The sequence below is a fragment of the Klebsiella sp. HMSC16A12 genome, assembly GCF_001808265.1.
Lineage (GTDB): Bacteria > Pseudomonadota > Gammaproteobacteria > Enterobacterales > Enterobacteriaceae > Klebsiella > Klebsiella pneumoniae.
Genome location: NZ_KV792544.1, coordinates 1 through 53,814, shown reverse-complemented (window position 1 = coordinate 53,814; position 53,814 = coordinate 1). Strand labels below are relative to the sequence as shown.

60 protein-coding genes and 3 pseudogenes (1 of these 63 only partly in view) are annotated in these 53,814 nt (G+C 58.3%); 32 read left to right on the top strand and 31 right to left on the bottom strand.

Translation table 11 applies throughout. From position 1 onward, the window contains the following. Positions 1-572: the 3' portion of an L-lactate dehydrogenase gene (locus HMPREF3140_RS04315; protein ID WP_002904491.1), read on the top strand. The gene continues 373 nt to the left of window position 1, outside the view; the window shows 572 of its 945 coding nt (coding positions 374-945); the start codon falls outside the window, past its left edge; its stop codon occupies positions 570-572. Positions 573-586: 14 nt separating this feature from the next. Here HMPREF3140_RS04315 and HMPREF3140_RS28130 read toward each other — a convergent pair. Beyond that, positions 587-700: pseudogene (locus HMPREF3140_RS28130) on the bottom strand (DeoR/GlpR transcriptional regulator); the annotation flags it as partial. Here HMPREF3140_RS28130 and HMPREF3140_RS04310 point away from each other — a divergent pair. Further along, a pseudogene (locus tag HMPREF3140_RS04310) lies at positions 669-875 on the top strand (SDR family oxidoreductase); the annotation flags it as partial. The pseudogenes HMPREF3140_RS28130 and HMPREF3140_RS04310 overlap by 32 nt on opposite strands. A 63-nt stretch (positions 876-938) precedes the next feature. Here HMPREF3140_RS04310 and HMPREF3140_RS04305 read toward each other — a convergent pair. After that, complete coding sequence (locus HMPREF3140_RS04305; RefSeq protein WP_032411453.1) at positions 939-1,730, bottom strand: PhzF family phenazine biosynthesis protein; 792 nt, start codon at positions 1,728-1,730, stop codon at positions 939-941. Between the two features lie 201 nt (positions 1,731-1,931). Here HMPREF3140_RS04305 and HMPREF3140_RS04300 point away from each other — a divergent pair, with 201 nt between their 5' ends. Further along, positions 1,932-3,131 carry a sugar transporter gene (locus tag HMPREF3140_RS04300; RefSeq protein WP_002904407.1) on the top strand — a complete coding sequence of 400 codons (1,200 nt, stop codon included), beginning with the start codon at positions 1,932-1,934 and terminating at the stop codon, positions 3,129-3,131. Positions 3,132-3,199: 68 nt separating this feature from the next. Here the strand turns inward: HMPREF3140_RS04300 and HMPREF3140_RS04295 are convergent, their stop codons facing one another. After that, positions 3,200-3,868, bottom strand: a complete 669-nt coding sequence (locus HMPREF3140_RS04295) for a MarC family NAAT transporter (protein WP_002904403.1) — start codon at positions 3,866-3,868, stop codon at positions 3,200-3,202. A gap of 43 nt (positions 3,869-3,911) precedes the next feature. Beyond that, positions 3,912-4,040: a hypothetical protein gene (locus tag HMPREF3140_RS28605; RefSeq protein ID WP_075551531.1), complete on the bottom strand. Its 129-nt coding sequence runs from the start codon at positions 4,038-4,040 to the stop codon at positions 3,912-3,914. Positions 4,041-4,129: 89 nt separating this feature from the next. Between HMPREF3140_RS28605 and marR the strand changes: the two genes are divergently transcribed. Genes marR through marB form a run of 3 tightly spaced genes read left to right on the top strand, consistent with a single transcriptional unit; the run spans position 4,130 to position 5,218 of the window. After that, positions 4,130-4,564, top strand: coding sequence for a multiple antibiotic resistance transcriptional regulator MarR (gene marR / locus HMPREF3140_RS04285; RefSeq protein ID WP_004143563.1), 435 nt, complete (start codon positions 4,130-4,132; stop codon positions 4,562-4,564). 20 nt (positions 4,565-4,584) lie between these two features. Continuing rightward, the gene (marA, locus tag HMPREF3140_RS04280; protein ID WP_002904397.1) at positions 4,585-4,959 is read left to right on the top strand and encodes an MDR efflux pump AcrAB transcriptional activator MarA; all 375 of its coding nucleotides are present in this window, start codon (positions 4,585-4,587) and stop codon (positions 4,957-4,959) included. 40 nt (positions 4,960-4,999) lie between these two features. Further along, complete coding sequence (gene marB / locus HMPREF3140_RS04275) at positions 5,000-5,218, top strand: multiple antibiotic resistance protein MarB (RefSeq protein WP_002904394.1); 219 nt, start codon at positions 5,000-5,002, stop codon at positions 5,216-5,218. A gap of 49 nt (positions 5,219-5,267) precedes the next feature. On the opposite strand, the gene eamA is transcribed toward marB, so the two are convergent. Next, positions 5,268-6,167 carry an O-acetylserine/cysteine exporter gene (gene eamA, locus HMPREF3140_RS04270; protein ID WP_004143566.1) on the bottom strand — a complete coding sequence of 300 codons (900 nt, stop codon included), beginning with the start codon at positions 6,165-6,167 and terminating at the stop codon, positions 5,268-5,270. 195 nt (positions 6,168-6,362) lie between these two features. Between eamA and ydeE the strand changes: the two genes are divergently transcribed. Next, entirely contained in the window at positions 6,363-7,559 is a 1,197-nt protein-coding gene (gene ydeE, locus HMPREF3140_RS04265; protein WP_002904391.1) for an efflux MFS transporter YdeE, read from the top strand. A 129-nt stretch (positions 7,560-7,688) separates the two neighbouring features. Next, the gene (locus tag HMPREF3140_RS04260) at positions 7,689-8,171 is read left to right on the top strand and encodes a helix-turn-helix domain-containing protein (RefSeq protein ID WP_002904389.1); all 483 of its coding nucleotides are present in this window, start codon (positions 7,689-7,691) and stop codon (positions 8,169-8,171) included. A gap of 35 nt (positions 8,172-8,206) precedes the next feature. Here HMPREF3140_RS04260 and urtE read toward each other — a convergent pair whose 3' ends face one another. From urtE to HMPREF3140_RS04225, 7 genes are all read right to left on the bottom strand, one after another. Beyond that, positions 8,207-8,905 (bottom strand): urea ABC transporter ATP-binding subunit UrtE, encoded by a 699-nt coding sequence (urtE, locus tag HMPREF3140_RS04255; protein WP_004176246.1) that lies wholly within the window; start codon positions 8,903-8,905, stop codon positions 8,207-8,209. A 9-nt stretch (positions 8,906-8,914) separates the two neighbouring features. Then, entirely contained in the window at positions 8,915-9,712 is a 798-nt protein-coding gene (gene urtD / locus HMPREF3140_RS04250; protein ID WP_004190223.1) for an urea ABC transporter ATP-binding protein UrtD, read from the bottom strand. After that, positions 9,712-10,785, bottom strand: coding sequence for an urea ABC transporter permease subunit UrtC (urtC, locus tag HMPREF3140_RS04245; RefSeq protein WP_004148341.1), 1,074 nt, complete (start codon positions 10,783-10,785; stop codon positions 9,712-9,714). The genes urtD and urtC overlap by 1 nt, the downstream gene beginning before the upstream one ends. Beyond that, complete coding sequence (urtB, locus tag HMPREF3140_RS04240; RefSeq protein WP_021313931.1) at positions 10,785-12,359, bottom strand: urea ABC transporter permease subunit UrtB; 1,575 nt, start codon at positions 12,357-12,359, stop codon at positions 10,785-10,787. Before urtB ends, urtC begins: the two co-directional genes overlap by 1 nt. Positions 12,360-12,420: 61 nt before the next feature. Then, on the bottom strand, positions 12,421-13,692 hold the full coding sequence (urtA, locus tag HMPREF3140_RS04235) for an urea ABC transporter substrate-binding protein (protein ID WP_004224704.1): 1,272 nt from the start codon (positions 13,690-13,692) through the stop codon (positions 12,421-12,423). A gap of 171 nt (positions 13,693-13,863) precedes the next feature. Then, positions 13,864-14,967: a cobalamin-independent methionine synthase II family protein gene (locus HMPREF3140_RS04230; RefSeq protein ID WP_004148338.1), complete on the bottom strand. Its 1,104-nt coding sequence runs from the start codon at positions 14,965-14,967 to the stop codon at positions 13,864-13,866. A 148-nt stretch (positions 14,968-15,115) separates the two neighbouring features. Continuing rightward, the gene (locus HMPREF3140_RS04225; protein WP_021313932.1) at positions 15,116-15,514 is read right to left on the bottom strand and encodes a rhodanese-like domain-containing protein; all 399 of its coding nucleotides are present in this window, start codon (positions 15,512-15,514) and stop codon (positions 15,116-15,118) included. 67 nt (positions 15,515-15,581) lie between these two features. On the opposite strand from HMPREF3140_RS04225, the gene ftrA reads away from it, so the two are divergent. Beyond that, positions 15,582-16,679, top strand: coding sequence for a transcriptional regulator FtrA (ftrA, locus tag HMPREF3140_RS04220; RefSeq protein ID WP_004176251.1), 1,098 nt, complete (start codon positions 15,582-15,584; stop codon positions 16,677-16,679). After that, complete coding sequence (locus tag HMPREF3140_RS04215; RefSeq protein ID WP_004205985.1) at positions 16,648-16,863, top strand: DUF4177 domain-containing protein; 216 nt, start codon at positions 16,648-16,650, stop codon at positions 16,861-16,863. Before ftrA ends, HMPREF3140_RS04215 begins: the two co-directional genes overlap by 32 nt. A 52-nt stretch (positions 16,864-16,915) precedes the next feature. Here the strand turns inward: HMPREF3140_RS04215 and HMPREF3140_RS04210 are convergent, their stop codons facing one another. Together HMPREF3140_RS04210 and HMPREF3140_RS04205 are read right to left on the bottom strand one after the other, a co-directional pair. Then, the gene (locus HMPREF3140_RS04210) at positions 16,916-17,356 is read right to left on the bottom strand and encodes a GNAT family N-acetyltransferase (RefSeq protein WP_002904139.1); all 441 of its coding nucleotides are present in this window, start codon (positions 17,354-17,356) and stop codon (positions 16,916-16,918) included. 254 nt (positions 17,357-17,610) lie between these two features. Continuing rightward, positions 17,611-18,675 carry a LacI family DNA-binding transcriptional regulator gene (locus HMPREF3140_RS04205; RefSeq protein ID WP_032411450.1) on the bottom strand — a complete coding sequence of 355 codons (1,065 nt, stop codon included), beginning with the start codon at positions 18,673-18,675 and terminating at the stop codon, positions 17,611-17,613. A gap of 196 nt (positions 18,676-18,871) precedes the next feature. Here HMPREF3140_RS04205 and HMPREF3140_RS04200 point away from each other — a divergent pair, with 196 nt between their 5' ends. Together HMPREF3140_RS04200 and HMPREF3140_RS04195 are read left to right on the top strand one after the other, a co-directional pair. Beyond that, on the top strand, positions 18,872-21,979 hold the full coding sequence (locus HMPREF3140_RS04200; protein ID WP_021313933.1) for a beta-galactosidase: 3,108 nt from the start codon (positions 18,872-18,874) through the stop codon (positions 21,977-21,979). Between the two features lie 54 nt (positions 21,980-22,033). After that, the gene (locus HMPREF3140_RS04195; protein ID WP_004176258.1) at positions 22,034-23,299 is read left to right on the top strand and encodes an MFS transporter; all 1,266 of its coding nucleotides are present in this window, start codon (positions 22,034-22,036) and stop codon (positions 23,297-23,299) included. A 30-nt stretch (positions 23,300-23,329) separates the two neighbouring features. Here the strand turns inward: HMPREF3140_RS04195 and HMPREF3140_RS04190 are convergent, their stop codons facing one another. Together HMPREF3140_RS04190 and HMPREF3140_RS04185 are read right to left on the bottom strand one after the other, a co-directional pair. After that, complete coding sequence (locus HMPREF3140_RS04190) at positions 23,330-24,418, bottom strand: AAA family ATPase (RefSeq protein ID WP_001620097.1); 1,089 nt, start codon at positions 24,416-24,418, stop codon at positions 23,330-23,332. Positions 24,419-24,504: 86 nt separating this feature from the next. After that, positions 24,505-24,765 carry a hypothetical protein gene (locus HMPREF3140_RS04185; RefSeq protein ID WP_004176262.1) on the bottom strand — a complete coding sequence of 87 codons (261 nt, stop codon included), beginning with the start codon at positions 24,763-24,765 and terminating at the stop codon, positions 24,505-24,507. A gap of 297 nt (positions 24,766-25,062) precedes the next feature. Between HMPREF3140_RS04185 and blaSHV the strand changes: the two genes are divergently transcribed. Beyond that, positions 25,063-25,923: an SHV family class A beta-lactamase gene (gene blaSHV / locus HMPREF3140_RS04180; RefSeq protein WP_070552857.1), complete on the top strand. Its 861-nt coding sequence runs from the start codon at positions 25,063-25,065 to the stop codon at positions 25,921-25,923. A 20-nt stretch (positions 25,924-25,943) separates the two neighbouring features. Here blaSHV and HMPREF3140_RS04175 read toward each other — a convergent pair whose 3' ends face one another. Beyond that, complete coding sequence (locus tag HMPREF3140_RS04175) at positions 25,944-26,705, bottom strand: DeoR/GlpR family DNA-binding transcription regulator (protein ID WP_002210513.1); 762 nt, start codon at positions 26,703-26,705, stop codon at positions 25,944-25,946. 261 nt (positions 26,706-26,966) lie between these two features. Between HMPREF3140_RS04175 and ltnD the strand changes: the two genes are divergently transcribed. The 5 genes from ltnD to HMPREF3140_RS04150 are packed head-to-tail and all read left to right on the top strand — an operon-like array spanning position 26,967 to position 31,968. After that, entirely contained in the window at positions 26,967-27,869 is a 903-nt protein-coding gene (gene ltnD, locus HMPREF3140_RS04170; RefSeq protein WP_070552856.1) for an L-threonate dehydrogenase, read from the top strand. Between the two features lie 11 nt (positions 27,870-27,880). Then, positions 27,881-29,146, top strand: a complete 1,266-nt coding sequence (gene otnK, locus HMPREF3140_RS04165) for a 3-oxo-tetronate kinase (protein WP_009485280.1) — start codon at positions 27,881-27,883, stop codon at positions 29,144-29,146. Then, positions 29,139-29,759 carry a 3-oxo-tetronate 4-phosphate decarboxylase gene (locus tag HMPREF3140_RS04160; RefSeq protein WP_002210516.1) on the top strand — a complete coding sequence of 207 codons (621 nt, stop codon included), beginning with the start codon at positions 29,139-29,141 and terminating at the stop codon, positions 29,757-29,759. The genes otnK and HMPREF3140_RS04160 overlap by 8 nt, the downstream gene beginning before the upstream one ends. Before the next feature lie 4 nt (positions 29,760-29,763). Then, entirely contained in the window at positions 29,764-30,546 is a 783-nt protein-coding gene (locus HMPREF3140_RS04155; protein WP_004176276.1) for an HPr family phosphocarrier protein, read from the top strand. 57 nt (positions 30,547-30,603) lie between these two features. Continuing rightward, complete coding sequence (locus tag HMPREF3140_RS04150) at positions 30,604-31,968, top strand: GntP family transporter (RefSeq protein ID WP_002903916.1); 1,365 nt, start codon at positions 30,604-30,606, stop codon at positions 31,966-31,968. 26 nt (positions 31,969-31,994) lie between these two features. Here the strand turns inward: HMPREF3140_RS04150 and HMPREF3140_RS04145 are convergent, their stop codons facing one another. Then, the gene (locus HMPREF3140_RS04145; RefSeq protein ID WP_021314206.1) at positions 31,995-32,921 is read right to left on the bottom strand and encodes a helix-turn-helix domain-containing protein; all 927 of its coding nucleotides are present in this window, start codon (positions 32,919-32,921) and stop codon (positions 31,995-31,997) included. Between the two features lie 310 nt (positions 32,922-33,231). Between HMPREF3140_RS04145 and kbvR the strand changes: the two genes are divergently transcribed. After that, a complete protein-coding gene (kbvR, locus tag HMPREF3140_RS04140) occupies positions 33,232-33,843 on the top strand; it encodes a LuxR family transcriptional regulator KbvR (RefSeq protein ID WP_021314207.1) in 612 nt (203 codons plus the stop codon). A 30-nt stretch (positions 33,844-33,873) separates the two neighbouring features. On the opposite strand, the gene HMPREF3140_RS28125 is transcribed toward kbvR, so the two are convergent. Beyond that, positions 33,874-33,993: a small membrane protein gene (locus HMPREF3140_RS28125; protein ID WP_139104297.1), complete on the bottom strand. Its 120-nt coding sequence runs from the start codon at positions 33,991-33,993 to the stop codon at positions 33,874-33,876. 400 nt (positions 33,994-34,393) lie between these two features. On the opposite strand from HMPREF3140_RS28125, the gene HMPREF3140_RS04135 reads away from it, so the two are divergent. Next, positions 34,394-35,611, top strand: coding sequence for a diguanylate phosphodiesterase (locus HMPREF3140_RS04135; RefSeq protein WP_021314208.1), 1,218 nt, complete (start codon positions 34,394-34,396; stop codon positions 35,609-35,611). A gap of 20 nt (positions 35,612-35,631) precedes the next feature. Here the strand turns inward: HMPREF3140_RS04135 and HMPREF3140_RS04130 are convergent, their stop codons facing one another. The 3 genes from HMPREF3140_RS04130 to HMPREF3140_RS28600 all read right to left on the bottom strand — a co-directional run bounded on the left by HMPREF3140_RS04130 (position 35,632) and on the right by HMPREF3140_RS28600 (position 37,330). Next, entirely contained in the window at positions 35,632-36,144 is a 513-nt protein-coding gene (locus HMPREF3140_RS04130) for a 2-oxo-tetronate isomerase (protein WP_002903810.1), read from the bottom strand. A gap of 165 nt (positions 36,145-36,309) precedes the next feature. Further along, complete coding sequence (locus tag HMPREF3140_RS04125; protein WP_002903808.1) at positions 36,310-36,783, bottom strand: Hsp20 family protein; 474 nt, start codon at positions 36,781-36,783, stop codon at positions 36,310-36,312. 445 nt (positions 36,784-37,228) lie between these two features. Beyond that, a complete protein-coding gene (locus HMPREF3140_RS28600) occupies positions 37,229-37,330 on the bottom strand; it encodes a hypothetical protein (RefSeq protein ID WP_223174615.1) in 102 nt (33 codons plus the stop codon). Between HMPREF3140_RS28600 and HMPREF3140_RS29545 the strand changes: the two genes are divergently transcribed. From HMPREF3140_RS29545 to HMPREF3140_RS04110, 3 genes are all read left to right on the top strand, one after another. Next, positions 37,290-37,385, top strand: a complete 96-nt coding sequence (locus HMPREF3140_RS29545) for a YnaM/YnfT family protein (RefSeq protein WP_271229884.1) — start codon at positions 37,290-37,292, stop codon at positions 37,383-37,385. The genes HMPREF3140_RS28600 and HMPREF3140_RS29545 overlap by 41 nt on opposite strands. A gap of 219 nt (positions 37,386-37,604) precedes the next feature. Continuing rightward, positions 37,605-37,727, top strand: coding sequence for a hypothetical protein (locus tag HMPREF3140_RS28595; RefSeq protein ID WP_004225117.1), 123 nt, complete (start codon positions 37,605-37,607; stop codon positions 37,725-37,727). A gap of 67 nt (positions 37,728-37,794) precedes the next feature. Continuing rightward, entirely contained in the window at positions 37,795-38,430 is a 636-nt protein-coding gene (locus HMPREF3140_RS04110; protein WP_023286395.1) for a helix-turn-helix transcriptional regulator, read from the top strand. Here the strand turns inward: HMPREF3140_RS04110 and HMPREF3140_RS28120 are convergent. Continuing rightward, positions 38,427-38,549 (bottom strand): small membrane protein, encoded by a 123-nt coding sequence (locus HMPREF3140_RS28120; protein WP_004143611.1) that lies wholly within the window; start codon positions 38,547-38,549, stop codon positions 38,427-38,429. The two genes, HMPREF3140_RS04110 and HMPREF3140_RS28120, sit on opposite strands and share 4 nt — an antisense overlap. A gap of 54 nt (positions 38,550-38,603) precedes the next feature. Beyond that, positions 38,604-38,731: pseudogene (locus HMPREF3140_RS28590) on the bottom strand (hypothetical protein). A 171-nt stretch (positions 38,732-38,902) separates the two neighbouring features. Between HMPREF3140_RS28590 and HMPREF3140_RS04095 the strand changes: the two are divergent. Next, complete coding sequence (locus HMPREF3140_RS04095) at positions 38,903-39,577, top strand: SOS response-associated peptidase (RefSeq protein WP_004176282.1); 675 nt, start codon at positions 38,903-38,905, stop codon at positions 39,575-39,577. A 50-nt stretch (positions 39,578-39,627) separates the two neighbouring features. Here the strand turns inward: HMPREF3140_RS04095 and HMPREF3140_RS26895 are convergent, their stop codons facing one another. Next, complete coding sequence (locus HMPREF3140_RS26895; RefSeq protein WP_223203126.1) at positions 39,628-40,398, bottom strand: AraC family transcriptional regulator; 771 nt, start codon at positions 40,396-40,398, stop codon at positions 39,628-39,630. 99 nt (positions 40,399-40,497) lie between these two features. On the opposite strand from HMPREF3140_RS26895, the gene HMPREF3140_RS04085 reads away from it, so the two are divergent. Beyond that, the gene (locus HMPREF3140_RS04085) at positions 40,498-40,884 is read left to right on the top strand and encodes a nuclear transport factor 2 family protein (protein ID WP_002903735.1); all 387 of its coding nucleotides are present in this window, start codon (positions 40,498-40,500) and stop codon (positions 40,882-40,884) included. 77 nt (positions 40,885-40,961) lie between these two features. Here the strand turns inward: HMPREF3140_RS04085 and dcp are convergent, their stop codons facing one another. After that, positions 40,962-43,007: a peptidyl-dipeptidase Dcp gene (dcp, locus tag HMPREF3140_RS04080; protein ID WP_016946663.1), complete on the bottom strand. Its 2,046-nt coding sequence runs from the start codon at positions 43,005-43,007 to the stop codon at positions 40,962-40,964. 130 nt (positions 43,008-43,137) lie between these two features. Here dcp and ydfG point away from each other — a divergent pair, with 130 nt between their 5' ends. Both ydfG and HMPREF3140_RS04070 read left to right on the top strand, forming a co-directional pair. Next, entirely contained in the window at positions 43,138-43,887 is a 750-nt protein-coding gene (ydfG, locus tag HMPREF3140_RS04075; RefSeq protein ID WP_002903733.1) for a bifunctional NADP-dependent 3-hydroxy acid dehydrogenase/3-hydroxypropionate dehydrogenase YdfG, read from the top strand. Positions 43,888-43,978: 91 nt separating this feature from the next. Then, on the top strand, positions 43,979-44,665 hold the full coding sequence (locus tag HMPREF3140_RS04070) for a GntR family transcriptional regulator (protein ID WP_002903730.1): 687 nt from the start codon (positions 43,979-43,981) through the stop codon (positions 44,663-44,665). 50 nt (positions 44,666-44,715) lie between these two features. On the opposite strand, the gene HMPREF3140_RS04065 is transcribed toward HMPREF3140_RS04070, so the two are convergent. The 4 genes from HMPREF3140_RS04065 to HMPREF3140_RS04050 form a co-directional block, all read right to left on the bottom strand. Continuing rightward, positions 44,716-45,147 (bottom strand): universal stress protein, encoded by a 432-nt coding sequence (locus HMPREF3140_RS04065; protein WP_002903728.1) that lies wholly within the window; start codon positions 45,145-45,147, stop codon positions 44,716-44,718. Positions 45,148-45,411: 264 nt separating this feature from the next. After that, entirely contained in the window at positions 45,412-46,875 is a 1,464-nt protein-coding gene (locus HMPREF3140_RS04060) for a mannitol dehydrogenase family protein (RefSeq protein WP_021314212.1), read from the bottom strand. Positions 46,876-47,138: 263 nt separating this feature from the next. Beyond that, positions 47,139-48,422, bottom strand: a complete 1,284-nt coding sequence (locus HMPREF3140_RS04055; protein ID WP_002903724.1) for an MFS transporter — start codon at positions 48,420-48,422, stop codon at positions 47,139-47,141. 114 nt (positions 48,423-48,536) lie between these two features. Next, complete coding sequence (locus tag HMPREF3140_RS04050; protein ID WP_004219442.1) at positions 48,537-48,899, bottom strand: YnfA family protein; 363 nt, start codon at positions 48,897-48,899, stop codon at positions 48,537-48,539. 108 nt (positions 48,900-49,007) lie between these two features. Here HMPREF3140_RS04050 and HMPREF3140_RS04045 point away from each other — a divergent pair, with 108 nt between their 5' ends. Both HMPREF3140_RS04045 and speG read left to right on the top strand, forming a co-directional pair. Beyond that, positions 49,008-49,349, top strand: a complete 342-nt coding sequence (locus HMPREF3140_RS04045) for a DUF1283 family protein (protein WP_002903720.1) — start codon at positions 49,008-49,010, stop codon at positions 49,347-49,349. A gap of 78 nt (positions 49,350-49,427) precedes the next feature. Continuing rightward, the gene (gene speG, locus HMPREF3140_RS04040; protein ID WP_004179730.1) at positions 49,428-49,988 is read left to right on the top strand and encodes a spermidine N1-acetyltransferase; all 561 of its coding nucleotides are present in this window, start codon (positions 49,428-49,430) and stop codon (positions 49,986-49,988) included. Here the strand turns inward: speG and HMPREF3140_RS04035 are convergent. Beyond that, a complete protein-coding gene (locus HMPREF3140_RS04035) occupies positions 49,982-50,692 on the bottom strand; it encodes a YnfC family lipoprotein (protein WP_070552855.1) in 711 nt (236 codons plus the stop codon). The two genes, speG and HMPREF3140_RS04035, sit on opposite strands and share 7 nt — an antisense overlap. A gap of 101 nt (positions 50,693-50,793) precedes the next feature. Between HMPREF3140_RS04035 and HMPREF3140_RS04030 the strand changes: the two genes are divergently transcribed. The 3 genes from HMPREF3140_RS04030 to HMPREF3140_RS04020 form a co-directional block, all read left to right on the top strand. Beyond that, positions 50,794-51,063, top strand: coding sequence for a DUF1161 domain-containing protein (locus tag HMPREF3140_RS04030; RefSeq protein WP_002903714.1), 270 nt, complete (start codon positions 50,794-50,796; stop codon positions 51,061-51,063). Between the two features lie 150 nt (positions 51,064-51,213). After that, positions 51,214-53,649 (top strand): selenate/tellurate reductase subunit YnfE, encoded by a 2,436-nt coding sequence (gene ynfE / locus HMPREF3140_RS04025; RefSeq protein ID WP_070552854.1) that lies wholly within the window; start codon positions 51,214-51,216, stop codon positions 53,647-53,649. Between the two features lie 10 nt (positions 53,650-53,659). Beyond that, positions 53,660-53,814 (top strand): 4Fe-4S binding protein (locus HMPREF3140_RS04020; RefSeq protein ID WP_049124291.1); only part of this gene is annotated, 155 nt, incomplete at its 3' end.

Genomic DNA, 53,814 nt, shown 5'->3' with positions numbered 1-53,814 from the left:
CCTGCGACATCATCACCTGGCAGGTATGGCAGCTTTCCGGCCTGCCGCGCAGCCAGGTGCTGGGCACCGGCGTCTGGCTGGATACCACCCGCCTGCGTCGCCTGCTGGCGCAGGAACTGGAGATTGGCGCCCAGAGCATCGACGCCTTTATCCTCGGCGAGCATGGCGATACCCAGTTTCCGGTGTGGTCGCACTCCTCGGTATATGGCACGCCAATCGCCGACCTCTACCAGCAGCGCACCGGCCTGCCGCTCGATCGCGAGGCGATGGCTGACAAAGTGCGCAAGCTGGGATTTGAGATCTACGCGGGTAAAGGCTGCACCGAATATGGCGTGGCAGGGACCATCGCCGAGATCTGCCGCAATATCTTCACCGGCAGCCACCGCGCGCTGGCGGTCTCCTGCATTCTTGACGGCGAGTACGGGGTCAGCGGCGCGGCGGCTGGGGTGCCGGCGGTGCTGGCCCAGGGTGGCGTGAAGCAGATCATTGAACTGCAGCTGGCCGGCGAAGAGCAGGCGAAGTTCAGCCAGTCGATCGCGGTGATCAAGGCCAATATCGCCCGTCTGCCCTGACGGCAGCCTGCGAGTCAGTCGGCAATGATCAGCTGCGGGGAAAGGGTCTCCAGCGCCTCGCGGGTTTTATCCGGCAGGTGGGCGTCGGTGACGATATCGGTCAACGTCGTGGCCCCCGGCGCAACCGATACGCCGATGCTTCATCAGCCAGGCAGAGAAAGTTCCCCGCCGCGGCTTCCGCCGCTTGGGCGACTGATTACTCCGCAGGAAGTGGTCTCTCTGGTGAGCTGGTTGCTGAGCGAGGGCGCATCGGCGATGACCGGACAGGAGCTGGTGATGTGTGGCGGCGCATCGCTGGGCTAATGCTATGTCGCCCCGGGGAGCGGAAGTAGATTGCCGCTCTCCGGGGCGACGCGGGGGCCATGATTAACGCAGGTAAACCGTTCCGCGCATATAGGTGGTGGCCTGGCCGCTAATCAGCACACGGTCGCCCTGCCACTGGCAGCGCAGGTCGCCGCCGCGAGCGGAGATCTGGCGCGCCATCATGGTGGTTTTCCCCAGCTTTTCGCCCCACCAGGGGATCAGCATGCTATGGGCGGAGCCGGTGACCGGATCTTCCGGCACCCCTTCTCCCGGGCAGAAGAAGCGGCTGACAAAGTCATACTCTTCATCCGGCGCGCTGACGCAGATCATTTTGCCAAGCGTTCGCAGCCGCGCCATATCCGGTCGCACCGCTTCAACCTGCTGGCGATCCGCCAGCACCACCAGATAATCGCGCCCTTCCCGAACTTCAACGGCGGCCTCGAGTCCTAGCCCGGTCAGCAGATCCGCCGGCGGGTTTTCCACCGGGGAGGTCGACCACGCAGGGAAATCGAGCGTCAGCCAGTCGCCATTACGGGTGACCCGCAGCTCACCAACAAAACGGGTGCTAAAGAGAATCGTCGCCGAAGGATGGTCGAGATATTCGAAAATAACGTGCGCAGCGGCGAGGGTCGCGTGGCCGCAGAGATTGATCTCAGCGAGTGTGGTAAACCAGCGCAGCTCATAGCCCTCGTCGGTACGGACAAAGAAAGCCGTTTCGGATTGATTATGCTGCTGGGCCATTTTCAGGAGCACATCGTCGGCTAACCACTCGCTGAGCGGGCAGATGGCCGCGGCATTGCCGCCAAAGTTTTTATCGCTGAAAGCATCGACCAGATAAAATTGAATTTCCTGCATATCCTGTCCTTACTTTTTTTACTTTCCTTCAACATGACATAAAAGCGCCCCCTTGACACTATCCATAGCAAAATTAATCGCTTAACCGCGGCCAGCCCCTTGCGATGAAATGAGACGCAGATCACAAAATGATTGTCTTTTCGCCAACAATCGTTTTAAGATCAGCGTCACATCTTTCCCTGAATCACCAGTCCAGAGCTTATGACTACGAATACGGTCTCACGCAAGGTAGCGTGGCTACGTGTCGTGACGTTGGCCATCGCCGCGTTTATTTTTAACACCACAGAGTTTGCCCCGGTCGGTCTGTTGTCGGATATTGCCGACAGCTTCGGCATGGAAACCGCCCAGGTGGGCATGATGCTGACCATCTACGCATGGGTGGTGGCGTTAATGTCGCTGCCGTTTATGCTGCTGACCAGCAAAGTGGAGCGCCGGCGCCTGCTTATCGGCCTGTTTATTCTGTTTATCGCCAGCCACGTCCTGTCGTTTTTTGCCTGGAATTTTGACGTGCTGGTGATCAGCCGCATTGGTATCGCCTTTGCGCATGCAGTGTTCTGGTCGATAACATCGGCACTGGCCATCCGCATGGCCCCGCCGGGCAAACGGGCGCAGGCGCTGAGCCTGATCGCCACCGGTACCGCGCTGGCGATGGTGTTTGGTATTCCGATCGGGCGCATTATCGGCCAGTACTTTGGCTGGCGGATGACCTTCCTGGCGATCGGCCTCGGCGCGTTAGCCACCCTGGCCTGCCTCGTAAAACTGCTGCCGACCCTGCCGAGCGAACATTCTGGCTCGCTGAAAAGCCTGCCGGTGCTGTTCCGCCGCCCGGCGCTGGTCAGCGTGTACATTCTGACCGTGGTGGTGGTGACCGCTCATTATACCGCCTACAGCTATATCGAGCCCTTTGTCCAGACGGTAGCGGGCCTGAGCGGCAACTTTGCCACCGTACTGCTGCTGATCCTTGGCGGGGCCGGTATTATCGGCAGCATTCTGTTCGGTAAGCTCGGTAACCAGCACGCGTCGGGGCTGATAAGCCTGGCGATTGCCCTGCTGCTCGCCTGCCTGCTGCTGCTGCTGCCGGCCTCGCATAACCCGCAGCACCTGATGCTGCTCAGCATCTTCTGGGGGGTGGCGATCATGATTATCGGTCTCGGCATGCAGGTGAAAGTGCTGGCCTCCGCTCCGGATGCCACCGACGTCGCCATGTCTCTGTTCTCGGGTATCTTTAATATCGGCATAGGCGCCGGGGCGCTGGTCGGCAGCCAGGTGAGTCTGCATCTTTCCATGGCCTCCGTCGGCTACGTCGGCGCCATTCCGGCGCTGGTCGCGCTGGTCTGGTCGCTGATGATATTCCGTCGCTGGCCGGTATCGCTGGAAGACCATCAGCCGCACCACTCCTGATTCCGTCGCACAAAAAAGCCCGCCGGTATCGCGCCGGCGGGCTTTTTTTCTCTGCGCATCGCGGGCGGTCAGGGATGCCAGGTCGAAATGATCTCCAGCACGCCGTTAATAATAAACTGCACGCCCATGCAGACCAGCAGAAAGCCCATCAGTCGCGAGATGGCCTCGATGCCGCCTTTGCCAACCAGACGCATAATCGCGCCGGAACTGCGCAGACAAGCCCACAGAATCACCCCTAACAGCAAAAAGATGATCGGCGGCGCCGCCAGCACCACCCACTCCGGGAAGTCCACGCCGTGCTTAACGGTCGAGGCGGAGCTAATAATCATCGCGATGGTGCCCGGACCGGCGGTGCTTGGCATCGCCAGCGGCACAAAGGCGATATTGGCGGTCGGTTCATCCTGCAGTTCTTCCGATTTGATCTTCGCTTCCATCGAATCGTGGGCTTTTTGCTGGGGAAACAGCATGCGGAAACCGATAAAGGCCACAATCAATCCGCCGGCGATACGTAGCCCAGGTATTGATATGCCGAATGTATTCATCACCACCTGACCGGCATACCACGACACCATCAGGATGGCGAAGACATACACCGATGCCATTAACGCCTGTTTATTACGCTCGGCGTTGTTCATATTACCGGCCAGGCCAAGGAACAGCGCCACGGTTGTGAGTGGATTCGCCAGCGGTAAAAGCACCGCCAGGCCGAGCCCTATTGCTTTAAACAAATCGAACATAGTTAATTAAAGTCCCGTTAATATTCATTTTTTAAGAATGGTTTCATTCCATGAGTATATCGGCTTCAACAAATTTGACGCCAGCCTGCTGATAAATCACTTCTGCAAAAAAATAACAAGCGTTAGAAAAATCATAAAGAGTGACCCACATCGTACTTTTCCATTTTAGCAAATCGTGGCATCGGCCAATTCATAATGTTGACTTATGATTGCCTGGGCAATAGTATCACTTGCAACTAATTACTTGCCTGGGCAACCATTATGAAAAGTACCAGCGACCTGTTTAATGAAATGATCCCGCTGGGCCGCTTGATCCAGATGGTTAACCAGAAAAAAGATCGCCTGCTCAATGACTACCTCTCACCTATGGATATTACCGCGACCCAGTTTCGCGTGCTCTGCTCCATTCGTTGCGAAGTATGTATTACCCCCGTTGAGCTGAAAACCGTGCTTTCCGTCGACCCGGGCGCGATGACGCGCATGCTCGACCGCCTGGCGTGCAAAGGCTGGATTGAACGGTTACCCAACCCCGCTGACAAGCGCGGCGTGCTGGTGCAGTTGACGCCGGACGGCGCAGCCCTTTGCGAGCAGTGTCATCAGGTTGTGGGTCAGAAGTTACACCAGGAGTTAACGAAAAATCTGTCGGCGGACGAAGTCGCCATGCTTGAGCAACTGCTCAAGAAGGTCCTGCCGTAAAAATAAGAAGAGGTAAGATGATGTCCAGACGTAATAATGACGCCATCACTATCCATAGTATTTTGTCGTGGATCGAGGATAACCTGGAATCGCCCCTGTCGCTGGAAAAAGTGTCTGAGCGCTCCGGTTACTCTAAGTGGCACCTGCAACGTATGTTTAAGAAAGAGACCGGCCATTCCCTCGGCCAGTACATCCGCAGCCGCAAGCTGACGGAGATTGCGCAGAAGCTCAAGCAGAGTAATGAGCCAATCCTGTACCTGGCGGAACGCTATGGTTTCGAGTCGCAGCAGACCCTGACGCGAACGTTCAAGAACTATTTCGATGTTCCGCCCCACAAGTATCGCATAACGAATGTACCTGGCGAATCCCGCTATCTACATCCGCTAAATAACTGATGTTAATCGCCTGCACTATAAAAGACGTATTGAGGAAATCATGAAACTATTCGCTGCCGCAGCTATCGTACTCTTGTCGCTGGCCTCCAGCCTCAGCTATGCGGAGCAAAACACCACGCCGGTGCGTCAAAACCAGCGTGATACAATGATTATCCCTTCCGAACATAATGATTCGCCGTTTGATTTCAATCATATGGCGGCTGGTAATGATAAATCTGACGAACTTGGCGTGCCGTACTACCAGCAGCACGACCTGTGATGCCATTACACGCATAATTGTGTATAGCCCCGTCTCCGGGGCTTTTTTTTTATCCGCGCGCCATCCCAGGCCGCACCAAACGTAAGCCAAAGACATTAATGTAGAGCCCGGCCATAATCAGCACCGCCCCGGTGAGCTGCAGTCCGCTCAGCGTCTCCCCGAGCAGCAGCGCAGCGCTGGCCATTCCCACCACCGGCACCAGCAGCGACAGCGGCGCCACCCGCCAGGTTTCATACCGCCCCAGCAGCGATCCCCAGATGCCATAGCCGACGATAGTGGCGATAAACGCCAGATAAAGCAGCGACAGTATCGTTAGCAGATCGATGTGTTGCAGACTCGCCAGCATGGTCTGCGGGCCATCGATCAACAATGAGGCCAGCATAAACGGCAGCACCGGGATCAGCGCGCTCCAGACCACCAGCGACATGATTGGCGGCCGGCTCGCCTGGGACATGATTTTCTTGTTGAAAATATTGCCGCAGGCCCAGCTGAGCGCCGCCGCGAGGGTCAGCATAAAGCCCACCAGCGGCACATGCTCCCCGCCAAGGCTGCCCTCCACCAGCACCAGCACGCCAAAGATCGCCAGGGCGATCCCCGCCAGCTGCTTGCCCTGCAGACGTTCGCCAAAGACGAAGGCGCCAAGGATGATGGTGAAGAAGGCTTGCGCCTGCAGCACAAGGGAGGCCAGCCCGGCCGGCATACCCAGGCCGATAGCGCAGAACAGAAAGGCGAACTGACCGAAACTTATGGTCAGGCCATAGCCCAGCAGCAGGCGCAGCGGAATAGCTGGCCGGGCGACAAACAGCAGCGCCGGGAAGGCGACCAGCATAAAGCGCAGCCCCGCCAGCATCAGCGGCGGCATATTGTGCAACCCCAGCTTAATCACCACAAAGTTAAGCCCCCACACCACCACTACCAGCAGCGCCAGTAGTCCATCTTTCCTCGTCATACCCCTGCCTCTGTCGTTATTGGAATTTTTGTGAACAAAATCAAAGTAGCGAAAAAGCGGCCGCCGGGATAGATCATTATTTTTGGCAGGCCCGGAAGTGCGCCCGTCGACCGCGATGACCTGTACAAGGCGTAATGGCCGTGTTATTTGTGATCGAAGACATAAAATTATAACAACATGACAGGCAAGGAAATCATGATCACCACTCTCCGGCGCTCCACCATCGCGCTGCTGGCATCGTCGTTACTGTTGACTATCGGCCGCGGGGCCACACTGCCGTTTATGACCATCTATCTCACCCGACGCTTTCAGCTGGAAGTGGATGTGATTGGCTATGCCCTGTCGCTGGCGCTGGTGGTTGGGGTGTTGTTCAGCATGGGTTTTGGCATCCTCGCTGACAGGTTCGATAAAAAGCGCTATATGGTGTGGTCAGTGCTGGTGTTTATTCTCGGCTTCAGCGCAATACCGCTGGTCAATAACGCCCCCCTGGTGGTGATCTTCTTTGCGCTGATCAACTGCGCCTACTCGGTCTTTTCCACCGTCCTGAAAGCCTGGTTCGCCGACCGGCTGACGGCAGAGAAAAAAGCGCGCATCTTCTCGCTGAACTACACCATCCTCAACATCGGCTGGACCGTTGGGCCGCCCATCGGCACCCTGCTGGTAATGCACAGTATCAATTTGCCGTTCTGGCTGGCGGCCGCCTGCGCCGCCTTTCCGCTGGTGTTTATTCAGCTGTTTCTTCAGCGGGATGGCGCCGCCGCGGCCCAGCCGGGCGCCGCTCCCTGGTCGCCTTCGGTGTTGCTGCGCGACCGGGCGCTGCTGTGGTTTACCTGCTCCGGGCTGCTGGCCTCCTTCGTCGGCGGCGCCTTCGCCTCCTGTCTCTCGCAGTATGTGCTGGTGGTCGCCAGCAGCGATTTCGCCGAGAAAGTGGTGGCCGTGGTGCTGCCGGTCAACGCCGCGGTGGTGGTTGCTCTGCAGTACGCGGTTGGCCGGCGGCTGAGCGCGAGAAATATCCGCCCGCTGATGACCTTCGGCACCGTCTGCTTTGTGATCGGCCTTGTGGGCTTTATGTTCTCTGGCGCCAGCCTGTGGGCGTGGGGGATCTCGGCGGCGATCTTCACCCTCGGGGAAGTGATTTATGCCCCCGGGGAGTATATGCTGATTGACCATATTGCCCCGCCGGGGATGAAGGCAAGCTACTTCTCCGCCCAGTCGCTGGGGTGGCTGGGGGCGGCATTCAACCCGATGCTGACGGGGTTGATCCTCACCCATCTGCCGCACTGGTCGCTTTTTGTCATTCTTATCGTGGCGATTGTCGCCGCCTGGCTGATGATTTTCCGCGGGATCAATGCCCGCCCCTGGCAACCGGATTCTCCGCTGGCCAACGCCTGACGCCAGCTGGCATGCGGCTGTCAGGTTGCTGTCGGGCCGTTGTCGGGTCGCTGTCGTGGTGGCTGGCGGCCCGGTTCACCATACTCCATCACAGGTTTACATCCGCAGAACGTTATGGAGCATACGAATATGAACAGCAACAATCAGGTCAAACAATTACGGCTGCAGCGCGCCTGGTCCCAGGAGCAGCTGGCCGAAATGGCGGGTCTCAGCGTCCGCACGATCCAGCGCATTGAGAATGGCGAACGCCCGGGGCTGGAGACCCTCAGCGCCCTCGCCGCGGTCTTTGAAGTGACGGTGGCCGAGATCGGCGGCGAAGCCCGGCGGGAAGACGCGCCGGGCCAGGAAGCCTCACTGGATCTGCGCATAGAGGAAGCCAAAGCGCGGGTGCATCAGGAGAGCCGCTTTTTCCGTTCGCTGTCGGTGGCGCTGGTGGTTTGCGTGCTGCTGGCGGTGCTTAACCGCTTCACTAATCCACAGTACTACTGGTCCGGCTGGGTCGCCCTGATCTGGGGCGCCCTGCTGGTGGTGAGAGGATTACGCCTGTTCGTGTTCGGCGAATGGATTAAAAACTGGCGCCAGGCGCGCCTGCAGCGGCTACTGCGCAAATAGGCCGCAAACCGGCGGCGCGACCGCCGCCGGCCTGGTCAGATGGTCACCATGGCGCGCACGCCGTCGCTCTCCATATCACCACCCTTGCCTTGCTGGACGATGGCGCCGCGCGACATCACCAGGTAGTGGTCCGCCAGCCCGGCGGCAAAGTCATAGAACTGCTCCACCAGCAGGATCGCCATGTCTCCGCGGCTCGCCAGCTGGCGGATCACCTCGCCAATCTCTTTGATGACCGAGGGCTGGATCCCCTCGGTGGGTTCATCAAGGATCAGCAGCTGTGGGCGGCTGGCCAGCGCGCGGCCAATCGCCAGCTGCTGCTGCTGGCCGCCGGATAAGTCACCGCCTCGCCGCTGCTTCATGGTCCTGAGCACCGGGAAAAGCTGGTAGATCTCCTCCGGCACCTGCTGCGCTTCGCGGGCGGGAAAGCGCGACAGCCCCATCAGCAGGTTTTCTTCCACCGTCAGGCGCGGAAATATCTCGCGCCCCTGGGGGACGTAGGCGACCCCGGCCTGCACCCGCTGGTGCGGTTTGCGATGGGTGATGTTCTGATCCTGCCAGCGTACCTCACCGCTGCGCGCCGGGATCAGCCCCATCAGGCATTTCAGCAGTGTGGTCTTACCGACGCCATTGCGCCCCAGCAGGCAGGTGACTTCGCCCTGGCGGGCGGAAAAATCCACCCCGCGTAAAATATGGCTGCCGCCGTAGTATTGATGTAACTGACTCACCTGTAACATTGGCGCTCCTTAACGTCCCAGATAAACTTCAATGACCTGCTCATTGGCCTGCACCTCCCGCAGCGATCCCTCCGCCAGCACCTGGCCCTGATGCAGGACCGTCACCCGGTCGGCGATGGTCTCGACAAATCCCATGTCGTGCTCCACCACCATCAGGGAGTGCTGTCCGGCCAGGGTACGAAACAGCTCCGCCGTATACTCCGTTTCCGCATCGGTCATGCCGGCCGCCGGCTCATCAAGCAGCAGCAGATGCGGCTCCTGCACCAGCAGCATGCCGATCTCAAGAAACTGTTTCTGGCCATGGGACAGCAGACCGGCCTGGCGGTAGCGCTCGCCGTCAAGACGCAGCAGGCGCAGCACCTCATTCAGCCGATCGTCCTGTTCGCTGCTCATCCGGGCGCGCAGGCTGGCCCACACCGATTTATCCCCCTTCATCGCCAGGGCGAGATTTTCCGCCACCGTCAGCGCTTCGAAGACCGTCGGCTTCTGAAACTTGCGCCCGATGCCCTGGCGGGCGATGGCCACCGGGTCAAGAGTGGTCAGATCCACCGACTGGTCATAGAGCGCTTTGCCGCTCTGCGGCCGGGTCTTGCCGGTGATCACGTCCATCAGGGTGGTCTTGCCCGCCCCGTTGGGGCCGATCACACAGCGCAGTTCGCCGACGCCTATCGCCAGCGACAGATCCGTCAGCGCCCGGAAACCGTCAAAGCTGACGTTGATGTTCTCCAGCTGCAGCACCGGATCGGTTTGTTCGCGAAAGCGATCGCCGGGCAGCTGGCGGGTAAATAGTCCTTCATCCGGTTGCATTAGCGGTCTCCTCGACGCAGCAGGCCCATCACCCCGCGGGGTAAAAACAGGGTCACAATGATGAAGATGAGGCCGAGAAACAGCTGCCAGTACTCTGGCATCGCCACGGTGAAAATGCTTTTCGCACCGTTGACCAATCCGGCGCCAAGCACCGGGCCAATCAGGGTGCCGCGCCCGCCGAGCGCCACCCAGATGGCGGCCTCGATGGAGTTGGTCGGCGACATTTCGCTGGGGTTGATGATCCCCACCTGCGGGACATATAACGCCCCCGCCAGACCGCAGAGCACCGCCGACAGCGTCCACACCAGCAGCTTGAAGCCGCGCGGGTCGTACCCGCAGAACATCAGCCGGTTTTCGGCGTCACGCACCGCGGTGAGGATCCGGCCAAACTTACTCTGCGCCAGCGCCGCGCCCAGCCACAGGGTCAGCAACAGCAGCAAAACCGTGGCCATAAACAGGCTGGCGCGGGTGCCGGTGGCGGTGACCGGAAAACCCAGCAGCGTAGTAAAACCGGTGAAGCCGTTATTCCCGCCAAACCCGGTCTCGTTGCGAAAGAACAGCAGCATACCGGCATAGGTCAGGGCCTGGGTCATGATCGAGAAATAGACCCCTTTGATCTTCGAGCGAAAGGCAAACCAGCCGAAAACCAGGGCCAGCAGACCGGGAACCAGCACCACCAGCGCCATCGCCCAGGCGAAATGCTGCGTGCCCCACCAGAACCAGGGCAGCTCGCTCCAGGAGAGAAAAGACATAAACGCCGGCAGACCGTCGCCCGCCGCCTGGCGCATCAGGTACATCCCCATGGCGTACCCGCCGAGGGCAAAGAAAATCCCGTGCCCCAGCGACAGCATACCCGCGTAGCCCCAGACCAGATCCAGCGCCACCGCCACAATGGCGTAGCAGAGGATTTTGCCGCTCAGCGTCAGTAGCCAGCTCGGCACCGCCAGCGGATGGGAGGCCGGCAGCAGCGCCAGGAATGGCATACTCAGCAGCCCCAGCACCAGCAGGATCCCCAGCCAGCGCAGAGGTCGCGGCGCGCGCTGCGCCAGCGTTAAGGTGATTGGTTGGCTCATCAGTCAATAACCCTCCCTTTCAGCGCGAACAGACCCTGCGGGCGTTTCTGAATAAACAGAATAATCATCACCAGGATCAGGATTTTGCCCAGCACAGCGCCCATTTGCGGTTCGAGAATTTTGTTGAAAATGCCCAGCCCAAAGGCCGCCGCCACGCTGCCGGCCAACTGGCCGACGCCGCCCAGCACCACCACCAGAAACGAGTCGATGATGTATCCCTGACCCAGTTCAGGCCCGACGTTGCCAAGCTGCGACAGCGCCACGCCGCCCAGCCCGGCAATACCGGAGCCGAGGCCAAAGGCCAGCATATCCACCCGCCCGGTAGGCACGCCGCAGCAGGCGGCCATCGCCCGGTTCTGCGTCACGGCGCGGACGTTCATCCCCAGACGGGTACGGTTCAGGATGAGCCAGGTAAAGGACAGCACCAGCAGGACGAACGCCAGCACCGCCAGCCGGTTCCACGGCAGGATCAGGTTCGGCAGGACCTGCACGCCGCCGGAGAGCCAGGCCGGGTTTGCCACCTCCACGTTCTGCGCGCCAAACAGCATCCTCACCAGCTGGATTAGCATCAGGCTGATCCCCCAGGTGGCGAGCAGCGTTTCCAGCGGCCGACCATACAGATGACGAATAATGGTGCGCTCCAGCGCCATGCCGATCCCGGCGGTCACCAGAAACGCCACCGGCAGCGCGACCAGCGGATAAAAGGCCAGCCATTGCGGCGCGAGCTGCACCAGCGCCTGCTGTACCAGCCAGCAGCTGTAGGCGCCGATCATTAACATCTCACCGTGGGCCATGTTAATCACCCCCAGCAGGCCGTAGGTGATCGCCAGCCCCAGCGCGGCCAGCAACAGCACCGATCCCAGCGACAGCCCCATAAAGGCCTGGCCCAGCAGATCGCCGAGCAGCAGACGATGTTTGATCTTTTGCAGGCTATCGCTGGCCGCCTCGCGCACCGCCGCATCTGGCTCATGCTGGGCATCGGTAAAGGGGATCAGCAGCGCCTGGGTTTCCGGGTCCGCGGAATGGCCGAGCAGCGTCACGGCGGCCAGCCGCGCGCTGGCCTCAGGCTGAGCGAGCTGCAGGCGCGCCAGCGCCACCTCCAGCAGACCCCGCACATTATCATCGGTTTCCGCCTGCAGCCGCTGTTGCAGCAGCGCGGCCATGGCCGGAGTCGCTTCCCGCTGTAGCGTTCGTGCGGCGGAAGCTCTCTCCGTGACGTTGTCACTTAAAATAAGGTGGCTGGCCAGCGCGCCGGCAGCCAGATTGCGCAGCCGGTTGGTCAGACGGACCGGCCGGGTTTCGCCCTGCGGCGCGGCGACAGCGCCCAATGGCTGTAATCCGCCCAGTCGGGTGCGGAAAGCATGTTTTCCGTCGTCCATCACCAGGCTCTCGGTGGTCAACGCCCGCAGCAGCGGCAGACGATCCGCCCGCGGCGCTGCCGCCCACTGGCTCAACAGCTGCGCCTGCTGGCTGCGACTGGCGGCAACGAAGGCGTCCGCCTCCGCGGCCTGCGCCCGCCATGGCAGCAGGATCAGCAGTAGCGCCAATACACTCATGAGACGCAATGCGTTCATGTCGTTCTCCTCTGGTCAGCGGCCGACGAGCGCGACGCTCCCGCCCCGTCGGCCGTGGCGCTTACTGGCTGACGGTTTTCACCGGATGGTCAGGTTTCTTATCATTACCGGGGATCCACGGGCTCCACGGCTGCGCGCGGACGGGCTCATCGGTCTGCCAGACCACGTTGAACTGGCCGTTGCCTTCAATTTCACCGATCATCACCGGCTTATGCAGATGGTGGTTGGTGGCATCCATGGTCAGGGTAAATCCGGACGGCGCGTTGAAGGTCTGCCCGGCCATCGCCTCGCGTACTTTGTCAACATCGGTGGTGCCCGCTTTGGTCACCGCCTGCGCCCACATATGCAGGCCCACCCAGGTCGCTTCCATCGGATCGTTGGTCACCACCGTATCGGCATTCGGCAGCTTGTGCGCTTTGGCATACGCGCGATAATCGGCGACAAAGGCTTTGTTGGTCGGATTATCGACGGACTCAAAGTAGTTCCATGCCGCGAGGTTGCCGACCAGCGGTTTGGTATCGATGCCGCGCAGCTCCTCTTCCCCCACCGAGAAGGCCACCACCGGTACATCGGTCGCTTTCAGACCCTGGTTAGCCAGCTCTTTGTAGAACGGTACGTTGGAATCGCCATTGATGGTGGAGACCACTGCCGTTTTGCCACCGGCGGCGAATTTTTTGATATTGGCGACGATGGTCTGGTAATCGCTGTAGCCGAACGGGGTGTAGACCTCCTCGATATCTTTGTCCTGGATCCCTTTGGCATGCAGGAAGGCGCGGAGGATCTTGTTGGTGGTGCGCGGATAGACGTAGTCCGTCCCCAGCAGAAAGAAACGTTTAGCGCCGCCGCCGTCCTCGCTCAGCAGGTATTCCACCGCCGGGATAGCCTGCTGGTTAGGCGCCGCGCCGGTATAGAAGACGTTGGGGGACATCTCTTCCCCTTCGTACTGCACCGGGTAGAACAGCAGGCCGTTCAGTTCCTCAAACACCGGCAGGACCGATTTACGCGAGACCGACGTCCAGCAGCCAAACACCACCGCCACTTTATCCTGGGCCAGCAGCTGGCGCGCCTTCTCGGCAAACAGCGGCCAGTTGGAGGCCGGGTCGACCACCACCGGCTCCAGTTTCTTGCCCAGCACCCCGCCTTTGGCGTTGATGTCGTCGATGGCCATCAGCGCGACGTCTTTCAGCGGCGTTTCGGAAATCGCCATCGTCCCGGAGAGCGAATGCATGATCCCGACTTTGATGGTGTCGGCGGCATAGGCCTGGAAGGAGAGACCCATAGCCATAACAGAGGCGGAGAGTGCAAAAGCTTTTAATAACGTTCTACGTTGCATGATTCACTCCTGAGTAGCGCAAAAAATAAAGAATTAACAGCTAACCAGAGGTGATAAGGCAAAAAAGGTGCCAGGTTGTGAAAACAGCGGGATGCGGCGCAGGTGGGCGATAGTGGCGAAGAGGATGGCAGCGTTGCCTCATCACGGTGCAACGCTGCGCTAAGAAAGCAATTACCAGACGTCGGCGGCGATGGAGGTCACCAGACGGACCTTTTGCCATTGCTGGTCTTCGCTGAGGGCATTCCCCTCTTCAGTGGAGGCGAAACCGCACTGCGGGCTGAGGCAGATCTGCTCGAGCGGCACGTACTGCGCGGCCTCGGCGAGACGCGCTTTTACCCCCTGCGGATTCTCCAGCTCGCCGTTTTTAGTGGTGATCAGCCCGAGGACCACCTGCTGATGGCCGGGACGAATAAAGCGCAGCGGCGCGAAATCCCCGGAGCGGTCGTTGTCGTACTCCAGGAAGAAGGCATCGACATTAACGCTGCCAAACAGCACCTCGGCAACCGGCTCGTAACCGCCTTCCGAGATCCAGGTTGAACGGAAGTTACCCCGGCAGACGTGCAAGCCCACCGTCAGATCGGCCGGCTTACCCTCCAGCGCCTGGTTCAGCACCCGGGCATAAATACGCGCCAGCGCATCCGGATCCTCGCCGCGCTCACGTACCTGCTGGCGCTGGGCATCGGAGCACAGATAGGCCCACACGGTATCGTCCAGCTGCAGATAGCGGCAGCCGGCGTCATAAAACGCGCGGATGGCGTCGCGCCAGGTGGTGGCCAAATCGTCGAAGTAGTCGCTAAGATCCGGGTAGACCGTGGCATCGATATCTTTCCGCCCGCCGCGGAAGTGCAGCACGCTCGGGCTGGGAATGGTCATCTTCGGCTGCGCGTCGCCGCTGATGCTTTTCAGATAGCGGAAATCCTCCAGCATCGGGTGGTCGCCAAACGCCAGCTTGCCGGTGACGCGAACGCCGTGCGCTTTGGTCTGCACGCCGTTGAACTGGATCCCCTGCTCGGCATCGTAACGTTCAACGCCCTGCAGGCCATCGAAGAAATCGAAATGCCACCATGCGCGACGAAACTCACCGTCGGTGACCACATGCAGGCCGCAGTCGCATTGCTGCTGAACCAGATGACGGATCGCGTTATTCTCAATCTCGCGTAGCTGAGCGGCGTCGATAATCCCCTCAGCCAGCTGCTGACGCGCCTGTTTAATGCTGTCCGGGCGCAAAAAACTGCCGACGATGTCTGCGCGGAACGGGGCCTGTTGACGTTGCATGCTGTCTCCTTAGCGGTGGGCGCGTTAGTTGCCCACCGTGATAGTTCATTACTTGAATTTTTAGACTTCTGGATGGCTATATGTCCAGATACTGGCATGCAGAGTGGTGGGTCGCAAACGAGAATATTTCATGGTACATGAAAAATTTTCAATCACCGGAAGCAAACGCATAGCCCTCATCTTCCCAGCCGGTGAGTCCGCCGAGCATCATTTTCACCGGCCGCCCCAGCTCGGCCAGCTTCAGCGCGGCAACGTCAGCACCGTTGCAGTGCGGCCCGGCGCAGTAGACCACAAAGAGGGTCTCCGCCGGCCAGGCCGCCATTCGCTCGGCGGTGATCTGGCTGTGCGGGAGATGCTGCGCGCCTGGCAGGTGACGTCTGGCGAAGGCTTCCTCACTGCCGACCACGTGCAGCAGGACGAAGTCGACCTCGCCGGCACGCTGGGCGCTGTGCACATCGGCGCAGTCGGTCTCAAGATGCAGCTTATGGCTGAACCAGCGGATAGCCTCAGCGGAGGTGGCGGGGGTAAATTGGGTTACTACACTCATGGCGTCTTCTCCTTGTCTGTGATAACACTACTTTACTGACGCCCATCACCCTGATCTGCCGACAACCATGACAGAAAACGCTAACATCCTGACAACCCCTTCTGTGACACCGTCACGTCATCAGGTGGTCGCCCTCGCCTACGATGGCCTGTGCACCTTTGAGTTTGGCGTAGCCGTGGAGATCTTCGGCCTGCCGCGCCCGGAAATGGGCGACAACTGGTACCAGTTCGCCGTCGCCGCCGTCGATGAAGGGCCGCTGTGCGCCACCGGCGGCATCCGCCTGATGACCGACGGCGGTCCTGAACTTCTCGCCCAGGCGGATACGATCGTGGTCCCCGGCTGGCGCGGCGTCGACGCCCCGGTCCCCGAGGCGCTGTGCGCCGCGCTGGCTTCCGCCCACGCCCGCGGATGTCGGATTATTTCTATCTGTTCCGGGGTGTTCGTTCTCGCCGCCGCCGGGCTGCTCAATGGCCGCCAGGCGACAACCCACTGGCGCTACACCGCGGCGCTGCAGTCCCGTTTTCCGCAGATCCAGGTGGTGGAGGACGTCCTTTACGTGGGCGATGCTTTGCTGATGACTTCCGCCGGCAGCGCGGCGGGGATCGACCTTTGTCTGCATTTGGTGCGTGAAGATTTCGGCAGCGAAGCCGCCAACGTCGTCGCCCGCCGCCTGGTCGTCTCTCCCCATCGCGACGGCGGTCAGGCGCAGCAGGTCCTGCGCCCGGTAGCCCGCAGCCGGGAGAGCCTGCGCCTCGGTCAGCTGTTTGACTATCTGCACCAGCATCTTGCCGCCAGCCATACCGTCGCTTCCCTCGCCCAGCGCGCCGGCATGGGGACGCGAACCTTTTTGCGCCGCTTTGAGGAGGCCACCGGTAAAACGCCCGCCCGCTGGCTGCTGGAGGAACGACTGCTGCGCGCCCGCCAGCACCTGACGGAGAGCACGATGGGCATCGATCAGATCGCTGAGCGCTGCGGGTTTGCCAGCGCCGGCACCCTGCGCCACCATTTTCGCCAGCACTTCGCGCTCAGCCCGCTGCAGTACCGTAAACAGTTTACGCCTTCTCCGATTGCAAAATCGTCGCAGCCACGGACAATAGACGGCCACAGTAAACCGGTCGCCAGGAGGGTCGATGATGAAGAAAGAGTGTCGGGTAGTGATCTATAAAGAGGGGCTGCTGGGCAGTCTGTTTTTTGGCGAAGCCAAGGCCGACCCTGACAAAATGAGCCAGTTTCTCAGCAGCTATACCCGTGAGGGATGGGAAGTGAAAACCATGTCGGTGGAGCGCCGCCGTACCGCCCTGTTCTGGTCGCGGGAAGCGTATCTTTTCGTGCTCGAACGCCCCCTCTGACAGCCTGCGCCTGGTTTACCCGTTTAAGCCAGGCGTTTCTAAGCGTCAGCTTTCAGGGCTGACGGATATAGCCCTGCTCCTGCATTTTCTGCATGCCTTCCTCGCTGGCGCAGACCATGCCGGTAGTCAACATGGCAAAGCCAAAGCGCTGATAAAACGTAATTTTATCGGCCACCGCATAGATAAATATTTTGCCAAAGGGCAGGAGTTGCTCCCGGATGGCCAGCATCAGCTGTTGCCCGTAGCCCTGTCCCTGACGAGCGGGGACGATCGCCACATCCGCCAGATAGCTGCTCCAGGTGCAGTCGCTGATGGCTCGCGCCACGGCAATCAGCTGACCGTTCTCATAGCCAAACCAGCAGAAGGTGCTCTGGCGGAACGCCTGCTCCAGTTGCTGAACATCACGCTCATTCAGCCCGGCCTCGGCGATGATCGTTCGCACTCGCTGCCAGTCCACCCGCACGATCGCCTCTTTACCCTCAATCACCATCATGACCTTGTCTCCCGTCGTCTCCCGGAAGCAAGATCTAGCATGCCGCGGCAGGATATGCCAGATGGAAAGCCGGACTGAAGCAGTCGGTACAGGGTGGAAGGGGCAAAAAAAAACCGCCATATGACTGGCGGTAAATCAATGCTTGCATGGATAGATTGTGTTTTGCATTTTTCGCAGACAGATAAGCTTTACCTCTCTACGTTTGCTGCCGAAGTTAGCATGCTCAACTTCAATAAAGCCTCAACGACCAGCAGCTAAAGCTTCTCCACCAGCGCTTTCAGCTGCGCCAGGGTCTGCTGCCGGTCCTCCGCGGCGGCGACAGGCCAGGCCGACTGGCGCACGATGAGCCGGGTCGGCAGCAGCTCGCGGATCCGCAGCTGCGGGGCCGCCATCAGGGCAATCAGCCGCTCCACCGCCCTTTTGCCCAACAGATCGAAGTCCTGCGCCACCGTGGTGAGCGGCGGCTGGAAGTAAAGGCTGTCGGCGGTGTCATCGTAGCCGGTCACCGATACCGCCTGGCTGCCGCTGCGATTGAGCTGGGCCAGCGCGCTGAGCACGCCAAGCGCCATCTGATCGTTTGCCACCACTATGGCGCTGATCAGCGGCTGCAGGTGGAGGAGCTCGAAAGTTTTCTGCCAACCGCTGGCGGCGCTCCAGTCGCCAAACACCGTAGTAGAGCGGGCAATATTCAGACTGTGCAACGCCTCGCGCCAGCTGGCGAGACGCAGACGGGCGGAAACCGAACTTTCCGGTCCCGCCAGCAGACCAAATTCGCGATGCCCCAGCTCCCACAGGTGGCGCACGCAGGCCCCGCAGCCGTCGCGGTGGTCGAAGCGCACGCAGCAGACATCGGCCTCCGGGGAGACATCGAGAAACAGGCAGGCCATATCCGGATTGTCTTGCACCAGCCGCTCGGCAGTGGCGCTCTCCAGCGGCAGACTGACGATCACCCCGCGAATATGCTGGGCGCGCAGCTCGTCCAGCCGGGCCTGCAGCGCGACAAAATCAGCCTGCGCCGGCATCGCTATCGCCACTTCCAGCTGATGCAGGCTGGCATGGCTCTTTATCGCGGCGGCGATCTGCGAGGGGGCGTGCAGCGTCAGCGAGGCGGTAATCAGCCCGATGGAGGGCGCCGCTTTGCCGGCAAGCAGCTGCGCCGAGCGGTTAGGCACATAGTGCAGCGCCTGCATCGCGCGGATCACCTGCTCGCGGGTGCGGGCTGACACCACCTCTGGACGGTTCAGCACCCGGGAGACCGTCTGCTGGGACACGCCCGCGGCGCGGGCGACATCCTCCAGGGTTGCGGTACGACGCGGCATCTTTTCTCCTCAGCAATAACAATGTCGTGCGCTAACATTTTATGTTTAACGCGCGACAAAAAACAGCGCTTCGCCCCCGCTTTCGTGATCGTCTGTTAATTTCGATTCCCCCGAGATTGCTGGACAAAACAAATTACCCGATAACGTTAATCATCCTGTTTAGCGAACGACAATTTCTGACTTACCGGGGTTTAATATGCAAATTAGCGATACCGGCCGCAGCCACACTCCTGACTTTCACGCCGTCCTCGCCCGTGAAGACTGGCAGAACCAGAGCATTACCCACCTTAACCGCCTGCCAGCGCATCCCGTTTTCGCCAGCTGGCGCGATGAGCTTGCCGCCCGCGATAACCTACCTTCATCCCGCCGCCGTCAACTGGACGGCGAGTGGCAGTTCTCTTACGCCCGCAGCCCGTTTGCCGTCGATGCGCAGTGGTTGACGCAGGATCTACCGGACTGCCGCGGCACGCCTGTGCCTTCCAACTGGCAGATGGAGGGCTATGACGCGCCGATCTACACCAACGTCCGCTATCCCATCGACACCACCCCACCGCGGGTGCCGGAGGATAACCCGACCGGCTGCTACTCCCTGCACTTTACGGTTGAGGACACATGGCGCGAGAACGGGCAAACGCAGATTATTTTCGATGGCGTCAACTCGGCGTTTCATCTGTGGTGCAATGGCGTATGGGTCGGCTATTCGCAGGACAGTCGCCTGCCGGCGGCGTTCGATCTCAGCCCCTTCCTGCGTCCGGGCGACAACCGCCTGTGCGTGATGGTCATGCGCTGGAGCGCCGGCAGCTGGCTGGAAGACCAGGATATGTGGCGGATGAGCGGCATTTTCCGCTCGGTATGGCTGCTGAATAAGCCGCAGCAACGGCTATGCGACGTGCAGTTGACGCCAGCCCTTGACGCCCTCTATCGCGACGGCACTCTGCAGGTCCAGGCGACCATCGAAGCGACTGAGGCGGCGCTTGCCGGGCTCAGCGTCGGGGTTAGCCTGTGGCGCGGCGAGGAGCAGATCGCCGCCGGGCGGCAGCCGTTAGGTACCCCGACGGTGGATGAGCGCGGCCACTACGCGGAACGGGTCGATTTCTCCCTGGCGGTGGCGACGCCGGCGCACTGGAGCGCGGAAACCCCGAACTGTTATCGCGCCGTGGTCACCCTGTGGCGCGGCGACGAACTGCTGGAGGCCGAAGCGTGGGACATCGGTTTTCGCCGCATCGAGATTGCCGATGGCCTGCTGCGTCTCAACGGTAAACCGCTGCTGATCCGCGGCGTTAACCGCCATGAGCATCATCATTTGCGCGGGCAGGTGGTCACCGAGGCGGATATGGTGCAGGACATTCTGTTGATGAAGCAGAACAACTTTAACGCCGTGCGCTGCTCGCACTATCCCAACGCGCCGCGCTGGTATGAACTCTGCAACCGCTACGGTCTGTACGTGGTCGATGAAGCCAATATTGAAACCCACGGGATGGTGCCGATGAATCGGCTGTCCGACGATCCGGCGTGGCTGCCAGCCTTCAGCGCCCGCGTCACCCGGATGGTACAGAGCAACCGCAACCATCCGTGCATTATCATCTGGTCGCTGGGCAACGAGTCCGGCGGCGGCGGCAACCACGAAGCGCTGTACCACTGGCTGAAACGCAACGATCCGAGCCGTCCGGTGCAGTACGAGGGCGGCGGCGCGGATACCACCGCCACCGATATTATCTGTCCGATGTACGCCCGCGTCGAACGCGACCAGCCGATCCCGGCGGTACCCAAATGGGGGATCAAAAAATGGATCAGCCTGCCCGGTGAGCAGCGGCCGCTGATCCTTTGCGAGTACGCCCACGCGATGGGCAACAGCCTCGGCAACTTCGCCGATTACTGGCAGGCCTTTCGCGAGTATCCGCGGCTGCAGGGCGGATTTATCTGGGACTGGGCCGACCAGGCGATCCGCAAAACCTTTGCCGACGGCAGCGTCGGCTGGGCCTATGGCGGCGACTTTGGTGATAAGCCTAACGATCGCCAGTTCTGTATGAACGGTCTGGTTTTCCCCGATCGCACGCCGCATCCGTCGCTGGTGGAGGCGAAGCACGCCCAGCAGTATTTTCAGTTCACGCTGCTGTCGACCTCGCCGCTGCGGGTGCGCATCATCAGCGAATACCTGTTCCGCCCAACCGATAACGAAGTGCTGCGCTGGCAGGTGCAGGCGGCCGGTGAACCCCTGTATCACGGCGACCTGACCCTGGCGCTGCCCCCTGAGGGCAGCGACGAGATAACGCTGCTCGATAGCCTGATCCTGCCTGAAGGCGCCCGCGCGGTGTGGCTGACGCTGGAGGTGACCCAGCCCCAGGCGACCGCCTGGTCAGAAGCGGAGCACCGCGTCGCCTGGCAACAGTTTCCCCTGCCCGCCCCGCTGGCGCTGCCGGCGCCCACCGTGTCTGCCGGCGCTCCGGATCTTATCGTCAGCGATGAGGTCTGGCAGATCCGCGCCGGTTCGCAATGCTGGACCATCGATCGCCGGACGGGTCTGCTGAGCCGCTGGTCGGTTGGCGGTCAGGAGCAGCTGTTGACTCCCCTGCGTGACCAGTTTATTCGCGCGCCGCTCGACAACGACATCGGGGTCAGCGAAGTAGAGCGTATCGACCCCAACGCCTGGGTGGAGCGCTGGAGAAGCGCCGGCCTGTACGATCTTGAGGCGCACTGCGTCCAGTGCGATGCGCAGCGCCTGGCAAATGAAACCCTCGTCGACTGCCGCTGGCACTACCTGCGCGGCGAAGAGGTAGTGATTGTCAGCCACTGGCGCATGCACTTCACTGCTGACGGAACCCTGCGGTTGGCGGTGGACGGCGAACGGGCGGAAACCCTGCCGCCGCTGCCGCGGGTCGGGCTGCACTTCCAGGTGGCGGATCAGCAGGCGCCGGTGAGCTGGCTGGGTCTGGGGCCGCATGAGAACTACCCCGACCGGCGGAGCAGCGCCTGCTTCGCCCGCTGGGAGCAGCCGCTGGCGGCGATGACCACCCCCTATATCTTCCCGACGGAAAACGGCCTGCGCTGTGATACCCAGGCGCTGGACTGGGGGCGCTGGCACATCAGCGGTCATTTCCACTTCTCCGTTCAGCCATGGAGCACCCGTCAGCTGATGGAGACCGACCACTGGCACAAGATGCAGGCCGAAGACGGCGTGTGGATCACCCTCGACGGCCTGCATATGGGGGTGGGAGGCGATGACTCCTGGACCCCCAGCGTGCTGCCGCAGTGGCTCCTGAGCCAAACGCGCTGGCAGTACGAGGTCTCATTGCGTTGCTTTTAATCCGTGGGGGCGACAGCCCCCACCCCACAAACAGAATAACAAGGGATCATGGTGATGAAATTCTCAGAACTGGCGCCACGAGAACGGCATAATTTCGTCTATTTCCTGCTGTTCTTTTTCTTTTACTATTTCATTATGTCGGCCTACTTCCCGTTTTTTCCGGTGTGGCTGGCGGACGTTAACCATTTAACTAAAACGGAAACCGGGATCGTTTTCTCGTCTATCTCGTTATTCGCCATTATTTTTCAGCCGGTGTTCGGCCTGATGTCGGATAAGCTCGGCCTGCGCAAACATCTGCTGTGGACCATTACGGTATTGTTAATTCTGTTCGCGCCATTCTTTATTTTCGTTTTCTCTCCGCTGCTGCAGATGAATATTATCGCTGGTTCGCTGGTAGGCGGGATCTACCTGGGGATTGTTTTCTCCAGCGGCTCCGGGGCGGTGGAAGCTTATATCGAACGCGTCAGCCGGGCCAACCGCTTTGAATATGGCAAAGTGCGGGTCGCAGGCTGCGTCGGCTGGGCGCTATGCGCCTCGATAACCGGCGTGCTGTTCGGCATCGATCCCAATATCACCTTCTGGATCGCCTCCGGCTTTGCGCTGGTGCTCGGTCTGCTGCTCTGGCTGTCGCGGCCGGAAAGCAGCAACAGCGCCCAGGTTATCGAGGCGCTGGGCGCCAATCGCCAGGCCTTTTCGCTGCGTACGGCGGCAGAGCTGCTGCGTATGCCGCGCTTCTGGGGCTTTATCGTCTATGTGGTGGGTGTCGCCAGCGTCTACGACGTGTTTGACCAGCAGTTCGCCAACTTTTTCAAAAGCTTTTTCGCCAGTCCGCAGCGCGGTACCGAAGTGTTTGGCTTCGTCACCACCGGCGGCGAGTTGCTCAACGCGCTGATCATGTTCTGCGCGCCGGCCATCGTTAACCGCATCGGCGCCAAAAACGCCCTGCTGACCGCGGGGATGATCATGTCGGTGCGTATTCTCGGGTCGTCCTTCGCCTCATCGGCAGTCGAGGTGGTGATCCTCAAGATGCTGCATATGTTTGAGATCCCCTTCCTGCTGGTGGGAACTTTTAAATATATCTCTTCCGCCTTTAACCCGCGCCTCTCGGCCACCCTGTTCCTGATCGGTTTTAATCTGTCAAAACAGTTGTCCGGGGTGGTGCTTTCCGCCTGGGTGGGCCGGATGTACGACACCGTCGGCTTCCATCAGGCCTATCTGATCCTCGGCTGCATAACCCTGAGCTTCACCCTGCTCTCGTTCGTCACCCTACGCGGCGGCAACCGTCTGCTGCCGACCGCAGAGACGCAGAGCCCCGCCTGACTCCAGCGCCCCCGTCAGGGATGAGGGGCTTCACTCGACAATCCGCGTCTCCCCGCCGCGATTCTCCAGCGCATAGCGCTGACAAGGCGCCCCGGCGGCGATAAGCTCCGCCAGCTCCGCCGAGTGGCTGGTCAGCCAGATCTGGCTGTAGCGCGAGGCCTCGATAATCAGCCGGGCCAGCGCGGGCAACATGTCGCGATGCAGGCTGTTCTCCGGTTCATTGATCGCCAGAAACGCCGGCGGGCGCGGACTGAGCAGCGCGACGGCGAGGCACAAAAAGCGCAGCGTACCGTCGGACATCTCCGCCGCCAGCAGCGGGCGGCGGATCCCTTCGCGACGCATTTTCAGAGCGAAACGCGAGTGCTCGTTTTCACAATAAAACTGGCAGCCGGGAAAGGCGTCGGCAAGGATTTCATGCAAAATCTCCTCCGCGCCGATCTCGACAATGGTCTGAAAGGCGGCGGCGAGATTCTGGCCATCGCTGTCGAGGACTGGCGAACGGTAACCCACGGCCGGCTGACGCAGCGGCGAATGACGGCCAATCGCGAATTCATGATAAAACCGCCAACGGCGCAAGGTCTCCCGCACTCGCGACACTTCGGGAAAACGGTGCGGCTCGCCAAGCTGACCGAACACCGACTCATTTTCATAAATACTCTCGGTGAAAGTACTTTTCTCCCCGGTGACATCGACGAGAAACGCCGCCTGATTCTTGCGCTGCAGTACGCGGGAGGAAGGCCGGCGGGAGTAGCCGGCCAGCCAGATATTCTCTTCTTTAACGATAGGATCGAGCATGAATTGCGTCGGATAGGGCAATTTTTCAGGGAAGCCTATCTGCAGCTCATAATCGAAGCTGTCGGTCCGGCAGGCGATTTGCAGCCGGCGGGGGTGACGATCGAGGGGCGAACGCTCCCCGGACCACATCATATTCTCCAGACCGCCCTCTTCGCTGATAAACCCCGAAAGCCTGCCCTCAGCGGCAGCGGTCAGCAGGTGGATGGCGTTATAAATATTGGATTTACCGCAGCCGTTAGGGCCGAAGACAATGTTCAGCGGCCCGAGCTCCAGCGCGATATCCTTCACTGAGCGAAAATTTTGAATACGAATGTACTGAATCATTATGCGTCCGGCCCTGGAAATAGAAGGCTGCCACAGTAGCACAGCGGCGCCCGGCATACCCTCTTACGCCCCCTTTCGGGCAGGGTTTAACAGAACATTTTTTTCATTCCACGGGTCAGGGCGACCCGCGTCAGCTTATCGCTATCCTGATGGGCGTCGCTGAAAACGCCAAAAAAATAGCGTTCATCGTCAATGGTTTGGCTAACAATTCGGTAGCTCAACGGTTGCCCGGATAGCGCACCGTACTGCGCAGGCGTCACCGAGACCTCGGTCGCGTCATCGGCGACGCTGACCAACAGCCCGTCCGCCTTACCGCCCACCAGCATGACCTTAATTATCGGGTGCACCAGTTCCTCCCGGGATGGCATATAGCGTTGGCGAACCGCAGGGACCGGCGGGCGTGGTGATCGGCAAACAGCGACGCCCGACAGAGTGCGGTATTTAGTACTTTCTTATAGTTCATCACGGCCTTGAGTCAAAAAATAGCGTGCTTAGGCAGGGCTAGATATTGATTATTCGAAATAAAAGATGACAAATGATGAAGGAAAAAAGAGGAATTGTGAATCAGCAAAACGCCGGGTTATTCTTATTTGTCGCTTCTTTACTCGCCTTTATCGGCCCTCACTCAAGGATGTATTGTGGTTATGCGTTATATTCGCCTGTGTATTATCTTCCTGTTAGCCACCCTGCCGCTGGCGGTACACGCCAGCCCGCAGCCGCTTGAGCAAATTAAACAAAGCGAAAGCCAGCTGTCGGGCCGCGTAGGCATGATAGAAATGGATCTGGCCAGCGGCCGCACGCTGACCGCCTGGCGCGCCGATGAACGCTTTCCCATGATGAGCACCTTTAAAGTAGTGCTCTGCGGCGCAGTGCTGGCGCGGGTGGATGCCGGTGACGAACAGCTGGAGCGAAAGATCCACTATCGCCAGCAGGATCTGGTGGACTACTCGCCGGTCAGCGAAAAATACCTTGCCGACGGCATGACGGTCGGCGAACTCTGTGCCGCCGCCATTACCATGAGCGATAACAGCGCCGCCAATCTGCTGCTGGCCACCGTCGGCGGCCCCGCAGGATTGACTGCCTTTTTGCGCCAGATCGGCGACAACGTCACCCGCCTTGACCGCTGGGAAACGGAACTGAATGAGGCGCTTCCCGGCGACGCCCGCGACACCACTACCCCAGCCAGCATGGCCGCGACCCTGCGCAAGCTGCTGACCAGCCAGCGTCTGAGCGCCCGTTCGCAACGGCAGCTGCTGCAGTGGATGGTGGACGATCGGGTCGCCGGACCGTTGATCCGCTCCGTGCTGCCGGCGGGCTGGTTTATCGCCGATAAGACCGGAGCTGGCGAACGGGGTGCGCGCGGGATTGTCGCCCTGCTTGGCCCGAATAACAAAGCAGAGCGCATTGTGGTGATTTATCTGCGGGATACCCCGGCGAGCATGGCCGAGCGAAATCAGCAAATCGCCGGGATCGGCGCGGCGCTGATCGAGCACTGGCAACGCTAACCCGGCGGTGGCCGCGCGCGTTATCCGGCCCGCAGCACCTCGCAGGCGTGCCGGGCGATATGACTGGCGGCGGCATCGGAGAGATGCCGGTCGGTAATGATGGTGGTGAACCGGGTCAAAGGTAACGCCATAAACGTGGCCACCTGATTGTATTTCGAACTGTCGCACAGCAGGATGCTTCTCGCGCTGACCTGGCTGACGGTCTCCTTGACGGTAACCTTGTTCTCATCAGGGGTGAATATCCCGCGACTGTCCCAGCCGCTGGCGGAGATAAAGGCCGTATCGATAGCCAGGTGGCGTAACGTACGCGCCGCCGATTCGCCCACGCAGGAGCGGTTCTCCCGGCACAGAGTGCCGCCGGTGTGGATCACGCCGCACTGACTGGCATCGATCAGCAGCTGGGTTATCTCAAAATCATTGGTGACCACCTGGAGATCGTTCCGGTCGAGGATCGCCCGCGCCAGCGCCAGGGTGGTAGTCCCGGCATCCAGATAGATGCAACTGTTTTTGGCGATATGACTCGCCGCCAGCGCGCCGATCGCCTGTTTCTCCTCACTCTGCAGCGTGCTTTTCACCAGATGACTGGGTTCCGCGGCCAGCCGGCTGACGGCGCGTACGCCGCCCGAGACGCTGACCAGCAGCCCCTGCTCCTCCAGTTTACTGACGTCCCGACGGATGGTCATATGGGACACGCCGAGGATCTCCGTCAGCTCGTTAATGCTTACCGCCCCACGCTGCTCCACCAGGGCTAAAATACGCTGATGTCGTTCTATTGGAATCACCGCTCTCCCCTTACCATTTTTTCACACCAGGCGTCACCACCCAGGCTACGGCCCTGGCGACACCCGGTGTTGTTATCGCGCTTTGCCGCTGTTTTTTACGCTATTTTAGGGCAAGAATCGCCGCTGTGCAGCCTCTTTCCGCCTGTGAATTTTTTATATTCATGTGGGTTATTCGTGATAACTCTCACATATTTTCACATGATAACGCTTTATTCTATCATTAAATCACATTAATTAACTAATATTCACAAGGAGACCAGCATGGCTGCACACACTAATGTCTGCGTGATTGGACTGGGTTCAATGGGCATGGGCGCCGCCCGCGCCTGCCTGCAGGCGGGCCTGAACACCTGGGGCGTTGACATCAATCCCGACAACTGTCGCGCACTGCTGGCGGCGGGCGCCAAAGGCGCGGGCCCCAGCGCGGTGCCGTTCGCCGCGGAACTGGATGCAGTTGTGCTGCTGGTGGTCAATGCCGCCCAGGTGCGGGGGATCCTGTTCGGCGAGAGCGGCCTCGCCGCCCATCTGAAGCCGGGCACCGTCGTGATGGTGTCGTCCACCATCGCCTCCGCCGATGCTCAGGCCATTGCCGAGGCGCTGGCGGAGTACCAGCTATTGATGCTCGACGCGCCGGTATCGGGCGGCGCCGTGAAAGCGGCCGCCGGCGACATGACGGTGATGGCCTCCGGGAGCGATGCCGCCTTTGCCCGCCTCGCGCCGGTGCTGGACGCCGTGGCCGGCAAAGTCTACCGCATCGGGAGCGACATTGGTCTTAGCTCGACGGTAAAAATTATCCATCAGCTGCTGGCCGGGGTGCACATCGCCGTTGCCGCCGAAGCGATGGCGCTTGCCGCCCGCGCCGGGATCCCACTGGAGACGATGTATGACGTGGTCACCCACGCGGCGGGTAATTCCTGGATGTTTGAGAATCGCATGCAGCATGTCCTGGATGGCGATTACTCGCCAAAATCCGCTGTCGATATTTTTGTCAAAGATCTCGGGCTGGTGAATGACACTGCCCGGGCGCTGACCTTCCCGCTGCCGCTCGCTACCACCGCGCTGAATATGTTCACCTCCGCCAGTAATGCCGGATTCGGTCGGGAAGATGACAGCGCGGTGATCAAGATTTTCAACGGCATCACCCTGCCGGGCCATAAACAGTGAGGAGAGACAACATGCAGCTTGGTGTCATTGCCGATGACTTCACCGGCGCCACGGATATTGCCAGCTTCCTCGTGCGCAACGGCATGCCGACGGTGCAACTGAATGGCGTGCCGACCCGCGATATTCCGCTGACCAGCGAGGCGGTGGTCATCAGCCTGAAAACCCGCTCCTGCCCGGCGGAAATGGCCGTCAGCCAGTCGCTGGCGGCCCTGCGCTGGCTGCAGGCCCAGGGCTGTCAGCAGTTTTATTTCAAGTACTGTTCCACTTTCGACAGCACCGCGCAGGGCAACATTGGCCCGGTGCTGGATGCCCTGCTGGCCGAGCTGGGTGAGACGCGGACGGTGATTTCCCCGGCGCTGCCGGTTAACGGCCGCACGGTCTATCAGGGATATCTGTTCGTCGGCGAGCAACTGCTGAATGAGTCCGGGATGCGCCACCATCCGGTGACGCCGATGGAGGATGCGCACCTGGGCCGCTTAATTGAGCGCCAGGGGCGCGGAAAAGCCGCGCTGATTGCCTGGCCGATTGTCGCCCGGGGGCCGGAGGCGGTCGCCGCCGCGCTGGCGGCAGTCAACGATCCGGCGGTGCGCTATGTGGTGCTCGACGCCCTCAGCGAACAGGATCTGCTCACCCAGGGCGTGGCGCTGCGGGAGATGAAGCTGGTCTCCGGCGGTTCCGGCCTCGCCATCGGCCTCGCCCGCGACTGGGCGCAGCGCCATGGCGCCCGGGGTGAAAGCGCTCAGGCCGGCATGCCGCTGGCCGGCCCGGCGGTGGTGCTCTCGGGCTCCTGCTCGGTGATGACCAACAGCCAGGTGGCGGCCTATCGTCAACATGCCCCCGCCCGCGCCGTCGACTTAAGCGCCTGCTTTACCGATCTGGAGAGCTACGTCAGGACGCTGACTGACTGGGTGGACGCGCAGCGCGATGCGCCGCTGGCGCCGATGATCTATGCCACCACCGAGCCGCAAACGCTGCAGCGGATCCAGGCGCAGTATGGCGACAAGGCCAGCAGCGAACGGGTGGAACAGTTGTTTGCCGCTCTTGCCGCCGCCCTGAAGACGAAAGGATTTACCCGCTTTATTGTGGCCGGAGGGGAAACGTCGAGCATTGTGGCGCAGACCCTGGGGGTTGAGGCGTTCCATATTGGGCCGACCATCTCCCCTGGCGTGCCCTGGGTGCGTGACACCCGCCAGCCGCTCTCCCTGGCGCTGAAGTCAGGTAACTTCGGCGATATCCAGTTCTTTGCCCGTGCCCAGCAGGAGTTTCGTCATGACTGAGCAACAACTGCGAGAGGAAATGGTACAGATTGGCGCCTCGTTGTTTAGCCGCGGCTATGCCACCGGCTCCGCTGGCAATCTGTCGTTGCTGCTGCCGGACGGCAACCTGCTGGCGACGCCGACCGGCGCCTGCCTCGGCGAACTGCAGGCTCAGCGGTTGTCGGTGGTGACGCTGCAAGGGGAATGGATCTCCGGCGATAAACCATCGAAAGAGGTCACTTTTCACCGGGCGGTCTATTTGCACAACCCGGCCTGCAAGGCGATCGTCCACTTGCACAGCCATTATCTGACCGCGCTCTCCTGCCTGCAGGGGCTCGACCCGCACAACTGTATCCGCCCCTTTACCCCCTATGTGGTGATGCGCGTCGGCGACGTCCCGGTGGTTCCCTACTACCGGCCGGGCGATGACCGTATTGCCCAGGCGCTGGCCGGGCTGGCGCCCCGCTATAACGCCTTTTTACTGGCCAACCACGGACCGGTGGTTACTGGCTCATCGCTGCGCGAAGCCACCAACAATACCGAGGAACTGGAAGAGACCGCACGGCTGATATTTACCCTCGGCAACCGCGAGATCCGCTACCTGACCGCTGACGAAGTGAAAGAACTGAGATAAAACCATGCCAAAATTCGCTGCAAATTTATCCATGCTGTTTACCGAACTGCCGTTCCTGGAACGCTTTGCCGCCGCTGCCCGGGCGGGATTTGAAGCCGTTGAGTTTCTGTTTCCCTATGAGTATGCCGCCGGGGAAATCAGACAGCGCCTGCAGGAGAACCAGCTGCAGCTGGTGCTGTTCAATACCCCACCCGGCGACGTCAACGCCGGAGAATGGGGGCTCGCCGCCATTCCCGGGAGAAGCGCGGAGGCCCGACGCGATATTGAGCTGGCGCTGGAGTATGCCTGCCAGCTCGGTTGCCCGCAGGTGCATATCATGGCCGGCGTGGTGCCGCCGGGAGCGGATCGCGCAGACTGCGAGGCCGTGCTTATCGATAATCTGCGCTACGCCGCGGAGTGCTTTGCCCGCCACGACAAGCGGATACTCATCGAAGCGCTGAATCCGCAGACCAAACCGGGCTATCTCTACCACAGTCAATATCAGACGCTGGCGATGGTGAAACGGGTCGACAGGCCGAACCTGGCGGTGCAGTTAGATCTGTTTCACGCGCAGAAGGTGGACGGCAATTTAAGCCATCTTATTACCGAATATGCCGGCCAGTATCGCCATATTCAGATTGCCTCCCTGCCCGACCGTCATGAACCGGATGAGGGCGAAATAAACTATCCGTGGCTCTATGCGCTACTGGATAAAACCGGTTATGACGGCTGGATCGGCTGCGAATATATCCCCCGGACAGACACGCTTTCCGGGCTGGGGTGGTTCTCGCCCTACCGGAAAAAATAAACGCCGTTTTCTAAAAAAATAACTCTCTGTACACCTGTTAATACCCGAGGCATACCTATGTCGACATCGGCGCTGTTACTTATTGCGTTAGCCAGCGTAGTGCTGTTGCTCCTGTTAGTGATCAAAGCGAAAGCACATCCTTTTGTGGCGCTCCTGATCGTCAGTCTGCTGGTGGCATTCGCCACCGGCATTCCGGCAGATAAAATTATAACCACCATTGAAAAAGGCATGGGCGGCCTGCTTGGCCACATCGCCAGCATTATTATTCTGGGCTCAATGCTGGGGGTGCTGATTGAAATGTCCGGCGGCGCCGAATCGCTGGCGAAAACGTTGACCGGCGTACTGGGTGCAAAACGAACCATTGCCGCCTTAACCATTGTGGCTTTTATTCTCGGCACCCCGGTCTTTTTTGAAGTCGGCTTTATCATCATCATTCCGTTAATCTACGGCTTCAGCAAAGTCGCCCACGTGTCGCCGCTGAAGTTTGGCCTGCCGATGGCCGGCGTGATGTTAACCGTCCACGTGGCGCTGCCCACCCATCCTGGCGCAGCGGCTGCGGCAGGCATTCTGCATAGCGATGTCGGTTGGCTGATGCTGGCGGGGATTGGGGTGTCGGTGGTCGTCGGTATCGTGGGCTATTTTGTCGCCCGGTTTATCAATCGGCGCCATTATCATCTGTCGATTAACGTGCTGGAGCAGCAACAAACGGCGGAAGTACCGGATCTCTCGGTTAACGCGCAGCAGACCCGTCTGCCGCCGCCGAATGCGCTGGTTATCGGTGGGCTGATCGTGGTGCCCATCATGCTGATTGTTTCCGGGACGCTGTGTCAGGCGCTTCTGCTGCCGGAAAACGCGGTTCGCCAGCTGATGACCGTCATTGGTACCCCGCCGGTCGCCCTGCTGATCTCCCTGGGCCTGGCCAGCTGGACGCTGGGCATCCGTCGGCGGATGAGCCTGAAAAAGCTGGGCGAAGTCACCGGCAGCGCGATCCCCTCGTCGGCGGACGTGATCCTCGTCGCCGGCGCCGGCGGCGCCTTTGGCGGCGTACTGGTCGCTTCCGGCATCGGTAATGCCTTAGCCGAGGCGCTGGAGACAATACATCTGCCGCTGATGCCCGCCGCTTTTCTGCTATCGCTGGTGCTCAGAGCCTCGCAGGGTTCGGCCACCGTGGCGATCCTCACCACCTCCGGTCTGCTGTCGCAGGCGGTTGTCGGTCTGGAGCCGCTGCAGCTGGTGCTGGTGACGCTGGCGACCTGCTTCGGCTCGCTCGGGCTGTCGCACGTCAACGACGCCGGGTTCTGGGTCGTCACGCGCTATCTCGGACTCTCGGTGCCGGATGGACTCAAAACCTGGACCGTCTTGACAACCATCATGGGGGTGACGGGCTTTCTCATCACCTGGCTGCTGTGGTTTGCGCTTTGATGTTAACCTGGGTGGCTCCGGCCACCTTAACTTCGCCCCGGCAAAGGCCCTGACCCACTACCGCTGTCAGACCGCAGACCCGCTGCCGACAGCGTCACCGGGATAAAATAGCGTACGCGATAGCGCCTGTCCCCTGCCTCTTCGCCTTCCGCATGGCGGGTTATAAAACATTCAATGTCATAGCCGTCCCGACGACTTACCCCCAGGGATGGCAGCAGCTCCATATACAGATCGCTGGATAAACGAGCATAACGTGACCAATTGCCGTAGAATTCAACCCCGACATAAAGCCCTGACCGGGTGGTCAGCGAGCTGTTCATGGCCAGCGCGGGGGGCAGCTTTCCCGCCTCATGACAGCCGACAAAAGCGTTAACCTCGACGTTAAGCTCATTTTTACTCGCCGCGGCGTAGTCGGAAAGTACGGAAAGCGAGCCTCCGCCAGCGGTGAAAAAACGGTCAACCTTTTGTCTGATGCTCGTCTTAGCGGTGCTTTGCAACACCAAATCCGACAGGCGCAGTTCATACTTCATTGGATAGCCGTAATAGACCTGTTCCGGCAGAGAAAAAAAACGAGCCAGAGGTAGGCTCTCTCCGTCCGGGTGAAACTTTTTCAACAGCTTTGCCGTGTCCCAGTGCGCCGCGCAACGGTATTCACGTGGCGAGAGCGAAAAGCGCTTCTTAAACTCCCGGGAAAAGGTCTGCGGCGAGTCATAGCTTAACTGCCAGGCAATAGCGGCGATCGGTTGCCGTGTTAAGCGCAGACTGACCGCTGCGATGGTCAACCGCCGTAGACGAATATACTGCCCGATAGGTAACTGGCCATACTGGTAAAACACGTCGTACACAAACCGACGCGAATAGCCCATATACTGCGCCAGGTCATCGATCGCCGGGTTACAATAGATATTATCCTCCAGCCACGCCAGCATTTTCAAATAGAGCATCTGCTTCATAAGTACGGCATACATCCTGTATTCTTGTCCTCCGCTAATTTTAACAACAGAGCGCGGCTATCACTAAGCTTTTTATGCATCGCAAAAATAAAAAAACAGCAAACGGCTTTAAATAGTGACAAATATATGCTTAAGGTTTTGTTTATTAGGAACTTTCGCATATCAATATACCGTTATCTCACTTTCCCCACCAGATATTGCATTAATGGAAAACATCCCTTAGATTACCACGGCTAAAAATAGCACCTGCATCATCATTATATTCTTTAATTTATCCAGATATGTTTTTTAATGCCCACAGGGAAGTTATATGACTAATTTTTTGTTCAATATAAAAAATCACTATTTGCGAGTCGCTATTGCTGAACTGGTTGATGAAGCGATGAAGGCCGCCGGGCGGTCACACTATCAGTTTTCTCAACAATGGGATGCAGGATCGATGGCGCAAGCTGATGTGATATTCACGGAAATGGTCGCGGGGGAGTGGTACTTGTGCCAGGATCTTTTTCAGCATGCCCCGGAACAATATACGCTTTTTATTTTCCCGGACAATGAACACGCTACCGTAGATGAGGGTTTACCGAATTGTCTGCAGCATGCGGTATTTATGCCGCCTCACGGTCGCGTTCAGCGGCTGAAAGATGAGATAGCTAACGCCATTGAGCGTCCGCTGCTACCGCGGCAAGACCCGCCGTTCAATCGTCTGCGGCGTTGCATTAATTGCGCCTGCAGGTCGGTCAGCGACGCGCAAACCAAAGTCATTTACGCCTTCAGTATTGGCCTGAGCCCGCATGAAGTCGCCGCTGCGCTAAATATTAGTCCCAAAACGATTCATTCACATAAAAAGAATATTATGAGTAAATTTAATTTGAATAGCCGTCAGCAGTTTAACAACCTTGAGCAACTGCTCGCCAAACGCTGATATAACTCGTCGTTTTATTTTGTCAAACAATCATCTTCTGGAACGGAAAACATACCGTCTCTTGCGCCTTTCCGGAATATAGGAAAAGCCACTCCATAAAGAAATGATGGGACATAAAATCAGACACAAAATAATAAAGAAGTCGCTCATATCAAACCTGACAAAAGAATTTAATTTAGAGTGATAATATTCACTCGATTATATTCAGGCAAGACCAGCGCCTCATTTTTGAGAGTGGGAAATAGAATGGTAGGATAATTCCTGGTAGCGAATATTAACAGGTAAAATAAGACGCAGCGCCAGTGTCTGAGGAGGGAATGAGAGGCCTGTTAGCGTCTTTTTGCATTGAGGATGAGAAAAAGATAGCCAAATGTGTAATTCCCTGTAAAGTGGAGGGAATCACAAAGTGAAGCTCGCGTTCCGCGTAGCGGACATCACGGTTGGTTGAATGTTTGTACATATCAGCCTCGCCCTCCTTTAGGGTCAGGCCATACTCATCTTGCATGCTGAGCGCGGATGTTCTTACGCCGCGGGAGCGATCGTAACAACTATGCTAACCACCCTGATTTACCGCAGCCAGGTTCATCCTGACCGCCCGCCCGTCGATCTCGACGCTTTAGTCCATCGCGCCAGCAGTAAAAATTTGCCCCTTGGCATCACCGGCATTCTGCTGTTTAACGGCCTGCAGTTTTTCCAGGTCCTGGAAGGGACTGAGGAGGCACTTGAGTCGCTGTTCAGCGAAATCCAAAGCGACCCGCGTCATCGCGACGTAGTGGAGCTGATGCGCGATTACTCAGCCTACCGACGTTTTCACGGCACCGGAATGCGCATACTGGATCTCCGGCTGTTTGAAACCGATGGCGCGCTGGAGGAAATTCTGCGCTTTAGCACGTTTGGGGTCACCGAACCGGTCAACGACCGGATGTTCCGGCTGCTTAGCGCCTTCATTGCCGACGGCGGCCGCTATTGCCTGCCCGAGCCGCTGCAGCCCTCTCGCTGGATGATGATGCCCGCGTCAGGTACGGCCGCGCCGCAGCACCTGCCCGGTCAACCTTGCCAGTTTGCTCTGCAGGCTATTGTCGAGCCGGCTAAAAAGCGAGTTTCTTCCTTTGAGGCTCTGATCCGCAGCCCAACCGGCGGCTCTCCCGTGGAAATGTTTGCCGCCATTGCGGCGGAGGATCGCTACCGTTTTGATATTGAAAGCAAAGCGTATGCATTCGCTCTCGCCGGCCAGCTGCCGCTCGGGAAACATCAGCTGGCGATTAACCTGTTGCCCGGATCGCTGTATCACCACCCTGACGCCGTAGGCTGGCTGATGGACAGCCTGCTGGCGGCCGGCCTCAGACCGGATCAGGTACTGATCGAGGTGACCGAGACAGAGGTGATCACCTGCTTTGACCAGTTCCGCAAGGTGCTCAAAGCCCTGCGCGTCGCGGGCATGAAGCTGGCCATCGACGACTTTGGCGCAGGTTATTCCGGCCTGTCGTTACTGACCCGTTTTCAGCCTGATAAAATCAAAGTGGATGCGGAACTGGTGCACGATATCCATATTAGCGGCACCAAACAGGCGATTGTCGCCTCGGTCGTCCGCTGCTGCGAGGATCTTGGCATTACGGTGGTGGCTGAAGGTGTCGAAACCCTGGAGGAGTGGTGCTGGCTGCAGTCGGTGGGCATTCGCCTGTTTCAGGGCTTTCTTTTTTCCCGACCCTGCCTTAACGGCATCGGGGAGATCTGCTGGCCGGTAGCGCGCCAGGCAATGGACCTGTAAGGCCGCGCACCCGGGCATCGTCACTGCCAGTGGGCAAGCTTTTCGCTCAGCGCCGCCAGGGCATATCGTACCGCTTTCGCCACCACGGTCTCACAGTCGCCGGCAAAGCACATCCGTTTGGTTTCAGTCTGGCCACGAAAATTCCAGGCAAACCATACCGTGCCGGCGGGAGTACCATCTTCCCCGCCCTCCGGTCCGGCGTAGCCGCTGACGGCGATGGCGATATCGGCCCCGGCGAGCGCCAGAATACCAGAGGACATCTCCTGAACGCAGGCTTCGCTGACGGCGCTGTGTACCGCCAGGGTTTCCGCGCGAACCTGCAGCACGTTGCGCTTGGCTTCATCGCTGAAGGTCACTACGCCGGTATCATAAAATGCCGCGGTATCCGCCTGGGCACAGAGCGCTGCCGCCAGATTCCCTCCGGTGCAGGACTCCGCCGTGGTCAGTCGCCAACCGCGCGCGATCAGCGCCCGAGCCACTTCAGCGGTTAGTTCATGCGTATTGTTTGCGTCGCTATCGATCTCGTCAGTCATTCTTCCTCCTCGCCGAAATTGAAAGAAATAGCAGACTCACTGCGTCTGTTAACAGAATAGCATATCGATTTCTTTGTCGTCGGGGGGCCATTTATATTTTCAGGGGGAAAGGATAAAGGCCCGCAGGGCGGGCCTTTAAGGTTACATCGTCGGAACAACGGTGAATCAAACTTTATGTTCTATCACGCGCCCCTGATTCTCGATCGCAATTTTACGCGGTTTTTCGCTCTCCGGGATTTCCTGGTGGATGGCTATTTTTAAGATGCCGCTATCCAGCTGCGCCTGATTAATTTGGGCGTGTTCAGGAAGAGAGAAACTGAGCTGGAAATTAGCACGGCGGATACCTTTATAAATCCAGCGTTCACCGCTGTCTGTCGAGGCATCGGTTTCCTGGCGTTTCCCGGAAATATGCAGATTCCCCCCTACGGTTTCTATTTCCAGCTCATCATCTTTCCAGCCAGGCACGCTGACGCTGAGCAGGAAATTGCTGTCGTCGACTTTCTGTAAATCATAAGCCGGTAAAGTGCCCACCGGCGTATCGCCCGTTAACTGGCTGAAAAGACGGTCAATACGATTAAAGCGATCGGCAAAAAGAGAATCAGCAAATACCGGGAGTGCTGACAAGGTTTTGAGTGCCATAATTAACCTCCTGAATATCCATTCAAAAGCTCAACATAAAGGCAAGCATTGCTTGTCCGCTATATAAAATAATATCTAAGGCGCGTTTTTCAAGACCCGAAATAAAAAAATTTTCTTCGCCAGCCTCAGTGAAAAATAAGCATGCCGCTGGCGAAGTTACCCCCGCCCGACGGCGGGGGCTGTGGCGCTTCTGAGTCCCATAACTGATGCTGTTTAACATTCAATAAACAGAAGCGACATGTATATATAACTTGTTTAAGGGGATGTCAACGTCCGAATCGCTCCCCCCTTGCCGTTGTGTATTCTCCCCTTGAACAGCGCGGTTAGCAACCCGGCTGCCTGTCAGAATCCCCTTGCCAACAGCGGCGCTTCGACGTGGCATTCGCCTTGTTGCCGTCAACCGGACGCCGCTAGTGAAAATATACCCGGCCGGGTAAGGAACCTTTCATCCGACACCGTGCCTAATGATCTGCATACGCACTTTCTGAGGCACCGCCATGGCCAGCATTTTTATCTCAACCACCCTGTTCGCCCTCTTCGCGTCGATGTTGATCGGCCTGGGAATGGTGTGGAAAAGCATTTCCAACAATCCTGATAACTGATTCTGTTGTACGCCGTTGCTGTTCACTCTCCGCAGCGGCGGGTCTACCCCGCCCCTTTTTATCAATGACCACCCCAGGTTTCGCTCAGGCGCAATCTCCTCAAGGACCCGCGCCTGCAAAAGGTATTTTTGAAAAAGCAATTCATACAGTGAATAAGTAACTCTGATTAATATATTTGAGACCAGAATTAACGCATGCAATATAAGCAATTTAAGCAGTTTGTGCCAAATTAGCGGTCATGCCCGCGCAACGCTAAAAAATAAGCCATTGATTAATATACCATTAATTTTACTCGCCAGCTCAAAGTCCAAAATTAGACTTATTGCATTTGTTGATTATTAGAAATATCCTAAAGGCATACGCATTTAATTTTCTCCACTTTAAATGCATGACAACTTTCACGATCGCCATGACTATGCCTGATATTTTAATTAACACTGAAAACATATTTCTTAATCGCGGAATTTGCGAACTGCTTAGCGAGATCGCGAAGGAAGAACACATCCGGGAACCGTATTCCGTTGTGGACTATTCCACAGATATATTAGGTCCGATTGATATGCTGTTCACAGAAATGGCCGCTGGTGAACATTATCTATGCCACCCGTTTTTCAAAAAACTCCCTCCGCACACGTCTATTTTTATTTTCGTCGCCACCGACAGCGCTTTGCAGGTTGAACGGTTACCACTTTGTCTACGCGATGCCACTTTTATCAGCATGAACAGCGACTTGCGCCGCGTAAAAAATCAGATTGCAAAACGTCTGACGGAGTCGACAACATCTAGTTGCGGTGGGCTGGAAAAAGACAGCAGACGCTGTGTCAAATGCCCTCGGTTAACCTTGACCAAATCACAACTTTATATTATCGATGCGATCAGAACGGGAATGAACAATCAGCAGATAGCGCAAGAACTGGGCATCAGCCATAAGACGGTCTTCTCTCACAAAATCAATATTATGAAAAAATTCCAAATAGCTACCAAACAAGAGTTAACGAGATTCTCATCTGTTGCTCTTGCGCTTTCCGCAGGAAGGATCGGTTAACGTCGGAATTTATTAAAGCGCATCTTCATTTTTCTTCTTTCTCTAACATAGGACAGGCCAAAAAACAAAGATGTAAACAATAACACCACCGCCAGGACTAATAATAGTAAGTTACTCATAACAACCTTTTAAAAGATAAAGATGATTTTTTAAATAATAAGGGGTGGATGTTTTCAAATACAACCCAGCGACAACCATTTCAGACAAAGGTAAAACTCCGTGCGATAATTCTGAAAGATAAAAAAAGAGTAAAAACGATTTCCTTTATCAGACAGGCGTTAGGGTAATAACGATGAAGCATAAACGGACGATGCCAGGCCTAACGCCCAGCGTGTACTGTCGCGACGTCAGGCAAGATGACGGCCTGAAATAATGGTCTACTGACGTGGAAGGAGCGTGGTATTTGGGCAGGTGAAAACACCGTTTTGCAGCTGTTCTATACTGTTAGTCAGACATCACGCTGGAGGTGGCTATGTGCGGACGTTTTGCGCAAGCACAAAGCCGGGAGGAATACCTGGCGCATCTCGTGGAAGCGGCCGAACGAGATATTGCCTGGGACCCGGCGCCTATCGGGCGCTATAACGTCGCGCCCGGGACAAAAGTTTTACTCCTCAATGAACGCGATGAGCAACTCCATCTCGATGCCGTTTACTGGGGCTATGCGCCAGGATGGTGGGATAAACCGCCGCTGATTAATGCCCGGGTTGAGACTGCAGCCTCCAGCAGGATGTTCAAGCCGCTGTGGGAGCACGGACGGGCGATCTGCTTCGCCGACGGCTGGTTTGAGTGGAAAAAGGAAGGAAATAAAAAGCAGCCATACTTTATCCAGCGTAAGGATGACCAGCCAATTTTTATGGCCGCGATTGGTCGGACTCCGTTCGAACGTGGGGACCATGCCGAAGGATTCTTGATCGTGACGGCCGCCGCCGATCGCGGTCTTGTCGATATTCATGACCGTCGGCCGTTGGTCCTGACGCCTGAAGCCGCCCGCGAATGGATGAGGCAGGATGTCACCGGCGCGGAAGCGGCGGAGATTGCCAGCGACGGAGCCGTTTCCGCCGACGATTTTACCTGGCACCCGGTAACGCGGGCGGTCGGCAATGTGAAAAATCAGGGGCCCGAATTACTTGCCCCTCTCAGCCCATGACAAACGTAATCAAAGCGGCGGATAACGCATCATATTCAGCGAAGAGATAATTAAATTTTATACCGCCCTGGAGTAGTGCCGAACATCCGACGGAACAAGCCTATGAAGGCACTCACATTGTCATATCCCAGATCCAGCGCTATCGCCGTCACTGGCTTGCCGGCAGCCAGTAGCTCAAGAGCCCTGAGTAAGCGTATCCGCTGTCGCCATTCATTGAAGCTAAAACCCGTTTCGGCTCGGAATCGTCGCGTGAGGGTGCGTGATGACATGCCGGCCCAGGCTGCCCATTCTTCCAACCTGCGCCCGTCGTCCGGGTTTGCTGACAGCGCCTGCGCGATTCTGAGCAATCGGCTATCTTGCGGCATTGGAAGCCCAAGATTAACCCTGGGAAGGGAACCAATTTCATCAAGAATAACGCCAGCTAAACGTTTTTGGGACGCATTAAGCTCTACACCTTGCCATGCAGCCGCTCGCGTTATCGCTTCACGCAGCAGATTTGTCATTGAGAGAACAGATGGCTTATCAGGTAGCTCGCCACAGGCTTTGGCAGAAACATAAACACTCCATCCTGAATATGGACCGTGCGAGCGCAGGCCGTGCGGAACACCTGGCGGTATCCAGACGGCATGTGTTGCCGGTACCACCCAGCGACAATCACCGCCATCGACCGTAAGTAGCCCACGTATGGCACCGATTAACTGCCCACAGCTGTGATGGTGGCGTGGAGTCTCCCGTATTACCTCAGACTGACGTACCGCGACGAGTAAAGTGGGTCCCTGGGGGGAAAACACCGGTTCGAATGGAATCAATGGATCGTGCATATTGGCGTGTTTGAGGTGTTTAATGTCTTTTATACCGTACTGAAGCCAGTTAGTCGATTGTAAAGTATTCATCGCTTTCACAGAGGACTAACCATCAAAATGATTACTATTACTAGGGTATTGGATGACATTATCAACCACCAACAGATACCACTGGATCGGATACTCAGTCGCTATTTTAGTCCCGGTTATCGGCAGCGTACTGATAACAAGTGGGAAGGATTAGATGGCTTTGCTCAGCATGCGCGTAGACTCCGGGAAATTATCGCCTTCGCTAAAATTGAGTTACATGACGAACTTCGTAACGGGAATCTTTATGCCACAAGGCATCGCGTTCTGTGCACCAGGCGCAGCGGAGAAGAGGTGGACATGGAAGTTTATATGTTCGCTGAAATAGATGATTCCGGGCGCTTCATTCGTATCGAAGAAGCCACGTTAATGCTTAAAGGGAGAGAGAGCGATAGAGATTTAGGCAGCGTGAGGTAAAAGAAATATAAGGTTACGACTAGATCAGACAAAAAACCGGGCAGCGCGCCCGGTTATCTTGTCAGACTAAAATTGCCCTACGCACTCAACCCGCGATTTTTCAGCATCGGCTCAATCTGCGGATCGTGTCCGCGCCACTGGCGATACAGTTCAGCTAAATCAGTGCTGTTCCCGCGTGATAAAATCGCCTCACGGAAACGCTGACCGTTCTCACGGGTCAAACCGCCCTGCTCCACGAACCATTGATAGCCGTCGTCGGCCAGCATCTGGGTCCACAGATAGGCGTAATAGCCTGCCGCATAGCCGCCGCCGAAGATATGGGAGAAATAGCTGCTGCGATAGCGCGGGGGGACCGCCGCCAGATCCAGGTTCTCTTCCCGAAGCACCAGCTGCTCAAACGCGTCCACCTCCTCCGGTAATGCCGAGGTCGACAGGCTATGCCACCGCATATCGAGTAACGCAGCAGCCAACAGCTCGCTCATGTCGTACCCTTTATTGAAGGTTGCCGCACGCAACATATTGTCGCGTAGCGCCTGCGGCATCGGCTCCCCGGACTGGTAGTGCTTCGCGTAGTGGGCAAACACCTGCGGCTGGCTGGCCCAGTGTTCGAAGATCTGCGAAGGAAATTCGACAAAATCGCGCGGCGTGTTGGTCCCCGAGAGACTGGCGTAGCGCTGGCTGGCGAACAGCCCATGCAGGGTATGGCCGAACTCATGAAACAGGGTGATCACCTCATCCCACGACAGCAGCGCGCTTTGCCCTGCCTGCGGGCGGACGTAGTTGCAGACATTGTAGATAACCGGGCGCTGCGCGCGCAGAGTCGACTGTTCGACAAACACATCCATCCATGCGCCGCCGCTCTTTGAGTCACGAGCGTAGTAGTCACCGTAAAACAGCGCCATCCCTTCGCCGTTGTGATCGAAGATCTCCCAGACCCGCACATCCGGGTGATAGACCGGTATATCGAAGCGCTCAACAAAGCGCAGCCCAAAGAGCTGCGTTGCCGTCCAGAAGACGCCGTCGTGCAGCACCCGCTCGAGGGCAAAATAGGGTTTGAGCTGCGCGTCATCAATGGCATAGGCAGCCCGCCGCACCTGCTCGCTGTAGTAAAGCCAGTCCCATGCCGTCGCGCGAAAACCCCCGCCTTCGTTGTCGATCACCTGCTGGATGTCCGCCAACTCACGTTCCGCCCGCGCCCGCGCCGCCGGCGCGATCTGACGCATAAAGCCCAATGCCTCCGCCGGGGAAGCCGCCATTTGATCGGTCAGCGCCCAGCTGGCGTAATCAGCGGCTCCCAACAGCTCAGCCTGCTGCGCGCGGATCGCCGCCAGCCGCAGTACCAGGTCACGCGTATCATGCTCATCGCCCTGCTGATTGCGGGTCCAGCCGGCGGCGAAGAGATTCTCCCGCGTTTGCCGGTCGCGCAGCGCAAGCAGCTGCGGCTGCTGGGTGGTATTGGTCAGCGTCAGCAACCAGCGGTCGCTAAGCCCTCTTTCACGCGCTGCGTCAGCCGCCGCCGCTATCTCCTCATCGCTCAGGCCAGCCAGTTGATGCCTGTAATCAACCACCAGGCCGCCGCTTTTTGCCGCTCCCAGCAGTCGCTGCTGGAACTGACTTTGCAGCGTAGCCGCTTCGGTGTTCAGTGTGCGCAGCGCCGCCTGCTGCTCGGGAGCCAGCGTCGCCCCGGCGTGAACAAAACGTTGCCACGTCAGGGTCAGGAGACGATAGGACTCGCTGTCCAGCGCCAGCGCATCGCGCTGCTCGTAGACGCTGTTCACGCGCTGAAACAAGGCCGCATTAAGCCAGATGTCATTCCCCAGCTCGGCGAGTTCGGCGGAAAATTGTTCATCCAGTGATTGAATATAAGGATTGGTATGGGCGCCAGCCATGGCGAAAAAGACCCGCGTCACCCGCGCCAGCAGCTGACCACTCTGCTCCAGCGCCTCGAGCGTGTTGGCGAAACTGGCCGGCTGCGGATTGTCGATAATAGCGCGAATTTCGGCCCGCTGCTGCCGGACGCCCTCATCAAACGCCGGGCGATAGTGGCTGTCGTCAATCACATCGAACGGCGGCGCCTGGTAAGGCAACGTACTGACGCTAAAAAAGGGGTTTCGTTCGGACATCTTTCTCTCCTGTACAGGCTAATGCTGTAAGATTAGGCCTCTCCTTAAGGGGTCGCAATGATTTCCGTTACCGGTCGCCGCCTGTGCGTGCTATGGTATGAAAACACAAAAAGCGTTGAGGAACAGTAAGATGATTATCATGGTCACCGGCGCCACCGCCGGTTTTGGTGAAAGTATTACTCGCCGTTTTATCGCTAACGGTCATAAAGTGATTGCCACCGGTCGTCGTGAAGAGCGCCTGAAGACGCTGAAAGACGAGCTGGGCGATAACCTTTATATCGCGCAACTTGACGTCCGCAACCGCGCCGCCATTGAGACGCTGATTGCTGACCTGCCGGCCGAGTGGCAGGCTATCGATGTGCTGGTGAACAACGCCGGCCTGGCGCTTGGTCTGGAGCCGGCGCACCGCGCCAGTGTGGAAGACTGGGAAGATATGATCGACACCAATAATAAAGGGCTGGTGTACATGACCCGCGCCGTGCTGCCGGGGATGGTGGAGCGCAATCGCGGCCATATCATCAATATCGGCTCTACGGCAGGCAGCTGGCCTTACGCCGGCGGAAACGTCTATGGGGCGACCAAAGCCTTTGTCCGTCAGTTTAGCCTCAATCTTCGTACCGACCTGCACGGCACCGCGGTGCGCGTGACCGACATCGAGCCGGGTCTGGTGGGCGGCACCGAGTTTTCTAACGTCCGCTTTAAGGGCGATGACGCTAAAGCCGAAAAAGCTTACGAAAATACCCAAGCGCTAACGCCGGAAGATGTGACCGAGGCGGTCTGGTGGGTCGCCACCCTGCCGAAACATGTCAACATCAACACCCTGGAGATGATGCCGGTGAGTCAGAGCTTTGCCGGACTCAGCGTTCACCGTCAGGGCTAACCGTCAGCCACCCGGCCTGCGGGCCGGGTATGGGCGGAAACGCAAAAAACGCGTAAAATAGTGCGCATAACCCCCTAAAAAGTAACCATCAATGGCCGCAGAATCGCAACTGAATCCGACGCAACCCGTCAATCAGCAAATTTATCGCATCCTCCGCCGGGATATCGTTCACTGCCTGATCCCGCCTGGTACACCGCTGTCGGAGAAAGAAGTCTCCGTGCGTTTTGCGGTGTCTCGTCAGCCGGTGCGCGAAGCCTTCATTAAGCTGGCGGAAAACGGACTTATCCAGATTCGTCCCCAGCGCGGTAGCTACGTCAATAAAATCTCATTGTCGCAGGTGCGTAATGGTTGCTTCGTCCGCCAGGCGATTGAGTGCGCGGTGGTTCGCCGTGCCGCCGGCATGATTAACGAAGAGCAACTTTATCAGCTGGAACAGAATCTTCACCAGCAGCGTATTGCCGTTGATCGGCAGCAGTTAAACGACTTTTTCCTGCTCGATGATGAATTTCACCAGAAGCTGTCGATTATCGCCGACTGTCAGCTGGCCTGGGAGACGGTGGAAAATATTAAAGCCGCCATCGATCGCGTCCGCTATATGAGTCTGGACCATGTCACCTCTCCGGAGATGCTTCTGCGCCAGCATCATGAGATTTTCACCGCGCTGGAAAAACGCGATGCCGAGGCGGTAGAAAAAGCCATGAGTATCCATTTGCATGAAATCAGCGAATCCGTACTGCTGATTCGCCAGGAGAACCGCGACTGGTTTAGTGAAGAATAAGAGTCAGACGGCTGCCGGCATGGCCGACGCAGCCGTCGTCATTGAAGGGATTATCTAACGACCAATACCGGCGTTTTGGCGTAGCGCAGAATTGACTCGGCGTTGGAGCCCAGCAGATGGGTGGAGATCCCCGGTTTGCGGGAACCAATCACAATGACATCGAACTCTTCGTTGTTACTGATAGCCAGAATTTCGTCACGCACGTTGCCAAAGACTACGCGGGTATGGATCCGCGTCATGGGGATGGCGAACAGTCGCGCCACCTCGCGCATTTTTTTCTCCGACTCTTCTTTCATATAGGCTTCAAACTTACGAATATCCGCCGTAAAACCGCGCAATAGCGAACGGCTGCTGTTCGGCAGAACGTTGAGCAAGGTGATCTCGCCATTTTCGGCCGAAGCGAGAAATTCCGCGTGACGCACCGCTTTATCGCTTAAATCCATTTCAAAGACATCAACAGGCAATAAAATTTTTTTATACATGGCCCGTACTCCTTTTGCAGAGAAAGTTCTTTTTCAATAACTTAACTATGCCATTATTGCGGTGAAATACCAGCCATTGTTCGGAAAAATAACAGCTAATTGTCTTTAGTAAATCAGGGAAATATAGAGTTATGTATAGACATTGCGTTCGATCATATTCTGCGTCTGCTAAAACCGATCGCTAGCAAAAAATAGACATCAGCAGAGTATCGTAGAAATAACTGAAGAGCCGGTGTCGACCCCGGGACCGACACCGGAAAAAGATTATTGCGCGGCGGCCCACGCGGCGACGGTAGCTTTAGCCCCCTGCCGCTGCAGCGCTAAGTAGGCGCGGGTCACCGCCGTGACAAAGCGTGACTCCTGCGGCAGTTCGACGCCGAAAATAGCCTCAATACCCAGCAGCGCTTTGACTCGCGCTTCGCCATCGGCGCTGGCAGCCACCGCTTGCTGGATAACCGGCAACAACGGGTCGCATATCTCGATTGACTGGCCCGCATCGTCAACGCCGCCAACGTAACGCATCCACCCTGCCACGCCCAGCGCCAGCAGTGTAAAATCACGCTGATGCACCAGATGCCAGCGTATGGAGTCCAGCATGCGCTGGGGCAACTTCTGGCTGCCGTCCATGGCTATCTGCCAGGTACGGTGCTTCAGAGCCGGATTGCAGTAACGGTCAATCAGCAAACTGGCATAGCGTGACAGATCCACCCCCTGCACCTTCAGCGTTGGTGCTTGTTCGTCCAGCATCAACGACAGCGCCGCGCGACGGTAGTTATCGTCCTGCATACAGTCGTTGATATGCTGATAACCGGCCAGATAGCCGAGATAAGCGAGGAACGAATGGCTACCATTGAGCATTCTCAGCTTCATCTCTTCGAAAGGCACCACGTCGGCGACCAGTTCCGCTCCCGCTTTCTCCCACTGCGGACGTCCGGCAACAAAGTTATCCTCAATCACCCACTGACGGAAAGGTTCGCAGGCCACCCCGGCCGGGTCGCGCACCCCGGTCAGCTGGGTAATTTTATCGAGGGTTTCGGCAGTCACCGCCGGGACAATCCGGTCCACCATCGTCGACGGAAAGGTGACATTCTGCTCTATCCATGCGGCAAGATCCTCGTCTAAAGCCCGGGCGTAGGCGCAGACGACGTTGCGCATCACGTGACCATTTTCCGGCATGTTATCGCAGGACATCACGGTAAAAGCAGGCAGGCCGGCCGCCCGGCGGCGAGATAAGGCCTCCACCACTACCCCCGCCGCCGATTTTGGCTGGTGCGGGTTATGCAGATCGGCGGCGATCAGCGGGTGATCGAGCTGCAGTTCGCCGCTGGCTGGCGAATGGCAATAGCCTTTCTCAGTAATCGTCAGGGAGACAATGGCCACCTGTGGCTGGCACATCGCCGTCAGCACCGCTTCGAGACCATCAACCCCGGCGTGCAGCGCCTGCTTCACCACACCAACCACGCGCGCGGTCCAGGCGTCGGCGGACATTTCGGCGACGGTATACAGCAGATCCTGCTGCTGGAGATCGGCGATCTGCTGCTCGCCGCCAATCAGATTAACTTCGGTGTAGCCCCAGTCGCTGCCGTGCTCGCTGGCCAGTATATCGGCATACACAGCCTGATGAGCGCGATGAAACGCGCCAAAACCAAGATGAACGATACGGGGGATCAGTGCGCTGCGATCGTAGGTCGGCAGCGTGGCGTTAGCGGTTAAGAGGGTGTTTTCCATGATGACTCTCGTTGTTATGTAGCCCATCAACCATTCTCGGGGAGAACTCTCGAGGAGAATGCCTTTGTGCCTCAACCATCTCACGCAATTGGTATAACATCTTTGATTTCTGTCAACTACCATACAAGAAGATCTCGCCTGATAAAGCACGGGGCACGTGGCTGCAATCGCCGCAGTGACAGGATAGCGCAGGTAACGGGAGGAGAAGAACATGGCGGCCGCGCGTCCCTGCGGGCCTGCTGTTGACGAATCGCCGAGCGTTGCTAATCGATGCGAGTTTTGACGATAAAGAAGTAGCACAGCGCCCCGGCAAAGGTCACCCCGGCGGCGATCACCAGCGCCAGATTGAAAGAGTGAGTCGTATCCACTACCCAGCCGGTCACGATCGGCGCGAAAGAGGCAAACACAAAGCTGCCGAAGTTCTGGATCGCCGCCACCGAAGCCACTTTATGCTCCGCCACCATTACCTGCACCAGCCCCCAGGCGGACGTCCCGGCAAAATGAACGCAAAACAGCGCCATGGAGATAAAAGCCACCGCCTGGGCTGGCGTGGACGATTGCACCACCAGCAAGGTGCCCAGCGCCGACAGCACCAGACCGATAACAATCGCCGTTTTGCGGGTTTTCGCCTGATCGTAGCCTCTGCGCGCCAGGGCATCGACCACCAGGCCGTTGACCCACATCCCCACCGCCGCGGCAAGAAACGGGATCGCCGCCACCCAGCCGGTACGGGCCAGGCTTAACCCCTGCTGCGCCTGCAAATAGCCGGGCAACCAGGCGATATACAGCCAGCCGGTGTAGTTCACACCGGAAAAGCCGAGGATCATCCCCCAGGTAGTCCGCCGTTTAAACAGAGCCAGCCATTCGCTAAACTTCAGCGCCGGGCGGGCCGCCTCCTCACTGGCCAGATACTGCTGCTCCTCCTCCTGCAGGGTAAACTGCCGACGGTTACGGTAGCCCACATACCAGCACAGGCCGACCACGATCCCGGCTAAACCAATCACCACAAACATCGTTCGCCAACCCCAGGCCAACTGCATGATGACCAGGGCCGGCGGGGCGATAGCCTGGCCCAGCACCGTCGAGGAGTTGAATATTCCCACCGCCGTGCCGCGCTCTCTTTGCGCATACCAGTCGTTGATCGATTTCACGCCGGCTGGCATAAACGGCGCTTCGCCGATCCCGAGGCCAATGCGCAGCAGAATAAAATGCGAGAACGAATTGACCATCCCGGTCAGGGCCTGCATCGCGGACCAGAAAATCAGCCCGGCGCCCAGCACAATCCGTGGTCCCAGGCGATCCAACAAAATACCGGAGGGCAGTTGCGCGAAGCCGTAGGAGAGCGAAAAGGCGGAGAGCAGCACCCCAAACTCGGTGGCGCTAAGGCCCAGGTCGGCGCGTATCGCCTCCCCGGCGACGCTCAGCGAAGAGCGGTCAAGAAAGTTGACGATACCGGCGATAAACAGCAGCGTCAGGGTGATCTTCTGCACCCGACGGATGCGTAACGGCGTCGCCCCGGTCCGGGCGGCAAGAGTCTCGATAGCCATCGTTGTTCCTTACAGAGTCATACTTAAATAGGATGTCTGATAAGTAAGGCAACAGGTCGACTACCATACAAGAATTAGGGTTGAAAAAAGCGGCAGGGATCACACATGACGGGCTTAGGCCCGTCCCCACCCCGCCACGATGATTAGCATACCGCACAGGGCGATGGCCGCGCCCGCCCAGTCATAATGGGTTAATTTGACCCCATCAACGACCCGCAGCCAGAGCAATGCGGTACAAACGTACACCCCACCGTAGGCGGCATATACCCGCCCGCTGGCGGCCGGATGGAGCGTCAGGAGCCAGACGAATAGCGCCAGCGCCAGGGCGGTGGGGATCAGCAGCAGCGGCGTTGCCCCGCGCTTGAGCCATAGCCACGGTAGATAACAGCCGACGATTTCACACAGAGCGGTAGCAAAGAACAGCAGCGTTGTTTTGAGCATTAAAAGATTCGTAAAAGAGACAAAGCGTTGAACCATTCTACGCGATAATGGCCTCTGCCCCACGCTGTTTTGCCGGCTATGCCCGACAAAAGAGCTGTAGTAAACTGAACCTGAGGGTTAACCCATCACTTAAAGGAAATCGTGATGAACATGACACTGAATAAACGCTGGTGCCTGACCGCCATTCTGGCGTTAAGCGCTGTGGTCTACACCTCCAGCTCCTATGCCGCCACCGACCGGCTGGTGATTGAATCTGGCGACAGCGCGCAGAGCCGTCAGCAGGCGTCGATGGAAAAAGAGCAATGGAACGACACCCGCAGCCTGCGCCAGAAGGTGAACAAACGGGCGGAAAAAGAGTGGGATAAAGCCGATGTCGCTTTCGACGCGCAGGATAACTGCCAGAAGAGCGCCAACGTCAATGCCTACTGGGAGCCAAACACCCTGCGCTGTCTTGACCGTCGCACCGGCCGCGCGATCAATCCCTGAGCCGCTCCCTGACCACGCTGGCGCCTGCGGGCGCCGCCTTTCTGTAATCCCTTTTCCGTTTTGACCACAGGAATCTCCATGACCGACGCGCTACACGTCAAACTCCGCCCGCTTGAGCGCGAAGATTTGCGCTTCGTCCACCAGCTCGATAACAACGCCAGCGTCATGCGCTACTGGTTTGAAGAGCCGTACGAGGCCTTCGTTGAGCTCTCCGATCTGTACGACAAACATATTCACGATCAAAGCGAGCGCCGCTTTGTCATCGAATGCAATGGCGATAAAGCCGGACTGGTGGAGCTGGTTGAAATCAACCATGTGCACCGCCGGGCCGAGTTTCAGATCATCATCTCCCCCGACTTCCAGGGAAAAGGTCTCGCCACCCGCGCCGCACGCCTGGCGATGGACTATGGCTTTACCGTGCTCAATCTGTATAAGCTGTATTTAATCGTTGATAAAGAGAATGAAAAAGCGATCCATATTTACCGCAAGCTCGGCTTTATGGTCGAGGGTGAACTGATCCATGAGTTTTTCATTAACGGCGAGTACCGCAACACCATCCGCATGTGCCTGTTCCAGCACCAGTATCTGGCCGAGCACAAAACGTCCGGGCCGTCCCTGCTGAAGCCGACGGCTCAGTAATAATCGATACGGTTTTTAATGGTGTAGTGGCGGGTCAGCGGCGGCTGGACGCTTTCATCGATCACCTGCAGCTCACAGCTCAGCGGATTGTCGTGATCGTCGTAGTCGCAGGTCTGACGCACCGTGCCCAGCGTGCGATCGTTGAAGGTGCTGATGGCGGTATAGTCCAATTTCTTACGCGGATCCTTTGACGGCGTTGAGGCGACGGTAAATCGCTCCTCTTTGGCGGTGGTGGTTTTTCCCAGCGGATAGCCATCGCTGTCATAGCGGTAGGTGGCGGTGGTCTCTTTGCCGCGTGCGCTGATAATAAAACCGTTATCATCCGTCTCCCAACTCACCCCGGAGGCAGGCATCTCCGCCAGCTGACACTTGCCCTGCAGGCGCAGCCGCTTCTCGTGGGTGCGCCCGTCGACGTAATAGTTGGCGTCCAGCAGCAGCGTGGCGCCGGTTTTGTTCTCCACATCTTCCAGGGTCAGCAGATCGAAACACCCTTCCCTGGAGAGCTGAGCGCTCACCTTCTTGACCACCACATCGTGTTCATCCAGCAGCGTCTGGCTAAAATCTTTCACCGGCCCGCGCAGGGGATCAAACTCAAACTCATTGGAAAAACTCGCCATTTCCGGGGTGAAGGCGTCCGGGGCGCTTTTACGGTCGCATGCCGTCAGCAGCAGCGCTGCCGGGATCAGCCAATACAATCTTTTCACAGACGATTCCTTTTGTGTACATCCGATCATATTAGCAAATACAATTGTTTACACCAGTTCTGCTATGCTTAAATCTGGATAACATCGATAAGGAGCGTAAGATGAAACTATCCCTCTGCACCGGCGCTGCGCTACTGCTGTGCTCCACGGCCGTACTGGCGGCTCCCGACTCCTGTGAACGGGTCAAAAGCGACATCCAGCAGAAGATCATCAACAATGGCGTACCGGAAACCGCCTTCAGCCTGGCCATTGTGCCAAACGATCAGGCAGACCAGCCCGGGGTTCAGGTGGTCGGTCATTGCGCCAACGACACCTTCAAAATCACCTATACGCGTAACAGCGACAGTCCCGCCGAAAACGACGCTCAGTAAGTCCTCTTCGGTTTCAAATGAAAGATCTTATCCCTGCATTGACCAGGGATAAGGTCTACTGGCTACCCATAACGTATTATCGCTCACCCCTGCGTCTGTTAATGGCACAGCGGCCCTTCTCCGTACAACATAACGATCATGGAGTGAGCAATGTCGAATCAGGAATCTCCCGGCGGCGTCAGCCGACGCGCGCTACTCAAATCCACAGCCCTCGGCTCCCTGGCGCTGGCCGCCGGCGGGCTGACCCTGCCCTTTACGCTGCGCCGCGCCGCGGCGGCGGTACAACAGGCTACAGGCGACACAACCCGCATTGTCTGGGGCGCCTGCTCGGTTAACTGCGGCAGCCGCTGCGCCCTGCGGCTGCACGTGCGTGATGATGAAGTGGTTTACGTCGAAACGGATAACACCGGCGACGACCGCTACGGCGACCATCAGGTCCGCGCCTGCCTGCGCGGGCGTTCGATTCGCCGGCGCATCAATCATCCGGATCGCCTTAACTATCCCATGAAGCGCGTCGGCAAGCGCGGAGAAGGCAAATTTGTCCGCATCAGCTGGCAGGAGGCGCTGGATACCCTCGCCGACCGCCTGAAGAGCGTGGTAGCGCAGTATGGCAACGAAGCCGTATACATTAACTACTCTTCAGGGATCGTCGGCGGCAACATCACCCGTTCGTCGCCTTCCGCGTCGCCGGTAGCGCGTTTAATGAACTGCTACGGCGGCTCGCTTAACCAGTACGGTACCTACAGTACTGCGCAGATTGCCTGCGCCATGCCCTACACCTACGGCAGTAACGACGGCAACAGCACCTCGGATATTGAAAACAGCAAGCTGGTAGTGATGTTCGGCAACAATCCGGCGGAGACCCGGATGAGCGGCGGCGGCATTACCTGGTATCTGGAGCAGGCCCGCGAGCGCTCTAACGCGCGAATGATCGTCATCGATCCGCACTACACCGATACCGCCGCCGGTCGGGAAGATGAGTGGATCCCCATTCGCCCCGGCACCGACGCCGCGCTGGTGGCCGGTATCGCCTGGGTGTTGATTAACGAAGATCTAGTGGACCAGCCTTTCCTTGATAAATACTGCGTTGGCTACGACGAGAAAACGCTCCCGGCCGGGGCGCCGGCGAACGGTCACTACAAAGCCTATATCCTCGGCGAGGGCGACGACGGGATCGCTAAAACGCCGCAGTGGGCCTCGCGTATTACCGGTATCCCCACCGATCGCATCATTAAGCTGGCGCGCGAAATCGGCATGAGCAAGCCGGCCTACATTTGCCAGGGCTGGGGGCCCCAGCGCCAGGCAAACGGCGAACTCACCGCCCGGGCGATCGCCATGCTGCCGATCTTAACCGGCAACGTCGGCATCAACGGCGGCAATAGCGGCGCCCGCGAATCAACCTACACCATCACCATTGAGCGCCTGCCGGTGCTGGAAAACCCGGTGAAGACCGCCATCTCCTGCTTTACCTGGACCGACGCCATCGCGCGCGGTCCAGAGATGACCGCCAGCCGCGATGGCGTACGCGGAAAAGAGAAGCTGGATGTGCCGATCAAGTTCCTGTGGAACTACGCGGGCAACACCATCATCAACCAGCACTCCGACATCAATAAGACCCACGAAATTCTGCAGGATGAAAGCAAGTGCGAAACCATTGTGGTTATCGACAACTTTATGACCTCGTCGGCGAAATACGCCGACCTGCTGCTGCCCGACCTGATGACCGTTGAGCAGGAGGATATCATTCCTAACGATTACGCCGGCAATATGGGCTATCTGATTTTTATTCAGCCCGCCACCTCAGCGAAGTTCGAACGCAAACCGATTTACTGGATCCTAAGCGAAGTGGCGAAACGGCTCGGCGACGACGTGCATCAACGTTTTACCGAGGGACGTACCCAGGAACAGTGGCTGCAGTATCTGTACGCCAAAATGGTGGCGAAAGATCCGGCGCTGCCGGCCTACGAGGATCTGAAGCGAATGGGCATCTACAAGCGCAAAGACCCGAACGGCCACTTCGTCGCCTATCGCGACTTCCGGCACGATCCTGAAGCGCATCCGCTCAAAACCCCGTCCGGCAAAATTGAAATCTACTCCAGCCGACTCGCAGAGATTGCCGCCCGCTGGCAGCTGGAGAAAGACGAAGTTATCAGCCCGCTGCCGGTCTACGCCTCCACATTTGAAGGCTGGGACGATCCGCTGCGCAGCCAGTATCCGCTGCAGCTGTTTGGTTTCCACTATAAAGCGCGCACCCATTCCAGCTACGGCAACGTTGATGTATTACAAACGGCCTGTCGCCAGGAAGTATGGATCAATCCGCTTGACGCGGAAAAACGCGGGATTAAAAACGGCGATATGGTGCGCGTTTTTAATCAGCGCGGCGAAGTCCGTCTTCCGGCGAAAGTGACGCCACGCATCATGCCGGGGGTCTCGGCGATGGGCCAGGGCGCCTGGCACGACGCCAATATGACCGGAGATCGGATCGACCATGGCGCCTGCATGAATACCCTGACCACCCACCGCCCGTCGCCGCTGGCGAAGGGGAATCCACAGCATACCAACCTGGTCGATATCGAGAAGGTTTAAGGAGTAAACCATGAGCACGCAATATGGATTCTTTATCGACTCCGCTCGCTGTACCGGATGCAAAACCTGCGAGCTGGCCTGTAAGGACTACAAGAACCTGACTCCGGAGGTCAGCTTCCGCCGGATCTATGAGTATGCCGGCGGCGACTGGCAGGAGGACAACGG

Coding starts and splice junctions, on each gene's coding strand:
- otnK (WP_009485280.1), top strand. CDS start 27,881: ATGCAGCTTGGTGTCATTGCCGATGACTTCACCGGCGCCACGGATATT.
- HMPREF3140_RS04305 (WP_032411453.1), bottom strand. CDS start 1,730: ATGCAGGAAATTCAATTTTATCTGGTCGATGCTTTCAGCGATAAAAAC.
- marR (WP_004143563.1), top strand. CDS start 4,130: ATGAAAAGTACCAGCGACCTGTTTAATGAAATGATCCCGCTGGGCCGC.
- HMPREF3140_RS04150 (WP_002903916.1), top strand. CDS start 30,604: ATGTCGACATCGGCGCTGTTACTTATTGCGTTAGCCAGCGTAGTGCTG.
- HMPREF3140_RS04195 (WP_004176258.1), top strand. CDS start 22,034: ATGAAATTCTCAGAACTGGCGCCACGAGAACGGCATAATTTCGTCTAT.
- HMPREF3140_RS04300 (WP_002904407.1), top strand. CDS start 1,932: ATGACTACGAATACGGTCTCACGCAAGGTAGCGTGGCTACGTGTCGTG.
- dcp (WP_016946663.1), bottom strand. CDS start 43,007: ATGTCCGAACGAAACCCCTTTTTTAGCGTCAGTACGTTGCCTTACCAG.
- ftrA (WP_004176251.1), top strand. CDS start 15,582: ATGACAGAAAACGCTAACATCCTGACAACCCCTTCTGTGACACCGTCA.
- HMPREF3140_RS04210 (WP_002904139.1), bottom strand. CDS start 17,356: ATGATGGTGATTGAGGGTAAAGAGGCGATCGTGCGGGTGGACTGGCAG.
- kbvR (WP_021314207.1), top strand. CDS start 33,232: ATGACTAATTTTTTGTTCAATATAAAAAATCACTATTTGCGAGTCGCT.
- marB (WP_002904394.1), top strand. CDS start 5,000: ATGAAACTATTCGCTGCCGCAGCTATCGTACTCTTGTCGCTGGCCTCC.
- HMPREF3140_RS04045 (WP_002903720.1), top strand. CDS start 49,008: ATGAACATGACACTGAATAAACGCTGGTGCCTGACCGCCATTCTGGCG.
- blaSHV (WP_070552857.1), top strand. CDS start 25,063: ATGCGTTATATTCGCCTGTGTATTATCTTCCTGTTAGCCACCCTGCCG.
- urtC (WP_004148341.1), bottom strand. CDS start 10,785: ATGAGCCAACCAATCACCTTAACGCTGGCGCAGCGCGCGCCGCGACCT.
- HMPREF3140_RS26895 (WP_223203126.1), bottom strand. CDS start 40,398: ATGCACGATCCATTGATTCCATTCGAACCGGTGTTTTCCCCCCAGGGA.
- marA (WP_002904397.1), top strand. CDS start 4,585: ATGTCCAGACGTAATAATGACGCCATCACTATCCATAGTATTTTGTCG.
- ynfE (WP_070552854.1), top strand. CDS start 51,214: ATGTCGAATCAGGAATCTCCCGGCGGCGTCAGCCGACGCGCGCTACTC.
- urtD (WP_004190223.1), bottom strand. CDS start 9,712: ATGCAACCGGATGAAGGACTATTTACCCGCCAGCTGCCCGGCGATCGC.
- HMPREF3140_RS04200 (WP_021313933.1), top strand. CDS start 18,872: ATGCAAATTAGCGATACCGGCCGCAGCCACACTCCTGACTTTCACGCC.
- eamA (WP_004143566.1), bottom strand. CDS start 6,167: ATGACGAGGAAAGATGGACTACTGGCGCTGCTGGTAGTGGTGGTGTGG.
- urtE (WP_004176246.1), bottom strand. CDS start 8,905: ATGTTACAGGTGAGTCAGTTACATCAATACTACGGCGGCAGCCATATT.
- HMPREF3140_RS28120 (WP_004143611.1), bottom strand. CDS start 38,549: ATGAGTAACTTACTATTATTAGTCCTGGCGGTGGTGTTATTGTTTACA.
- HMPREF3140_RS04070 (WP_002903730.1), top strand. CDS start 43,979: ATGGCCGCAGAATCGCAACTGAATCCGACGCAACCCGTCAATCAGCAA.
- urtA (WP_004224704.1), bottom strand. CDS start 13,692: ATGCAACGTAGAACGTTATTAAAAGCTTTTGCACTCTCCGCCTCTGTT.
- HMPREF3140_RS04095 (WP_004176282.1), top strand. CDS start 38,903: ATGTGCGGACGTTTTGCGCAAGCACAAAGCCGGGAGGAATACCTGGCG.
- HMPREF3140_RS04125 (WP_002903808.1), bottom strand. CDS start 36,783: ATGGCACTCAAAACCTTGTCAGCACTCCCGGTATTTGCTGATTCTCTT.
- HMPREF3140_RS04215 (WP_004205985.1), top strand. CDS start 16,648: ATGAAGAAAGAGTGTCGGGTAGTGATCTATAAAGAGGGGCTGCTGGGC.
- HMPREF3140_RS04060 (WP_021314212.1), bottom strand. CDS start 46,875: ATGGAAAACACCCTCTTAACCGCTAACGCCACGCTGCCGACCTACGAT.
- HMPREF3140_RS04295 (WP_002904403.1), bottom strand. CDS start 3,868: ATGTTCGATTTGTTTAAAGCAATAGGGCTCGGCCTGGCGGTGCTTTTA.
- HMPREF3140_RS04190 (WP_001620097.1), bottom strand. CDS start 24,418: ATGATTCAGTACATTCGTATTCAAAATTTTCGCTCAGTGAAGGATATC.
- speG (WP_004179730.1), top strand. CDS start 49,428: ATGACCGACGCGCTACACGTCAAACTCCGCCCGCTTGAGCGCGAAGAT.
- HMPREF3140_RS04260 (WP_002904389.1), top strand. CDS start 7,689: ATGAACAGCAACAATCAGGTCAAACAATTACGGCTGCAGCGCGCCTGG.
- HMPREF3140_RS04155 (WP_004176276.1), top strand. CDS start 29,764: ATGCCAAAATTCGCTGCAAATTTATCCATGCTGTTTACCGAACTGCCG.
- HMPREF3140_RS28125 (WP_139104297.1), bottom strand. CDS start 33,993: ATGAGCGACTTCTTTATTATTTTGTGTCTGATTTTATGTCCCATCATT.
- HMPREF3140_RS04160 (WP_002210516.1), top strand. CDS start 29,139: ATGACTGAGCAACAACTGCGAGAGGAAATGGTACAGATTGGCGCCTCG.
- HMPREF3140_RS04130 (WP_002903810.1), bottom strand. CDS start 36,144: ATGACTGACGAGATCGATAGCGACGCAAACAATACGCATGAACTAACC.
- HMPREF3140_RS04230 (WP_004148338.1), bottom strand. CDS start 14,967: ATGCAACGTCAACAGGCCCCGTTCCGCGCAGACATCGTCGGCAGTTTT.
- HMPREF3140_RS04145 (WP_021314206.1), bottom strand. CDS start 32,921: ATGAAGCAGATGCTCTATTTGAAAATGCTGGCGTGGCTGGAGGATAAT.
- ltnD (WP_070552856.1), top strand. CDS start 26,967: ATGGCTGCACACACTAATGTCTGCGTGATTGGACTGGGTTCAATGGGC.
- ydeE (WP_002904391.1), top strand. CDS start 6,363: ATGATCACCACTCTCCGGCGCTCCACCATCGCGCTGCTGGCATCGTCG.
- HMPREF3140_RS04065 (WP_002903728.1), bottom strand. CDS start 45,147: ATGTATAAAAAAATTTTATTGCCTGTTGATGTCTTTGAAATGGATTTA.
- HMPREF3140_RS04050 (WP_004219442.1), bottom strand. CDS start 48,899: ATGGTTCAACGCTTTGTCTCTTTTACGAATCTTTTAATGCTCAAAACA.
- urtB (WP_021313931.1), bottom strand. CDS start 12,359: ATGAACGCATTGCGTCTCATGAGTGTATTGGCGCTACTGCTGATCCTG.
- HMPREF3140_RS04205 (WP_032411450.1), bottom strand. CDS start 18,675: ATGCCGCGTCGTACCGCAACCCTGGAGGATGTCGCCCGCGCCGCGGGC.
- ydfG (WP_002903733.1), top strand. CDS start 43,138: ATGATTATCATGGTCACCGGCGCCACCGCCGGTTTTGGTGAAAGTATT.
- HMPREF3140_RS04135 (WP_021314208.1), top strand. CDS start 34,394: ATGCTAACCACCCTGATTTACCGCAGCCAGGTTCATCCTGACCGCCCG.
- HMPREF3140_RS04225 (WP_021313932.1), bottom strand. CDS start 15,514: ATGAGTGTAGTAACCCAATTTACCCCCGCCACCTCCGCTGAGGCTATC.
- HMPREF3140_RS04055 (WP_002903724.1), bottom strand. CDS start 48,422: ATGGCTATCGAGACTCTTGCCGCCCGGACCGGGGCGACGCCGTTACGC.
- HMPREF3140_RS04085 (WP_002903735.1), top strand. CDS start 40,498: ATGATTACTATTACTAGGGTATTGGATGACATTATCAACCACCAACAG.
- HMPREF3140_RS04030 (WP_002903714.1), top strand. CDS start 50,794: ATGAAACTATCCCTCTGCACCGGCGCTGCGCTACTGCTGTGCTCCACG.
- HMPREF3140_RS04110 (WP_023286395.1), top strand. CDS start 37,795: ATGACTATGCCTGATATTTTAATTAACACTGAAAACATATTTCTTAAT.